The following is a 56489-nucleotide window of genomic DNA, read 5'->3' on the forward strand; positions in this document are numbered from 1 at the left end:
TCGCGGTCCATCATGCGGTCGCGCAGGCGCTTGATGAACAGGTCGACGATCTGCAGCAGCTCGTCCTTGTTCAGCTGCGGGAAGACGATCGTCTCGTCGACACGGTTGAGGAACTCGGGCTTGAAGTGCTTCTTGAGCTCCTCCACGACCTTGCCGCGCATGGCGCTGTAGTCGGCGGCGGTGTTGCCCTCGAGCGTGAAGCCGACGGGCCCTCCCGTGATGTCCTTCGTACCGAGGTTGGTCGTCATGATGATGACCGTGTTCTTGAAGTCGACGACGCGGCCCTGACCGTCGGTCAGGCGGCCCTCCTCGAGCACCTGCAGCAGCGAGTTGAAGATGTCGGGGTGGGCCTTCTCGATCTCGTCGAAGAGCACGACGCTGAACGGCTTGCGGCGCACCTTCTCGGTGAGCTGTCCGCCCTCCTCGAATCCGACGAATCCGGGAGGGGCGCCGAACAGGCGAGAGACGGTGTGCTTCTCGCCGTACTCCGACATGTCGAGCGCGATGAGCGCGCCCTCGTCGTCGAAGAGGAACTCGGCGAGCGCCTTCGCGAGCTCGGTCTTCCCGACGCCCGTGGGCCCGGCGAAGATGAATGAGCCGCTCGGCCGCTTCGGGTCCTTCAGGCCGGCGCGCGTGCGGCGGATCGTCTTGGCGAGGACCGAAATGGCCTCCTCCTGGCCGATGACCCGCTGGTGCAGGGCCTTCTCCATGAAAATGAGCCGGCTCGACTCCTCCTCGGTCAGCTTGAAGACGGGGATGCCCGTGGCCTGGGCCAGGACTTCGGCGATGACGCCCTCGTCGACGGTGCCGCCGACGCCGGCCTCGCCCGAGCGCCACTGCTTCTCGAGGCGCAGCCGCTCGCCGAGGAGCTTCTTCTCCTCGTCGCGCAGGCTCGCGGCCTTCTCGAAGTCCTGATCCTCGATCGCGGCCTCCTTCTGGGCGCGGACTCCGGCGATCTTCTCATCGAACTCGCGCAGCTCCGGCGGGGCCGACAGGATCGACAGGCGCAGGCGGGCGCCCGCCTCGTCGATCAGGTCGATGGCCTTGTCCGGCAGGAAGCGGTCCTGAACGTAGCGGTCGGCGAGGTTGACGGCCGAGACGATCGCGCCATCGGTGATCGAGACCTTGTGGAACGCCTCGTACTTGTCGCGAAGCCCCTTGAGGATGTTGATCGCGTGCGGCAGCGACGGCTCCTGCACCTGAACCGGCTGGAAGCGACGCTCGAGAGCGGCATCCTTCTCGAAGTGCTTGCGGTACTCATCGAGCGTGGTCGCACCGATCGTCTGCAGCTCGCCGCGCGCGAGCAGCGGCTTGAGGATGCTCGCCGCATCGATCGCGCCCTCGGCGGCACCCGCGCCCACGAGGGTGTGGATCTCGTCGATGAAGACGATGATGTCACCGCGCGTGCGGATCTCCTTCGTCACCTTCTTCAAGCGCTCCTCGAAGTCACCGCGGTAGCGGGAGCCGGCGATGAGCGAGCCGAGGTCGAGCGAGTAGAGCTGCTTGTCCTTGAGCGTCTCGGGCACCTCGCCCTTGACGATCGCCTGGGCGAGGCCCTCGACGACGGCGGTCTTGCCGACGCCGGGCTCTCCGATCAGGACGGGGTTGTTCTTCGAGCGGCGCGAGAGGATCTGCATGACCCGCTCGGCCTCCTTCTCGCGGCCGATGACGGGGTCGAGCTTGCCGTCGCGCGCGGCCTGCGTGAGGTTGCGGCCGAACTGGTCGAGCACCTGCGAGCCCTTGTCGGCGCTCGGGGTGTCGCCGCCGACGGCGACGGCCTCCTTGCCCTGGTAGCCCGACAGGAGCTGGATGACCTGCTGGCGCACGCGGTTGAGGTCGGCGCCGAGCTTCACGAGCACCTGCGCCGCGACGCCCTCGCCCTCGCGGATGAGGCCGAGGAGGATGTGCTCGGTGCCGATGTAGTTGTGGCCGAGCTGCAGCGCCTCGCGCAGGCTCAGCTCGAGCACCTTCTTCGCGCGCGGCGTGAACGGGATGTGCCCGGTCGGCTGTTGCTGGCCCTGGCCGATGATGTCCTGGACCTGCTCGCGCACGGCGTCGAGCGAGATGCTGAGCGACTCGAGCGCCTTCGCGGCGACGCCCTCGCCCTCGTGGATGAGGCCGAGGAGGATGTGCTCGGTGCCGATGTAGTTGTGGTTGAGCATCTTGGCCTCTTCCTGGGCCAGGACCACCACGCGACGGGCACGGTCGGTGAAGCGTTCGAACATCGGATACCTCCTCAGGCGCCAGGGCGCTGACGGGGCCCCGGTTGCTATCGAGGGTAACCAGGGGTGCCGGGGAAAACTGCCCCTGTTCGCCGTAGGCGTGCGGGATTCCGGGGTCGGCGTTCGCCGGGGCGACATCGACTCTTGCTCAGCAGGGTTGGGGGGCTACCGTATCGATATTCGTTAACAACGATTATCGATACGGACGCTCATGCCAGCCTCGACCACCGCCCCTGCCGTCCGAACCGCCGCATAAGGGCGCGTTTGATGGATCTGTCGGTGCTGCTTCTCATCGCCGCCGTCATCGTCGGCGCCGCCGTCATCGTCGGCGTGCTCTCGCCGCGGCGCGCGCCTGCCGAGGGTCGGCGACCGGTGCTGCCACGGCTCGTCGCTGCCGCCTGCCTGGTCGGCGTCGCTTTGGTGGCGCTCGTCACGGTCATCGGCGTCGCCCAGTCGCTCATCCCGACGAGCCGGGTGACGCTCGAGACCCCGGTGAGCTTCACCGTCGAGGAGGTGCCGGTCGAACTTCGCGAGAACCCCGCAGGAAGCCTGACCGACGCCGTCGTCTCCACGCCCGCCGCCCTCATCGTCGACGGGCTCGGCACCGCGCCCCGGATCTGGGTCGCGGCCTGCACGCTGATCGAGGGCGCGGTAGCCGTGACGCTTCTGCTCGTGACCGCGCGCTTCGCGCGGCAGTCGATCTCCGACACCCCGTTCACGCCCCGACTGAGCCGGCTGCTCGTGATGGCCGGAGCCACGCTCGCCGTCGGCGGGATCGCGGGCCAGATCGCCTCGAGCATCGCCGGGATGCTCGCTCACACGCAGCTTTTCGCCCTCTCGCCGGAGGCGCTGGGTGATGGCCTCGCGGTCCCGCCGTCGCTGACCTTCGACCTCTGGCCGCTCGGCGTCGGACTCGCCCTCGTCGTGGTCGCCGGGCTCGTGCGCAGCGGCGAGCGACTTCAGTGCGAGACCGCCGGGCTCGTGTGATGGCGCCAGCACCTGCCATCTCCGACGACGATGAGACGGGCATCCACTGCCGGCTCGACGAGCTGCTCGAGGAACGCGGGCTCACCCTCACCCGGCTGAGCGAGCTCGTCGGCGTGAGCCTCGTCAACCTGTCGGTGCTCAAGAACGACCGCGCGCGCGATCAGGTTCTCGACGCTGCGCGCGATCTGCGAAGTGCTCGAGTGCGACGTCGGCGACCTGCTCGTCGTCGAGCGCTGACGGCTGGCCCGACGTGCGGCCGACGTGCCCTGCCGGGCGTGCACTAACTCCGGAGATTCGGTGGACCCGACCCGTTGACGCGAGGGCGCGTGGGGCCGGATCGTCGGATCTCCGGAGGTAGTGCACGGCGCGGCCGGGCAGGCGCGGCCGGGCAGGCGCGGCCGGCGAGGCAACCAGGCCCGCCGCCGACGTACGCTGGCGGCATGAGCAACCTCGAGCCCGACCCGGCCGAAGTCGTCTGCGACGAGCAGCCGGCGCCGAGCATCCTGCTGCTCGAACCGCGAGAGGTGCCGCTCGGCGGGCCCCGCGCGATGACCGTGCGCCGCACCCTGCCGCAGCGTGCGCGCAGCCTCATCGGAGCCTGGTGCTTCGTCGACCACTACGGCCCCGACGACGTCGCCGAGTCGGGCGGGATGGTCGTGCCGCCGCATCCGCACACAGGGCTGCAGACGGTGAGCTGGCTGTTCGAGGGAGAGATCGAGCACCGCGACTCCACGGGCGCCCACCAGCTCGTGCGCCCCGGCGAGCTCAACCTCATGACCGCGGGCACGGGGATCCAGCACAGCGAGATCTCGACCCCGACGACCACGCGCCTGCACGGCGCCCAGCTGTGGGTCGCCCTGCCGGACGCCCACCGCCGCACCGCTCCGTTCTTCGAGCACACCGAGCCGCGGCCGGTCTCGTGCGGGACCGCGACCGTGCGCGTGTTCATCGGCACTCTGCCCGGGGTCGGCGAGGCTACCGCCCGCGTCTTCAGTCCGCTCGTCGCGGCGCAGGTCGACCTGCCCGCCGGGGCGTCGGTCGAGCTCGCCGTCGACCCGCTCTTCGAGCACGGCCTGCTCGTGGATGCCGGCGTCGCCACGATCGACGACGTCGCCGTCCCGACCGCGCATCTCGCGTTCACGCCCACTGGTCGGTCGACGCTGCGGGTCTCGGCGGGGGATGCTCCCCTGCGGGCCCTCCTCATCGGCGGCGAGCCGCTCGGCGAGCCCATCGTCATGTGGTGGAACTTCATCGGCCGCGACCACGACGAGATCGTCGGATTCCGCGCCGCGTGGCAGGCCGAGGTGATCGAGGGCACGGCTGCGGCCGAGACCTTCGGCCGGGTCGACGGGTGGCCGGGGTCGGCGCTTCCGGCACCGGTGCTGCCGGGCATCCGCCTCAAGCCCCGCGAGTAGGCGAACGCCGTCAGAAGCGGATGCTCGCCGCGCGCTACTCGTGCGGGTCGGCGGTGAGCTTCTCGAAGCGAGCGCGCTCCTCGGCCTCGATGTCGCTGTAGGCCCGGCGCTCGGCGCGGTCGGCGCGGATGATCGCGCGCATCGCGAACCAGAAGATGAGGCCGACGACGATCGTCGGTGTCACGGAGAACACCGCGTTCGTCCAGAAGTCGTCCACGAGACCAGGATACGTCTCGCCCGCTCGGAGGATGGTGCCGGCCGGGTCGTCATCCGCTTGGGGGAATCGGACGACGACCCGGTCGGCGGAGCCTGATCGCGTATCGGGGGGGTAGAGCGATCGGGCTCCCGTCATTCGAGCTACGGGCGCATCGGCCTCCGACCGGAGGCGATGCCGTAGACGGCCACACCGACGGCGAGGATGCCGGCGAGGGCGAAGGCAACGACCGCGATGAACGGGCCGGACTCGGCGGGCACCGCGGCCTCGATGGCCGAGGCGCCGTCGGTGGGGTCGGGGAGTGACTCGGTGGGGAGCTGGATGAAGCCGCGCAGGATCGCGTTGTCGATGCGGATGTCGGCCTGGACATCCGACAGCCGACCGCGATCGGCGATCGCGACGAGGCAGTATGTTCCGTCGGCGACGGTCAGGGTGTCGACGAGGGCGCTGAATCCTCGGCTCGCCGTGACGGTCGTCGAGGTCGATGCGACCGCGGTGCCGCACTCGCCCAGCTGCTGGGGTGCCAGCTGGATCGTGAGCTCGTGCTCGCCGTCGCCGGCGATGGTGCCTGCGATGTACAGCTCTCCGGAGACGACCGTCCCCGCGACGGGCGTCGTGATCCGCAGCGCGTCGGCGGCGACGCCGGGCGATGCGACGAGGACGAGGCTCGTCGAGAGCGCGGCCGTGACGAGGCCGAGCCGGAGGGCATGAGTGCGCAGCACAGGGTTCGCCTTCGGGTCAGGCGATGCTGGCGGCTCGTGGGGCGAGCTGTCGGCGTCGAATCGGGTGTGGTGCTTCAGAGCCGCGCGGGTGTCCGGTGGGTGGCCGGTCGCGGATCTGCAACACCTTCAGCGTAAAGAGGTGCGGGTCGGCGTGCTCGCCCCAGATAGGGGGCCACGGTCGCGCGGTGACCGCTAGATGTTGTGGCTGTAGTGGACCATGTGGTTCGTGTGACTCGTGTGACTCGTGTGGATCAGCCCTTGGAGAGGATGCCCAGCAGCCCGGAGATCAGCAGGTACGCGCCGAAGCCGCCGGCGATGAGCCAGATCGCGAGGCGCGTCGACGAGATCTCGCGCTTCTTCTTCTCGGCGTCGCCGGGAAGGGGGAGTTCGTTCTTGTCGGCCATGGTCGCGCGGTCTCCGTCTGCGTCGTCTACTTCACGAGGGGGAAGAGGATGGTCTCTCGGATGCCGAGACCCGTGAGCGCCATGAGCAGGCGATCGATTCCCATGCCCATGCCGCCGCTCGGGGGCATGCCGTGCTCGAGAGCGGTGAGGAACGCCTCGTCGAGTCGCATGGCCTCGGGATCGCCGCCCGCGGCGAGGGTCGCCTGCGCGACAAAGCGCTCGCGCTGAATGACGGGGTCGACCAGCTCGGAGTACGCGGTCGCGAGCTCGAAGCCGCGCACATAGAGATCCCACTTCTCGACGCGGCCCGGCAGGCTGCGGTGCTCGCGCACGAGCGGGCTCGTGTCGACGGGGAAGTCCATGACGAAGGTCGGCCGCACGAGGTCGCCTTTCACGAAGTGCTCCCACAGCTCTTCGACGTACTTGCCCGGCAGCGGGTGGTCGATCTCGATGTCGACCGCGTCGGCGAGCCTCTTCAGCTCGGCCATGGGGGTCTCGGGCGTGATCTCGACGCCCGCCGCGGCGCTGAGGGAGTCGTACATGCTCAGGCGATCCCACTCGCCGCCGAGGTCGTACTCGGTGCCGTCAGCCCACGTGACCACGTGCGAGCCCGAGATCGCGGCGGCCGCGCTCTGGATCATCTCCTGCGTCAGGTCGGCCATCTGGTGGTAGTCGCCGTACGCCTGGTACGCCTCGAGCATCGCGAACTCGGGGCTGTGCGTGGAGTCGGCGCCCTCGTTGCGGAAGTTGCGGTTGATCTCGAACACGCGCTCGATGCCGCCGACGACAGCGCGCTTGAGGAACAGCTCGGGCGCGATGCGCAGGAACAGCTCGGTGTCGAAGGCGTTCGAATGCGTTGTGAAGGGACGGGCGGATGCTCCGCCGTGCATCGTCTGCAGCATCGGCGTCTCGACCTCGAGGTAGCCATGATCGGCGAAGGTCCTCCGCAGGCTGGCCACGGCGAGCGCCCGGGCGCGGACGGTCTTTCTCGCCTGCTCGCGCACGATCAGGTCGAGGTAGCGCTGGCGGACCCGGGTCTCCTCGTTGAGCTCGTTGTGCAGGTTCGGCAGCGGCAGGATCGCCTTCGCCGCGATCGCCCAGCTGCTGACCATGATGCTCAGCTCGCCGCGGCGGCTCGTGATGACCTCGCCCTCGACGAAGACGTGGTCGCCGAGGTCGACGAACTCCTTCCATCGGGCGAGCTCGTCGTCGCCCACCTCGGCGAGGCTCACCATGACCTGGATGCGGCTGCCATCGCCGGCCTGGAGCGTCGCGAAGCAGAGCTTGCCCGTGATGCGCGAGAAGACGACGCGGCCGGCGAGGGCCGCGCGCTCCCCCGTGGCCGTGTCGGGCTCGAGGTCGGGGTGGCGCTCACGGACGGCCGGGATCGTGTCGGTGATCGGCAGGCCGACGGGGTACGCGTCGATGCCGGCGGCGAGCATCCGCTCGCGCTTGTCGAGACGCACCTGCTTCTGCTCGGCGATCTCGGCGACCGTGGGCTCTATGCCCCTCGGCTCAGCGGCGTCGGGCGCGGGCGTGGTGTCGGTCATGAAGCTCCTCGGTTCAGCAGTTCAGCCTACCGGCGGGCGCGGGAGGGCCCCGCAGGGGCGGTCATTGCCAAATGCAGGCACTGCGGGCTTCAGGGTCGAAGAGTTCGGCGATGCGAAGCGATCACGTCTCTGGATGCCTGCATTTGGCAACGGGGCGCTGAGTCTGCGGGCGGCGGATGCTCGCGCCGGCGCGCGCGTCAGCCGAGGTGCAGCAGCTGCGTGTCGATGAGCCGCGTCGCGCCGATGCGCGCGGCGACGAGCGCCCGGGCGACTCCGGTGAAGTCGGGCTCGGCGGGCCGAAACGTGGCCGGGTCGACGACGGCCACGTAGTCGAGCTCGAGCAGCGGCGCGGCGTCGAGCACGGCGAGCGCCGCCTCGAGCGCGGCCGGCAGCGCGGCGCCGGCCTCGGCTGCGGCCCGCGCGGCCGCGAGCGCGCCCGGGAGCGCGAGCGCCGCCGCCCGCTGCTCCGTCGACAGGTATGCGTTGCGGCTCGACAGCGCCAGTCCGTCCGAGGCGCGCACGGTCGACACGACATCGATGCGCGTCGGCACGTCGAGGTCGGCGACCATGCGATTCACGAGGAAGACCTGCTGGGCGTCCTTCTCGCCGAAGACGGCGACGTCGGGGCCCGCGATGAGCAGCAGCTTCGCGACGACCGTGAGCATGCCGTCGAAGTGGCCGGGGCGGGAGGCTCCGTCGAGGATCTCGCCGACCGCCCCCGCCGAGACGCGCGTGTTGATGGGGCCGCGCGGGTACATCTCGGCGAGGGTCGGCGCGAAGACGACCGATACCCCGCGCCCCGACAGAGCGGCGAGGTCGGCGGTCAGGTCGCGCGGGTACCGGTCGTAGTCCTCCGCCGGCCCGAACTGCAGCGGGTTCACGAAGATCGACACGACGACGAGGTCTGCGAGCGCCGCCGCGCGGTCGACGAGCGCGAGGTGCCCCTCGTGGAGCGACCCCATCGTCGGCACGAGCGCGACGGTTCGACCCGCTGCGCGCTCGGCATCCAGCCGGGCGCGCAGGCCGTCGATCGTCGACTCGACGGGGGGCGGGGCGGGGCTCATGCGGCTCCGGAATCGAGGGGGTCGTCGGGGTGGTCGTCGCGCGGATCGGCCTCGCCGGGAGCATCCGCCCCCGCATCGGCGAGCGCCGCGAGGTCGATGCTATCGACGGCCGCGGATCGTAGCGCGTTCTCGACCGCCGACCGCACGACGGCGCCGAGCACGCGGCCCGGCTCGTCGACTCCGATGTCGCGGAGGGCTCCCATCGCCTGAGCGACGATCGCGGTCGAGAAGTCGGACGCGGACTGGATCGCGTCGGCGTAGGCGACGCGGTGCTCCTCCGAGATGACGATCGGCTCGGCGCCCATCTCGACGACGAGGGCCTGCGCGATCGGCAGCACCGGGCTCGGCGCCGTCACCGCGCACCAGGCCTCGCGCAGTCGGACCAGGTCGATCGACGTGCCGGTGAACGCGAGAGCGGGATGCACGGCGAGCGGGATGATGCCCGCGGGCCGCGCGGGGTCGAGCACGCGCACGCCGTGCTGCGCCGAGGTGTGCATGACGAGCTGGCCGGGCTGCCACACGCCGAGGGCCGCGAGTCCGGAGACGAGGCCGGGCAGCTGGTCGTCGGGAACGGCAAGGATGACGAGCTCGCTGCGCTCGATGATGGCCTGCACCTCGAGGTGGGGGACTCCGGGGAGGATGCTCGCGGAGCGCTCGCGCTCGTCGTCGGTGCTCGCCGAGATGCCGGTGATGGCGTGGCCGGCTCCGGCGAGGGCGGCGCCGAGGACGGGGCCGACGCGGCCGGCGCCGATGATGCCGACGCCGAGGCGCCCGTCGCGGGTGGTCATGCGCGGCTCCCGGCCGCGCTCGCGCGCCAGCGGTGCGTCGTGTCGGCGGTCGCGGTGCGGATCGACGCCTCGGCGACCTCCGCGAACAGCGCGAGGGCGGCATCCCGGTCGAGCGCCCCGAGCGCCGGCGTGATGGGCCCCGAGACGGTGTGCACGTGCACGGCCGCGAGACGCATCGGCCGCAGCACAGGGCCCTGGCGCACGCTCACGCTCTGCATGCGTGGGAAGGGCACGATCGTGAGTGCGCGCCAGATCGCGCCCGTGCGCAGCAGGATTCCGGCGTCGGTGAGCGCGAATCCGTTGCGCGGCTGCGAGAACCAGCGCAGCGCCCGCGCGCGACGCGGCGAGTTGATGAAGCCGTCCTCGCCCCCGGGCGACAGCATCCCGCGCTCGAGGAGCGGCAGGGCGTCGTCGGTCGCGACGTCGGGCAGCAGCAGGCGCAGCACCGTGCGCACGTCGTCGAGGTTGCCGACCGGGAGTATCGTCGTCTGCTGCTGGCCCGCAGCCCCCTGCTGCGACGAGCGGGATGCGCGGTTGACCGCGATCTGCCACCACCCGAACGGCCGCCACAGCAGCGGCTGGCTCACGCGCACCGAGTGGATGCGCCCGGGCGGCAGCGTCTCGTTCGAGGTCGAGAGCAGCCCGAACCCGACCCGCACGCCGTCGGGCGTCGACGCGATCGAGTAGCGCAGCGAGCGCGCGATGCGCGAGACGAGGAACCCGCCGACGCCGAGCAGGGCGGGCAGGAAGCCGATGAGCAGGAGGATGTCGCCCGTCACGACGACCGCGACCGTGAGTCCGATGCCGGCGATGACGAGGAAGATCATCGCGTCGGTGAGGATCGTCGAGCCGATCAGCCGGCCGGGGTTCATGCGCAGCACCGACTCTGGCGGCGCGAGCGACGGGTCGAGCTCAGGGGCGAGGAACTCGCGCGCGCGGTCCTCCAGGAGCGCGCCGACGCCCGGGCCGGGATGCTCGGTCCACTGCTCGGCGTCGCCCGCGATCGCGGACCGACGCGCGCCGGAGGCGAGGAGCAGGATCTCGCGGCGGAGGGCATCCGCGTCGGCCGATCGCAGGTACGACAGCTGCACGTTCGCGTCGTTGCCCGCGACGGAGATCTCGAGCTTCGCGGCACCGAACAGGCGCGGGATGAACGGGCGGGCGATGTTGATGCCCTGGATGCGGTCGAGTCGACCCTTGCGGTTGGTGCGGAAGAGGATGCCCGACCGGACCTCAACGACCTCGTCGGTGATGCGGAAGGTGTGCAGGCGCCAGGAGAGGTAGAAGCCGCCGACGGCGAGCAGGAGGACGAGCAGGGCGACGCCGAATGCGGCGAGCACGAGGTTCTCGCGGAGGATGAAGTCGAGCGGGTCACCCCCGAAGTCGCCGTCGGGGTCGCCGAACCCCCGGTCGCCGAAGAAGAGGTCGATGACGCGATCTCGGAAGCTGCCGAGCACGAGCCCCGCGAGGATGAGCACCGCGAGCCCGCCGCGGAAGAGGGGCGTCGCCCGGTGCAGGCGGTGCCACTCGCCGTCGGCGAAATCGGTCACAGGCCCGCCCGGCGGGTCTCGGCGACCGCGACGAGGTGGTCGCGCAGGCGCTCGGCGTCGGCGAGCGGGAGGCCCGGGATGAGCACACCCGTCGATGCGGCCGCGGTCACGAATTTGAGCTCGGCGAGCCCCACGGCCCGCGCGATGGGCCCGCGCGTGATGTCGACGAGCTGCATGCGGCCGTAAGGCACGGCGACGATGCGCTGGAAGAGGATTCCGCGGCGGAAGAGCAGGTCGTCCTCGCGGAGGGCGTACCCGATCGCGCGCACTCGGCGCGGCGTGAGGGCGATGACGACGAGGAAGAGCACGCCGAGCGCGATGCCGAGCAGCGCCGATGGCGCCCAGCCGCTCACCCAGAAGGGGATGAACCCGGCGACGGTCATGATCGTGCCGAAGACGGCGTACCCGGCGATGTCGACGGCGATGTACTTCGGCGAGACGCGCTGCCAGTCGGTGCCGGGCGGCTCGATCGAGCGCGAGGCGGGCGCGGACTGCTCGGCGGGCGCGGGCGGCGGCGTCTGCGGCTGGTCGGTCACGGCGTCGGCTCCCCCGGGGTGGTCGGCGACCGCGCGGCTCACGGTGCGGCCGCGGCGGCCTCCTCCTTCTCGTCGTCGTCGGGCGGGAGCCGGCAGAAGTGCTCCGCCACGAGCGCCGCGATCAGGAGGATCACCGCCGCGACGAGCGTGCCCGCCGCGGTCAGCGTCGAGCCTATCGGCACGACCGCGCGAGACAGCAGATAGACGAGGATACCCGCCCCGCCCCCCGAGAGGAGCGCCGCGGCGAGCGCGCTCGCCTTCGCGAGCACGACCACGCGCGTGGCGTAGAACGGGTCGATGCGGGTGGCTCCCGCGGCCGCGCGGCGCACCGGCCAGGCGAGGGCGACGAGCAGCCCGGCGATGAGCACGAGCCCGACCGCGAGCGAGGGCGGTGGCACGAGCACCGGCTGACCGCGCATGGCGAGCGCGATGTCGATGCCGAACGCGAGCGCGAATCCGACGAGCGCGAGCAGCGCGAGCGGGAGGGGGCGCGAGCGGCTCACGCGGAGGCTCCCGCGTCGCCGTCCGGGGCCTCGCGCTGCGGTCGCAGGCCCGCCAGCAGGTCAGCGACGCGTCCGTGACCGGCGAGCTCGGCATCCGGCTGCACCTCGAGCCACGGGGCGAGCACGAAGTCGCGCTCGTGCGCCCGAGGGTGCGGCACCTGCAACTGGTCGGAGTCGATCTCGAGCGCCCCGAAGGCGACGAGGTCGAGGTCGAGGGTGCGGTCTCCCCAGCGCTGGGCGCGCTCGCGACCGTGCAGGTTCTCGATCGCGCGCAGCCCGTCGAGCAGCTGGAACGGGTCGAGGCCCGTATCGAGCAGCGCGACGCCGTTGAGGTACTCGGGCCTGTCCGGGTCCGGGCCGTCGAGGGTGAGGGCGACAGTTCCGTGCCACGACGACACGGCGCGGATGCTCGACTCGGGCAGCGCGCCGAGCGCGCCCACGGCGCTCATGAGCGTGGCCTCGCGGTCGCCGAGGTTGCTGCCGAGGGCGATGACGGCGAGGGCGGTCATGCGCGACTCCGGTCGATCGCGACGGCGACGTCGGCGAACGGCACCGGGATCGGCGCCTCGGGCTTATGCACCGTGACCTCGACGCGCTCGATCGCACGGTGGGCGAGCACGACGGCGGCGACGCGCTCGGCGACGGTCTCGATGAGGTCGACGGGGTCGCGCTCGACGGATTCGACGATCTCGACGGCGAGCTCGCCGTAGTGCACGGTGTCGGCCACGTCGTCGGTACCGGCGGCGCGCGCGAGATCGAGGTGGGCGACGACGTCGATGACGAACGGCTGGCCGTCGCGGCGCTCGTACTCGTAGACGCCGTGGTGGGCCTGCGCGCGCAGGCCGGCGAGGATGATCCGGTCGCTCATGCGGCTCCCCTCCCGGTGCCGACGTCCGTGCCGACGTCGGTGCCGACGCCCATGCCGACGCCCGCCCCGCGCCACGACGCCCACACGTCGAGCGCGCGGCTCGTCGCGGCGACGTCGTGCACGCGCACTGCCCTGACCCCGGCGTCGGCGCACAGCGCGCTCACGACGGCGGTCGGCAGATCGCGCTCCTCGACCCCGGCGCCCTCCGGCAGGAGCGCGCCGAGGAACCGCTTCCGCGATGCCCCCACGAGCAGCGGATGACCCAGCTCGGCGAGCGCCGGCAGTCCGCGCAGCAGCGCCCAGTTGGCGTCGGCGCGCTTGGCGAAGCCGATGCCGGGGTCGAGCCAGAGGCGCTCCGGCGCTAGACCTGCGGCGAGCGCGGCGTCGCGGCGCGATCGCAGCTCGTCGCGCACCTCGGCGAGGGGGTCGGCGTAGTCGCTCACGGCATCCCATCGATCGCTGCGGCCGCGCCAGTGCATCGCGACGTAGCCGACGCCGAGCTCCGCGACGAGGGCCAGCATCGCGTCGTCCTCGAGCCCGCCGCTCACGTCGTTCACGATCGACGCGCCGGCCTCGACGGCGGCGCGCGCGGTCGACGCGTTCATCGTGTCGATCGACACGCGGATGCCCGCCCCGGCGAGCGCGCGCACGACCGGCACCACGCGCGAGGTCTCCTCGATCGCGGTCACGGGCTCGGCTCCTGGCCGGGTCGACTCGCCCCCGACGTCGATGACGTCGGCGCCGTCGTCGACGAGCCGGCGGGCCTGCGCGACCGCGGCCTCGGGCTCGAGGTAGCGCCCGCCGTCGCTGAACGAGTCGGGCGTGACGTTGAGCACGCCCCACACCTCGGGCCGCACGTGCCCGGGCGCGGTGGTCACGCGCGGCTCCGGCCGATGAGCGCCATGATCTCGGCGCGCTGCACGGGGTCGGCGAGTGCGCCGCGCGAGGCGACCGTCACGGTCGTCGACTCCGCATAGCGCACGCCGCGCGCGGCGACGCAGCCGTGCCGGGCCTCGATGACGACGAGAGCACCGGCGGGGGCGATGGCGCGGTCGAGTGCGTCGGCGACGTCCTCGCCGAGTCGCTCCTGCAGCTGCGGGCGGGCCGACACGATCTCGACGAGCCGCGGGATGCGCCCGAGCCCGATGATCCGCTCGGCCGGCACGTACGCGACGTGCGCGACGCCTGTGAACGGCAGCAGGTGGTGCTCGCACATCGACCGCAGCGCGATATCGCGCAGCAGGACGAGCTCGCCCCGCTCGCCTGGCTCGGTCGCCATCTCGGCGCCGTCCTGAAGCTCGGGCACGGGGTCGACGCCGACGCCGGCGAAGAAGTCGGAGTAGGCGCGCGCGATGCGCTCAGGCGTCGTCGCGAGCCCTGGCCGCTCGACGTCCTCGCCGATGGCGGCGAGGATCTCGGCGACCGCCGCCTCGATGCGGGGGATGTCGATGGACGCCATGCGCGTCAGCTCGCCTGGTCGGTTCCCGTGTCGGCCTCGCTGCGCGCGACGCTCGCGGGCGCCGAGTGGTCGCTCGCGACGCCGCCGTCGGTGACCGAGGGGTCGATCGGCGCCTTCGCGGGCATCGGCACGGGCGGCAGGTCGGGCAGCGGACGCTCGTCGCTCGAGAGCCACTGTGGGCGCTCGGGCAGCTTCGTGAGCCCCTCGAAGATCTCGGCGAGCTGGTTGTGGTCGAGGGTCTCCTTCTCGAGCAGCTCGCTCGCCAGACGATCGAGCACGGCGCGGTTCTCGTTGATGACGTGCCAGGCCTCGGTGTGGGCCTGGTCGATGAGCGCGCGCACCTCGGCGTCGACGCGATCGGCGAGCCGCTCGGAGTAGTCGCGCTGGTGGCCCATATCGCGGCCGAGGAAGACCTCGCCGCTCGACTGGCCGAGCTTGACCGACCCGATCTCGGCGCTCATGCCGTACTCGGTGACCATCTTGCGGGCGATGCTCGTCGCCTTCTCGATGTCGTTGCTCGCGCCCGTGGTCGGGTCGTGGAAGACGATCTCCTCCGCGACGCGGCCGCCCATCGCGTAGGCGAGCTGGTCGAGCAGCTCGTTGCGCGTGATGGAGTACTTGTCGTCGAGCGGCAGCACCATCGTGTAGCCGAGGGCCCGCCCGCGCGGCAGGATCGTGACCTTCGTGACGGGGTCGGTGTGGCGCATCGCGGCGGCCGCGAGCGCGTGGCCGCCCTCGTGGTAGGCGGTGATGAGCTTCTCGTGGTCGCGCATGACGCGGCTGCGGCGCTGCGGCCCGGCCATGACGCGGTCGACGGCCTCGTCGAGGTTGCGGTCGGTGATGATCTCCCCGCCGGTGCGCGCCGTGAGCAGCGCGGCCTCGTTGAGCACGTTCGCGAGGTCGGCGCCGGTGAAGCCCGGCGTCTTCCGTGCAAGCACCTCGAGGTCGACGTCGGGCGCCATGGGCTTGCCCTTGGCGTGCACCTCGAGGATCTTCTTGCGGCCCTTGTGGTCGGGCGCGTCGACCTGGATCTGCCGGTCGAAGCGGCCGGGGCGCAGGAGCGCCGGGTCGAGGATGTCAGGGCGGTTGGTCGCGGCGATCATGATGACGTTGGTCTTGGGGTCGAAGCCGTCCATCTCGACGAGCATCTGGTTGAGCGTCTGCTCGCGCTCATCATGGCCGCCGCCCATGCCGGCGCCGCGGTGGCGGCCGACGGCGTCGATCTCGTCGACGAAGATGATCGCGGGCGCGTTCTCCTTCGCCTCCTTGAACAGGTCGCGCACGCGGCTGGCGCCGACGCCGACGAACATCTCGACGAAGTCGGAGCCGGAGATCGAGTAGAACGGCACGCCCGCCTCGCCCGCGACGGCGCGCGCGAGGAGCGTCTTGCCCGTTCCGGGAGGGCCGTACAGCAGCACGCCCTTGGGGATGCGGGCGCCGACGGCGAGGAAGCGCGTCGGGTCCTTCAGGAAGTCCTTGATCTCGTGGAGCTCCTCGATCGCCTCCTCCGCGCCTGCGACGTCGTCGAACGTCACCTGCGGGCTCTCCTTGCTGACGAGCTTTGCGCGCGACTTGCCGAACTGCATGACGCGGCTGCCGCCGCCCTGCAGGTTCGACAGCAGGAACCAGAAGATGACGCCGATGATGAGGAAGGGGATCAGCAGACCGAGCAGGCTCACGAACCAGTTGGTCTGCGGCACCTGGTCGTCGAACTCGTCGACGTTCGCGTCGTCGATCGCGTCGACGATCGCCTCGCCTCGAGGTGTGACGTACTGGAACTGCACGCGGTCGCCACTGTCGCCGACCGGCTCGCTCAGCTCGAGATCGACGCGCTGCTCGCCGTCGATGATCGTCACCTTCTCGACCGTCCCGCCCTCGAGGAGCTCGAGGCCCTCCTGGGTCGTGATGGTGCGGAACCCACCACCGCTCAGGAGAGCGAAGCCGATCCAGAGCGCGATGGCGCCCGCGACGATGTAGAGGAAGGGGCCTTTGACGATGCGCTTGGCATCGAACTTCTTGCGGGCCATGAGGCGAGCCGCACCTTTCTGCGAGCGTTCGTCCGGTGACTCGGGATCCGAGCGGAACGGTTAACGCTATCGGGCGCCTCTTGGGGGGTGCTGATCTGTTCGCGGTCGGCGCAGACGCGCGCGACTACTCGTAGACGTGCGGCGCGAGAACGCCGATCGCCCGCAGGTTGCGGTAGCGCTCGGCGAAGTCGAGACCGTAGCCCACCACGAACGCGGGCGGGATGTCGAAGCCGACGTACGCGACGTCGACATCGACCTTGATCGACTCGGGCTTGCGCAGCAGGGCGAGGATCTTCACGCTCTTCGCGCCGCGGGACCGCAGGTTCTGCAGCAGCCACGACAGCGTGAGCCCGGAGTCGATGATGTCTTCCACGATAAGCACGTCGCGGCCGGCGATGTCGGTGTCGAGATCCTTGAGGATGCGGACGACGCCGCTCGACTCGGTGCCTGCGCCGTAGCTGGAGACGGCCATCCAGTCCATATCGATGTGGATCCGCAGCTCGCGCGCGAAGTCGGCCATGACCATCACGGCGCCTTTGAGCACGCCGACGAGCAGGGGCGTCGTGTCCGCGTAGTCGGCCTCGACCCTCCGCGCGAGCTCGGCGAGCTTGGCGTGGATCTCCTCCTCGGTGATGAGCACCTCGGTCAGATCGGCGCGGATGTCCTCGACGTCCATCGGTCTCCCAGTCGCATGTCAGCTCTCGGCGGGCGAAGACGCGGGCTCGGGCGCCAGCGTGAAGACGATCCGGCCCGCGGTGCGTTCCACCCTAATGCCGGGCAGGTGCACAGCTTTCTGCCCGTGCCAGTCGGTGGCCAGGCGCGCGACCTCGAGCGTCTGCGCGCGGCTGAGCGCGACGCCGAACTCGCCTCGGGCGACGAGCCGGATCATCCGGTTCCCCAGCGCGGCGGGGTTCGCCGCGAGCCAGGCCGCGGGCAGCGAGCACCCGCCCTCCTCGAGCTCGACGAGCTCCTCGGCGACCTCGTCGACCATCTGGTCGAGCGCCTCGGCGTCCTCCCGCGCGATCTCCGCGGTGCGGGCGAGCGCCTCCGTCGCGCCCGCATCGAGCTCCTTCTCGAGCATCGGCAGGATGCTGTGCCGCACCCGCACGCGCGCGAACCTCTCCTCGTCGTTGTGAGGGTCGTGCCACGGCTGAAGCCGCGCGTCGGCGCACGCCTGCGCGAGCACCGATCGGCGCAGCCCGAGCAGAGGCCGCCGGTAGAGGCCAGCACGCGCGGCCATTCCCGCGACGCTCGCCGTGCCGCTGCCGCGCGCGAGGCCGAGCAGCACGGTCTCCGCCTGGTCGTCCATCGTGTGCCCGAGCAGCACGGCCGATGCGTCGAGCTCGGTCGCCGCCGCGTCGAGCGCACCGTAGCGGGCCGCGCGCGCCGCCGCCTCGGGGCCGCCCATCGCCCCGACGTCGACGCGTCGCACGAGCACCGGGTCGAGCCCCAGGTCGCGCGCGGACTCCGCCGCCCGCTCGGCCACCTCCGCCGAGCCCGGCTGCAGGCCGTGGTCGACGATCACCGCGCCGGCGCGCAGCCCGGCCCGCGGCGCCTCGAACGCGGCGGCTGCGGCGAGCGCGAGGGAGTCGGGCCCGCCGCTGAGGGCGACGAGCAGCAGGTCGCCTGCCGCCAGGTCGGCGAGGTGCTCGCGCACGGCGCGGCGCGCGTCGGCGATCGCGGGTGTCAGGCGCGGGCGCCTGGGGCTCTCTGCGGGCCGCTCGGGGGGCATCCACTAAGGTTAGAGCCGCCTCAGGCCGCGCCGAGGCCGTCATCTTCCCCCCTGAAGTCAGGAGCGTTCATGAGCGCCTACCCCGTGACCATCGAGGTGCCCAAGGGCAGCCGCAACAAGTACGAGTTCGACCATGAGACCGGCCGCGTCTTCCTCGACCGCGTGCTCTTCACCGCGTTCGTCTACCCGACCGACTACGGCTTCTTCGAGAACACGCTCGGCCTCGACGGCGACCCGGTCGACGCGCTCGTGCTTCTCGAGTTCCCGGTCTTCCCCGGCGTCGGCGTGCAGGTGCGCCCGGTCGGCGTGTTCAAGATGACCGACGACGGCGGCAGCGACGCGAAAGTGATCTGCGTCCCCGCGAAGGACCCGCGCTGGGCGCACATCCAGGACCTCGCGGACGTTCCGGAGCAGACACGCAAGGAGATCGAGCACTTCTTCGAGCACTACAAGGACCTCGAGCCCGGCAAGTGGGTCAAGACCGAGGGCTGGGGCGACGCGGCCGAGGCCGAGGCGGTCGTGCAGGCGGGTATCGACGCCTTCGTGCCGCACGCGCACTAGCCCACGGTCGCCGGGCGAACCGGGCGCCGCTACAGCATGATCAGGCTGAGCACCCAGACGGCGATGAAGCCGGCGATTCCCTGGACGGCCGTCGCCGGCGTGAGAGTGCGGTACGCCGTCGCGACCGGGAGTCGGCTGAACTGCGAGACGACCCAGAAGTAGCTGTCGTTGGCGTGCGAGACCACCATCGCGCCCGCGCCCGTCGCCAGCACCGCGAGGACGGCGCCGATCGTGCTGTCGAGGCCGAGCGAGGGCAGCAGCGGGTACAGCAGCGTCGATGTCGTTACGAGGGCGACCGTCGAGGAGCCCTGCGCCGACTTGAGGGCGGCTGCGACGAGGAAGGGCACGGCGATCCCGAGCCCCAGCCCGGCAAGGGTCTCGCCGAGGACGTCGTCGAGCGTGGAGGCCGCGAGCACGGCGCCGAAGCTCGCGCCCGCCGCCGTGATGAGCAGGATGGGGGCCGACACCCGGATTCCCTCTGCGACGCGGTCGGCGAAACCGTCCTTCTCACCCCGTGAGCCGCCGAGGGTGAGAGCGGCGACGATCACGCCGATCGCGAGCGCGACCGCGGGCGTGCCGAGGAGGCGGAGTGCGACGGTGAGCACGGACTCCTCGCCGAACGGCGTCGTCGGCAGCGCCGCGACCGACCCGATCGCGATGAGCACGATCGGGAGGAGGATCGGCAGGAAGGCCACGAAGGCGCTCGGCAGACGTCCGTAGGACGCGCGCAGCTCCTCCCACGACGCGTTCGCGGCGACGGCATCCTCCGACTCCTCCGGCAGCAGGGGAAGATCGCGGTTCCGGTAGAGCTGTGCGAAGGCGAGACCCGCGGCGGCGGACACGGCCGCCACGATGAGGCCGAGTCCGATGATGAGCCCGAGATGGTCGACGACGTCGTAATTCTCGGCGGCGGCGATCGGCCCGGGAGTCGGCGGAACGAAGACGTGCGTCGAGTACAGCCCGGTCATGAGGGCGATCGTCATGACGACCGGGTTGGCTGCCGCGCGGATCGTCACCGCCTTCTTGAGCGAGTTCAGAATGACGAATCCGGAGTCGCAGAAGACCGGGATCGAGACGATGTAGCCGATGATCGTCATCGTCAGGCCGGGGAAGCGGTGACCGATCACTCGGATGATCGCCTCGGCCATGGAGAGGGCCGCGCCGGTGCGCTCGAGGATCACCCCGATGATCGTGCCGAAGAGGATCACGATCCCGATGTTGCCGAGCGTACGACCGAATGCCTCGGTGATCGTCGGGACGACGTCGAGCGGGGCGAGACGGAGGGCGAAGGCGCCGATGAACGCGGCGGCCAGCAGCGCGAGGAACGGATGGAGCCGGAATCGTGCGGTCGCGACGACGATCGCTGCGATGAGCACGACGAGGATGAGGACGTCGATCATGAACATTCTCCTTCGAGAGTTCGGTCGGTGACGCCGGCGTCGTCGCCGGTGCCGGGGGTCGAACGGTGCACGAGCGCACCGCCCAGGTCGATGAGTGCGCCGACGCGGCGCGCGGCGGCGGCGAGCAGATCAGGAGCTCGATCGATGAGCGACTCCACCGTCGCGGGGCCGTCGGCCAGCGAGATAGCGACGGCGATCCCGGCGCGGACGAGCTCGTCGGCGCTCAGGTCCACGGCGCCCGCGATGACCACGACGGGCACTCCTGCGCGCGAGGCGCTCGAGGCGACGGTGGCGGGGACCTTGCCACGGAGCGACTGCGCATCTAGGGAGCCCTCGCCGGTGATCACGAGGTCGGCGTCGGCGATCGCCGAAGCGAGTCCGAGGGCGTCGGCGACGAGCTCCGCGCCGGGCACGAGCTCGGCACCGAGAACGGCGTGGAGCGATGCGGGGATGCCTCCCGCTGCACCAGCCCCGGGCATCCCCGCCACGGAGACGCCGGTGGCGGACTCGAGAGCCGCCGCGAGTCGCGCGAGCCCCGCGTCGAGTCGGGCGATGTCGCTCGCATCCGCACCCTTCTGCGGGCCGAACACGGCTGCGGCCCCCGTGCTCCCCGTGAGTGGATTGTCTACATCGCACGCGATTCGCCAGTGCGCCCGGGCGGCTCGGGGGTCGAGGCCGCGAAGATCGATGCGATCGAGTCTCTCGAGCCCTACTCCTCCGAGGGGGATGTCGTCGCCGGCTTCGTCCAGGAACCGGACGCCGAGCCCGCGCAGCAGCCCCGCGCCGCCGTCGGTCGTCGCCGACCCGCCGACGGTGAGCAGGATGGACGCCACGCCCGAGTCGAGCGCGTCGATCACGAGCGGTGCCGCGCCGCCGCTGTCGGCGGTGAGCGGGCGGAGGGGCACGTCCGTGACGAGGGGGAGTCCGATCGCCTCGGCCGCCTCGATGACCGCGCGTCCGTCGAGGAGCAGCCCGAATCGCGCCTGGCGCGGGCGGCCGAGCGCGTCGCTCGTCAGGACGGTGCGCTCCTGCGCGCCCGCCACCGCGAGCAGAGCATCCAGAGTCCCCTCGCCGCCATCGGCCATCGGGAGCGATGCGATGCGCACCCGTGGTCCGAGCGCCTCGAGGAGGCCGCGTGCGATCGCCGTGGCGGCCGCTCCCGCGTCGAGACTGCCCTTGAAGGAGTCGGGCGCGATGAGCACCCGGAGGGGGACGGCCGACCACGATGTGAGCACACCCGAACGCTACGGACGCCCGTCCGGTGCGTCATCGTGCGTCCTGCACATACCTGATCTACTTATGGGCGTCGTGACTGTGCAAGAAGCCCAGTAACGGACGAACGGCTCAGCCGGGGAACTCCTCGGCTGCGGTCGCCCGCGCGGCCAGCAGACCGAGAGCGAGCCGTCGGAGCTCCGCGGGAGCTCGCGGGTCTCGACCGGTCGCGCGGGCGAGCGCCGCGACCCTCGCCGCGAGCGAGTTCCGGTGCAGTCCGAGCTCGGCGGCCGTCAGGGAGAGGGATCCGCCGGCCTCGACCAGCGCTCGCGCGGTCGCCCGCTCGAGGCGACCCAGCGGGGCGATCACGCGAGCGGCGAGGGATCGCCGCTCCGCGGGCGAGATCGCTGCGACCAGCGACTCCGCCTCGAGGTCGCGGAGCTCTCCGCCTGCCGACGGGACGAGCGCAGGCACCGCGAGGAGAAGCCGGACCCGACGCACCGCGCCCGCGAACCCCTCCGGCTCGCGCACGATGCCCGAGTCGAGGACCGCGGCGTCGAGCTCGGCCGCACGCCGCCGGAGCCGTTCGCCTGCACCGGAATCGGCCCCACCCTGCAGCACCCAGAGAGCGTCGTGCTCGACGACGGCGATGCACCCCGGGTCGGCGCGCGCGGCGCGCTGGAGTCGAGCCGCGGCCACCGGCGGAGCGGGAGCCCGCCGCGCGGGGCTGCCGTCGATCCCCGACCGCGGCGCGGCCGGGGGCTCGAACAGCGCCATGACCCGGTACGGCGGCTCAAGCGCCGCCCCGGCCGCGACCGATCTCGCCCTCAGCAGCTCGGCCTCGACGGGCCCAGCCGCGAGGGCGGCCAGGAGCTCTCGTGCCTGACCGTCGCGCGCGGCGCGCGCATCCTGCTCCTGCTCGACGTCCAGGATGAGCCTGAGCGAAAGGAGCACGAGGGACGCGAGCTCGCCCACCTCGTCCGGATCCCCCGTGACACCGACGACGCCCAGTACGTCCCCGTCGACCACGAGCGGCAGGTTGACGCCCGGTCGGACGAACTCCGTCGCCTCCGCCGAGGAGATTCGCACCGGCCGGCGGCTGGTCGCCGCGCGCGCCGCGCCCTCGTGCGGCGTTCCCACCCGATCCGGGTCGCGCGACCCGATGATGAGCCCGTCGGCGTCCATCAGATTGACGTTGTGCGCGATGGAGGCGCCGACCTGGTCCACGAGCCGCTGAGCGAGCGAGGGATCCAGACCGCGGCTCATCCGTCCCACCACGCGAGCGCCCGCGTGCCGAGGAACGTCAGCCACGGCGAGCGCTCGCCCACCGGCACGTCGAGCTCGAACCACACGCGGCCCGGGTAGCGGCGCTCCTGCAGCCACGTGCCATCGGACTGCCGCGCCTCCCGCACCGTCGCCACCGCCTCGGCGAGCCGGGGGTCGGGAGGGGTCCCGTCGTGGAGCGATGCGGCTCGGAAGTAGTCCAGCGCGCGGAACGCCGTGTGCCTCCAGCGGAACGGGTACGCGATGCGCGTCACCCAGTCGCCCAGCAGTTCGCCCGTCGACTCGCGGAACAGGATGCGGCGGCGCAGCAGGTACTCCTCGGCGCGGTGGCGCGCGTCGCGCAGGCGCGCGTCGCCCGTGCGCCGCTCCCAGTCGAGGATGCCCGTGAGGGCATTGAGGGTCGAGTGCACGGAGGCGCGCGTCGAGCCCTCGACCCAGTCGCAGTTCCAGCCGCCCTCGGCCATCTCGTGCTCGGCGAACCAGTCGGCGAGCGCCGCCATGTCGACGCCGAGCCAGGCGCCGTTCGCGAGGGTCCAGCCGTTGATGCACGCGTCGACCTCGCCGCCCCAGTAGGGCAGGTCGTCGTACTCCCATCGTGCGCTCGTGGCGAGCTTGTCGGCCGTCCCGGCGAGCGCGGAGGGGTCGAGGCCCCAGTCGCGGAGCGTCGACAGCGTCCACGTCGTCGCCGTCCACGGCTGGCCCGCGCCGTCCGCCGCCTCGGGGCCCTCGACGTCGAAGTCGGCGGGGAAGTAAGCGCCCCCCGCCCACTGGCCATCGTCATCCTGATGGGCGAGCAGCGCCGCCCCCATGCCCTCGGCTGCGATGCGCGCGCGGCTCGCCTCCCACACTGCGGGCGGCTCGCCTCCCAGGTCGCGCTCGACCTGCCAGCGCAGCGCCGGGTCGGTGTCGAGCATCCACTGCAGCGGAGCGGCGTCGGTCGGCATGCCCGGAGCCTAGCGACGACCCCCGACGCGCGGAACGCCCCTACCCCGTGGGGCGAGCGACGTACGGCACGAGGTCATAGGTGTACACGGGCCACTCACGAACCGTCTTGCCCGGCGAGGGTGCCTCGATCATGCGGTTGCCGCCGATGTAGAGCGCGACGTGGTACTTCGAGCCGGAGGTTGAGCCGCCCGCGGAGTAGAAGATCAGATCGCCCGCCTGGCGCAGCGAGTATGGCACGAGCCTGCCGCTGCTCTCGGCGTGCCGATACTGCATCGTCGCTCCGTGGCCGCCGATGGAGACCCCCGCCGCGGCGTAGGACTGCATCGTGAGGCCGGAGCAGTCCCACGAGTCAGGGCCGCGGCCGCCGAAAGCATAGGGCTCGCCCAGTTGCTGCCTCGCGAAGGCGATCGCCGCCGAGACCGCCGCTGCGTTGGGCGTCGCGTACACCGGCGCGGGAGCCGGATCGGCCGGCTCCGGCGACGGAGACGTCGTCGGAACAGCAAAGCCCGGTCGCGTCACCGACGGCGACGGTGACGGCGCGCTCGGCTCGAGCGGGGCCGGCTCCTCGGGCGCAGGGGGGGCGTCGAGTTGCGGCTCCGTGGTCGGGTCGGCCGCCGGGTCCAGTCTCGGCTCGGTAGTCGAGCCGACTGTCGATTCGGCACTCTCCTCGGCCGCGATCGCCTCGAGGTAGGCGCGCGCGACCTCAGCCGAGCGACCCGTGAGCACGGAGAGCTGCTGCGACATCTCGTCCATGGCGGCGGTCTGCTCGGTCACGCGCTGCTCGGCTACGGCGACGAGCTCGACCGCGCGATCGAAGGCGGTCTGCGCGTCCACGGAACGGGCCTCGAGGACGCCGCGGGCGACATCCGCCTGCTCTGCGAGGGAAGCAGCCGTGTTCTGGTCGTGCGTCGCGAGGGCCATGAGCGAGGCGGAGTGCTCGCCGAGCTTAGTCATGGAGCCCAGGCGGTAGAGCAGACCGTCGACGTCGCCGCCCACGAGGAGACTCGCGGTGATGTCGCCGTGCCCGGCCCTGAGGAGCTGCGTCGCGAGAATGCCGACGCGCTGCGCGGACTCTTCGGCTCGGGCGCCGGCCGCCGCCCCACGCCGCTCGAGCGAGGCGAGCGTCAACGCGGCGTCGTCGAGATCGACGATCGCGAGGGCGTAGTCCTCTGCCGACTGCTGGGCCGCGCGGGCGGCGACTGCGTAGTCGGCCTCCAGCTGCCGCACGACGTCGGCGATGCGCTCGATCGCTGCTTCCGTCGCGGCGACATCACCACGGGCATTCTGCACCTCGTCCCACGACGGGGCATCGGTGGGGGCCGCGTGCGACGGGGTGACCCCGAGCCCAAGCGTCAGAACCGCCGCGAGAGCGGCGGCTCCGATGGCCTGGCGCTCGGGGCGCCGCATCAGCGCCGCCTAGCCAAGATAGACACCTCTGGCCGCCATGAAGGGCGCAGGGTCGATCGCGTTGCCGTTCGTCCGGACCTCGAAGTGCAGGTGGCAGCCGTTGGACGCGCCGGTCGTGCCGACGAGAGCGATAGTCTGCCCGGCCGAGACGCTCTGGCCGAAGTCGACACGGATCCCGCCGTTGGAGATGTGCGCGTAGCCGGTCGTCAGTCCGTTGCCGTGATTGATCATCACGAAGTTGCCGTAGGTGCCGTTCCATCCCGCGTAGGTCACTGTGCCTCCCGCGGCGGCGGCGATGGGCTGGCCGCAGCTGGCCGCGACGTCGGTCCCGGTGTGCAGGCGGTACGTCCCGTAGACGGGGTGGATGCGGTATCCGTAGTGGGAGGAGATCCAGCCGTAGGCGGGCTGAGCCCAGCCGCTCGCGGCGGGGGCTCCACCACCACCACCGCCACCACCACCACCACCAGAGCTACTGCCGGCGTTCTGAGCCGCGCGGGCAGCGGCCTCCGCGGCAGCGGCGGCCTCGGCGGCAGCGGCGGCCTCGGCGGCGCGGCGGCGCTCCTCGCGCAGGCGAGCCTCCTCGGCAGCCTTCCGGCGGGCCTCCTCCTCCTTGCGCTTGCGCTCACCCTCCTGATACTCCGCCTCGGTGATGACGAGGTCCTCCTCGAGGACCTGGATCTGAACCTCGAGGCGGCGCTTGTTCTCCTCCTCGGCGGCGACCGCTGCGGCGGCCGCCGCAGCGGCCTCCTGCGCCTGCTGGAAGGCGGCTTCGGCGGCGATACGGAGCTCCTCGCGCTTCTGCTTGGCGACGACGGCCTGATCGGCGAACGACTGCGCGGTCTGCTGGTCGCGCATCGCGGCATCGTAGATGCCCTCGGCCTGCTCGGAGATCTTGCTCGCATAGCCGAGGCGCGACAGCAGGCTCTCCGCCTGGTCGGGGTTCGTGAAGAGCGACGCGGAGAGGTCGGCGCCGCCGGCGCGCGAGAGTTCGGCGACGAACTGGCCGGCGCGCAAGCGCGACTCCTCGGCCTTGGCGGCTGCCTCGTCGGACTTCCGCTGCAGTTCATCGGCCTGGAAGGAGGCCTCGTCGAACGCGAGCTGGGCCTCCTCGAAGAGGGTGCCCAGGCGCTGGGCCTCGGCCTGCGCGGCCGCGGAGGCGTCGGCGAGCTGCTGGATCAGAGCGCGGATCTCATCGGCCTTCGCCTTCGCGCCCGAGACGTTCTTGCGAGCGTCGAGCACGTCGTCCCACGACGGGTAGGTGACGGCGAACGCGGGGCGCTCCGTCGCCGTGACGCCCGTCGTGACGAGAAGGAGCGCGGCTGCGACGCCGGCGACGAGAGCCGTCCACCGGGCTCGACGAGGCGCGGCGGCGCTCGTCGTCGTGCTCCGGCTCATTCCGCTCCCCCAGCGTGTGTTCTCGCGCATGGCAAGATTCCCATCCGGCGTTCGCGCGTTATGTCGCAACATTCACACGCGCACCATCATCAACAGTAACAACGGATGCTCGCCAGCGCGAGGCACCCGAACAGGGGAGTGTGCGAACCGCGCAATCCCGTCGTTCCGGGCACCGTAACCCGGAGCCTCGCGCCGACGTGGGAGGCGGCCCGGACGGTCGCGGAACCGGCCCCAGCGGTGCATCCCGGCCGGTTTGGCGTTTCGCGCGGATGGCGGGTATGCTCGTGCCTCGGTTGCTGTACGGCTCGCGCCGCTTCGGCCCCATCGTTTAGTGGCCTAGGACACCGCCCTTTCACGGCGGCAGCACGGGTTCGAATCCCGTTGGGGTCACCAGACCGCAGCACTACAATTCAATACGCATGGCCCTGTAGCGCAGTTGGTTAGCGTGCCGCCCTGTCACGGCGGAGGTCGCGGGTTCAAGTCCCGTCAGGGTCGCCACGGCGACGAGCCCGCTCCTCGGAGGGGGCTCGTTCCGTCCGGGGCGAAAGCCCCGTGGGCGGCAACGCCCTACGGCTCTGTAGCTCAGTTGGTAGAGCGCACGACTGAAAATCGTGAGGTCACGGGATCGACGCCCGTCGGAGCCACCACTAAATCACCAGGCCAGAGGCGGAACTTGCCGCAGACTCACCCCCTCCAAGTTGACCTCTCGACTGGGAGCCCAGGAACCGCGACAGCGCCGGAACAGCGCGCTGCGCAGCGAGGCGCCGCGTATCCGCGTAGAGTTGCGTCACGAGCAGCGACGAGTGCCCGAGGATCGCCTGCACGTCCGGCGCGGGTAACCCCGCCTCGAATAAGAACACCGCCGCCGTGTGCCGCAGGTCATGCCAATGCAGCGCAGGCTCGCCCGGGCCGAACGTCTTGACCCGATCGCGGATCGAGTGCCAGCCGAGCGCGCGGCTGAGATTCTTCGAGCTGATGAAGCCCCCGCGCGGCCCCGTGAAGAGATAGTCGTGCTCGCCCTTGCCTTCTGATGCCTCGCGCAGAATCGGCACCAGATCATCGACCACCGGCACGCTCCGCCTTCGCCGCCCCTTCGTCGGCCCGACCACCAGCTCACCCTGAAACTCGGGTGACGCCGTGCGACTGACCTTGATCGTGCGTTCAGCCCAATCGACATCACCGACCCGGAGGCCCGCAACCTCGCCCAGCCGACAGCCGGTAAAGACCATTGCGAGAACGAACCGCCGGTACGGGCCCGACGCCGGGAGTACATCGAGCAACCGCCCGTACTCCGGAATCGTCAGGGCGCGCGCCGCAACGTCGGGAGCCTGGCCCCGACGCCGATCGATCCCCACGCACGGATTCGACGGAATCAGACCGCCCTTCACCGCGACCCGGCACAGCGCGGACAGTGCCCCGAGCGCATCCGCTCGCGTGGACTCTGACCCCGTCCACGAGGCGAACGCCTCTTCCACGTCAAGAGTCGTCAGCGAGTTGATCGGGCGCTCCGCGAACCATGGGGCGACCCGAAGGCGCCAGGCGTACGAGTAAGCACGCTGCGTTCCTGGCGCGATCTTCGAGAACACGACGACGCGATAGCGATCCCAGAGCTCACCCACCCGGGGCGAGGTAATGTTTTCGTTCGCGAACATGTACGCAGACTACATGCTTTGTTCATGTTCGCGAACATCAACAGTTCGTGTTCGCGAACGCGTGTCCAGCGTCGAACTTCGGGTCTACCCTTGGGCCATGACCATAGAGCCCGATCCGAAGGCGACCGAACCTACGGCAGGAGCCCGGCAGGTCGACGACGTGAACTTCCATGAGCTGGGGAAGCGACTCGTGGACCTAGGCGAGCAACTCCGACTCATCGGAAGCCACACGGCCGCGCACAAGTTCGAGGACGCCTTCGATCGCGCGGTGCAAATCGATGTTCCCGAAGTATGGGCCGAGTACAACGCGACCGTCAGCGACGCGATCCGCCGCACGCTCGCTGGCATGGGCAGCTTCCGAAAGGACTACGCGAACTGGGAGCGCATCGTCGTGGAGTACGCGCTCACCAAAGACGTCTTCACACAGCGGGAGGTCGCCCGCCTACTTGGGGTCGGCTTGAGCACCGTCAATCGCTGGGCACAGCACCCCCTGAGCTACGAGGACTAGGGCGTGTCTCGTAACCTCTGCGGGATGTTGCGGCAGGCTGGGAGCGTGACGCGTACTCGTACTTTGTCGGATTCTGCTTGGGCTCGGATCGAGCCTTTGATGCCGATCGCTTCCCGCAAGGGCGGGCGACCGTTTCAGGAGCATCGTCGGGTGCTGGAGGGGATCGTGTGGCGGTATCGGACGGGTTCGCCGTGGCGTGATCTGCCCGCCGAGTTCGGGCCGTGGCAGACCGCGTGGAAGCGTCATCGCCGGTTCAGCGGAGACGGCACTTGGGATCGTATCTACGCCGAGATCCTCGCTGACGCGGACGCAGCGGGCGAGATCGAATGGGCCGTCAGCGTGGACTCCACCATCAACCGTGCGCATCAGCACGCAACGAACCTCCCGCGCGACACAGGGGGCTCTATCGAGTTACAAGAATTTGCGGGAGGAGCCGCCTGACCACGCGATTGGCAGGTCACGCGGAGGGTTGAGCACGAAGATCCACCACCTCGTCGACGGCCGCGGGCTACCGCTGGTCGTGCTGGTCGGCCCCGGGCAGGCCGGCGATGCCCCGATGTTCCCCGTGCTCATGGACCACCTCAAAGTTGGCCGGCGTGGCCCGGGCAGGCCCCGCTCGAGACCGGACCGCGTCCGCGGCGACAAGGCGTATTCCTCGCGTGCCATCCGCACCCGCCTGCGCGAACGCGGGATCGTCGCCGTGATCCCCGAGCCCTCCGACCAGCAGGGACACCGGCAGCGTCGCGGCTCCCGTGGCGGGCGACCAGTCAGCTACGACGTCGAGGACTACAAGGGTCGCAACGTTGTCGAACGCGGCTTCAACGAAGACAAGCAATGGCGTGGGCTCGCCACCAGATACGACAAACTCGCGCTCACCTACCGCGGCGGCGCGGTCCTGCGAGCCATCACACTCTGGCTCAAACGCTTAGGAGACACGCCCTAGGGCTCCCGAAATTTCCCCCACAAGATCAAGACCAAACCTCAGGCCGAGAATCGCCCCTTGCGCTGGCGCTAACTTCAGCGCCGGTGATACAGAAGACCGCGGATCACCCAAAGCGTGCCGAAACCAGCGCAGAGAAGGCCAAGGAAGTAGACGGGCCCAGCAGCCTGCATTCCGATGTTAACTCCAACTACCACGATTAGGAGAGCAACGACCAGCAGACCGATACCTGTCCAGAACATGCCCACGATGACCTCCTCTAGTTTGCCCGAACTGTATCGACGAAGCCTGAGGCAACGCAAGAGCCGGGCTCAAGAGTCGGCGATTCAGCCAGCAGTCGGAAACTTGGGGCGCTTGTTCTTCCAGGGCCCCCTGTCGCCTGCCAAGGGGTTCCCGAGGAAGGCGCCCTGCATAACAAAACTTATTCCCCATGGGAACTCCGACTGATAAATGGTTTCGTACCGATACTCGATCTCCCATGGAACCCAGAGGCCCCGCGCGACCTGTCCGCTTGGTGATCCAATAGCGTTCAGCCGGTCGACTCGAGACCGCACCAGACTCACCCCCCGCGAGACAGCACCAATGCCGTCATTACGCCGCGCCTCCCCCAACTCCAAGGGCGAATGAGAAAAGAACCAGAGGTCGAAGTCGAAGAGGTGCTGGCCGGTAAGTTGCATCGACTCATCGTCGAGCTGCTCGATCAACCAAACGGCAGCCTCCTCCGGGGAAGCGCTCTGCGCATCGGAATGCAGGAGATCGTTCAACGCTGGCATCAACATGGCCGTGTCCGACATAGGGGTATCGCGAAACTGGAACTCGGGCATAGCTCAAACTAAGCCCTGCGCGGTTAACAGTAAAGCGGCTCATCGCATTTGGGGGTGTAGCAACGGTCTAAAGCCTCCGGCCTCGAGCAGGGATCGGGCGATGTAGTTGGTGAGGTTCCGGAAGCCGAGGGCGGAGCCGCGGAGGTGCTCTGTCGCGCGTCAGAATGTTTGGCAGGGGTAGTTAGTTGCTGATGCAACGCCCCAGCTGAAAGGTCTGAATGTCATGAGTCGTCCCCCCACGATCCCCGCGGAGAAGAAGCTCCGCATCGTGTTGTCCGTGCTGCAGGGCGAGATCACGATCGCCGAGGCAGCCCGCCGTGAGAAGGTCTCCGAGCAAGCGATCGGGAACTGGAAGCGCCAGTTCCTCGAGGGCGGCAAGGCTGGGATCGAGGCGGGCAAGTCCAAGCCCTCGACCCGGGAGCAGCAACTCGAGGACGAGGTCGCCGAGCTCACCCAGGCTCTGGGTGAGGCAGCGGTTGAGATCCGCGTCTGGAAGAAGAGCGCCGAGGGCCGCTTGGGCCCTTCGAGGACCTCGAGGTGATCCGCGTCGAGGCGGGCATGTCGACTTCGAGGTTCTGCCAGCTGATCGACATGCCCGAACGCACCTGGCGGCGCTGGCAGGCCAAAGCGAAGCAGTCCCGACCGCCGAAGGGCCCGTGGCCGCAGCCGGCGAGGGAGGCGGCCCGCGAGCTCGCCACGAAACACGCCTTGGCGCATCCGGCGTGGGGTCATCGGAAGATCTGGGCGATGACGCGGCATGACGGTCATAAGGTGTCGCAGGCGACTGTGCTGCGGCTGCTGCGCGATGACGGGCTGATCCTGCCGTCCGAGTACCAGAGGCAGCGCCGCCAGCTCGCGGCGGATCGCAAGGCCGCGTTCGCGAGGAACCCGACGGGGCCCAATCAGGTGTGGCAGCTGGACTTCAGCGAGTTCGAGACCACGACCGGTGGCACCTGGCGGATCGCCGGGTGCCGGGACTGGTTCTCCAAGGTCGAGCATCCGTTCCACGTGTCGCCGACAGCGAATCAGCACGACGCGATCGCGGCGATAGAGCTCGCCTTGGTCGATTACGAAGCGATGTTCGGGCACCCGCTCGTCGACACCTGCCCTATCGATCCCGAGACCGGTGAGCTGCTGCCGGTGGTGACGATCGTGACGGACAACGGCGGCCCGTTCCGGTCGCTGAATTTCGAGCTGTTCATCATGCGCCACCCCGAGCTACGTCACGTCCGCACCCGAGTGAGATCACCGGGTCAGAACGGGTCACGCGAACGCGGATTCGGAACATTGAAATACGAGCGGCTGTTCCTCGACGACATCCCCGACGCGCTCACCCTCGTCGAACGCGCAGAGGACTACCGCATCGAGTACAACACCGAACGTCCTCACGAAGCGATCGCCTGGAACCGGCCGATCGACGTGCACCTCGGCCTGGCCGACCCCACCATCCCCAACTTCGAAATCGAAGAAACCCTGCCAACTACTTGACGCGGGACAGCTCGAGACGGCCATTGATCGCCTCGGTCGGCCCGTTCGAGGTGCCGGGCCGGTCGAAGTAGGCGAGCACGTCGGCGGCGCGCTGTTTCAGCGTCCGGCCGAGGGCGATGACCTCGCGGAGCGCCCCGGGGACGCCGACGCTGACCGTGTCGATCAGCTCGATCATCAGCTGCTTGCCCGCGGCTCGGTCGGGGTCGCGGTAGGAGGCGACCATGTGCTGGTAGATGCCCCAGGTGACCTCGACGGCGGCATGCCGCTCGTCGGCGAAGAGCGCGTCGAGCCGCTGCTGCTGGCGCGGCGTGTGGAACGCGGCACCGGTGTGGAGGGTGCGGCGGGCGGCGTAGAGCGGATCGCCCTTGCGGCCGCGGTGGCCGTGGATCTGCTGCTGGACGCGCCGCCGGCAGCTGTCGAGCGCGTTGCCGGCGAGGCGGACGACGTGGAACGGATCCATGACGGCCACCGCCTCGGGCAGCTCCTCGACGGTGGCGGTCTTGAAGCCGGAGAAGCCGTCCATCGCGACAACTTCGACGCCGTCTCGCCACGCCTGAGGTCGGGCGGCGAGCCACTGCTGGAACGCGTGCTTGGAGCGGCCCTCGACCATGTCCAGCAGCCTGGCTGGCCCCGTCTTGTCGCGGATCGGGGTGAGGTCGATGATGACGGTCACGTAGCGGTCGCCGCGGCGCGTGTGACGCCAGACGTGCTCGTCCACGCCCAGCACCGCGACCCCCTCGAACCGTGCCGGGTCGTCGAGCAGGCGGCGCCTGCCCTCCTCGAGCACGGCGGTGTTGGCGGTGTGCCAGGCGACGCCCAGGCCGGCCGCGACGCGCGAGACGGTGAGATGGTCGAGCACCAGCGCGTCCAGCGCCCAGCGCAGTCCCGCGCGAGAGATCTTCGCACGCGGCTCCGCCGCCGCGGCCGTGTCCTGCCGCCAGACGCGGCCGCAGCCGCTGCAGCGATACCGGCGCAGGCGCAGCAGCAAGGTCGTCGGCCGATGCCCGAACGGCGCATGCGCCAAGCTACGCGTGACCGTGTCGCGCGGCACGCCCCGGCAGCCGCAGGCGCGGCACCAGTCGTCGGCCTCGATGACCCGGCAGGCGAGCACCGCCCGGTCGCGCTCAAGCCGTTGACCCGTCACCTCCAGACCGAGCTCGTCGAGCCGGCAGAACGTGGTGAGGCAGGGCGCGTCGAAGGTAGCGTTGAGCACGTCGAGGTCTTTCGGACGGTGAGCGTAGGAACTCCCATCCTGGAAGACCTCGACCTCTACCCCGGCAACGACGCGGCACGGAGGTCTACACCCTCAACTGCGAAGAGCCGAGTAACCTTCGAGGGATTCCTCTAGATCTCAACCTCTTCGAAATGGACCCCGTACTCGCTTTGTGGGGCCACTTGCTCTGGGGGAGGCCTTTTGGTTGACAAGGCAGGCGATGGTTGACTGCAGATGCAAGGAAGACCCCGGCTGACTCTCGCCGGGACCGCACTAGTCACGAGAGAACACCTTGGACACTGACAGCGACCGAATCTTGATCCCTGGTGAGAACTTCCCGCCATGGCCGTCCATCAAGTTGGACTATGCCCAGAGCCTCGGTCGTGAGCTGAACGATCGAGTGAACGCTTGGCGTGAGAGGCTCGGCGCGGAGTCGGCCTCTGAGATTGCCGCTGACGGTAAGTCAGGAATCGTTCGTGCACGACTAATAGAACCTCCACCAATCATCGAATGGGCTCTTCTCTTTGGTGACGTCCTTCACAATTACAGATCGGCGCTCGACGCCCTCGTCTGGGAACTTGCGCACCTGGACGGCCTTATCCCCCACGAGCGCGTCGTCCGAAGCATCTACTTCCCCCTCGCGACCTCAAGAACGCAGTGGAAGAAGATCTCCGAGAGACAACTGGCGAGTGTGCCGCAGTTCGCGCTGGATCGCCTGGCACGTGTGCAGCCCTTTCACGCCCAGCCAGTAGAGAAGGGGATCGGCCTCACCTTGCATCGTTTGGACATCGAAAACAAGCACAGATCAGTTGTCGATATGACGCTCAGCGCCGTGGACAAGTCTTCTTTCGCCGTCGTCGTCAAACACCGGGAGGAGCCTCCTGTCGGAGTAGACGGTGAGCCTGACTGGGAGTGGAACGCTCCTGAATCCGGCATCACAGACGGCGACGAGGTACTTCACTTTTGGAGTGAGGACGCGATCGAAGAGTTCCTGGTCCCTCATCTGCCGCTTTCTGTGGTTGTTCGAGACGGGGAGGATCCACGCGAACTCTGGGATCTTCTGCGGCATGTTGACGCACAGGTGGTGGCGACGTTCAACACTGTCTACCTTGGGTACGACACGGAAGATCACATTCAATTCATAAGTGACCGAGGCCTCCGACTTGGAGCCCCCTCAATAGACCCGGAGTAGGGCGAGTTGATTCCGGGCCCAACTCAGGGAGTACTCATGGCCGACGGATTCAGCGCCGAGGAGCGCGCCGCGATGAAGGAGCGCGCCACCGAGCTGCGCGCAGAGGCGAAGCGCGAGAAGGGCGCGGCGAAGGCCGCCGCCGAGCTGCAGGACGTGCTCGACGCGATCGCGAAGCTCGACGGCGACGACCGCCCGCTCGCGACGCGGGTGCACGAGCTCGTGACCGCCGCCGAGCCGCGGCTCGCCCCGCGCACCTGGTACGGCATGCCCGCGTACGCCCTCGACGGCAAGGTCGTGTGCTTCTTCAAGGCGGCGGGAAAGTTTGAGGGCCGGTACTGCGAGCTGGGCTTCAACGACCCCGCGAAGCTGGATGACGGCAGCATGTGGCCGACGGTGTTCGCCATCACGGCGATCGGCCCAGCCGAGGAGACCGCGATCACTGAGCTCGTCACGCGCGCCGTCGGCTGAACTCCCCGCACCCCGTCACGCCGCACGTTCGGGGCCGAATAACCTGATCACGTGATCGTCGGCCTCGGCACCCTGCTCAACGTGACCACCATCGTCGTCGGCGCCGCCATCGGCGTCCTGATCGGCCACCGCCTACAGGAGCGCACGACCCGCGTCGTCACCGACGCCCTCGGCCTCATCGTGATCGTCCTCGGCGGCCTGAACCTCGTCTCGCTCTCCGACCCCGCCCTCGTCGGCGCCGTCGGCGCTGGCGGCGCCTTCCTCGTTGTCATCGGCGCCCTCCTCATCGGCAGCATTATCGGATCCCTCGCGGGCATCGAGAGCCGCCTCGAGGGCTTCGGTGGGTGGCTGCAGTCGCGCTTCACGCGGAAGAGCGCGAGCGCAGCATCCGCCGGCCCGATCGACCCCGCGATCGTGGATGCTCCGCTCGTGCTCTCGCCCCGCGAGCGCTTCATCACCGGGTTCGTCGACGCGTCGCTCGTGTTCGCGATCGGCCCCCTCGCGATCCTCGGCGCCTTCCAGGACGGCACGGGCCAGGGCTTCGACCAGCTCGCCCTCAAGGCGACGCTCGACGGCTTCGCGTCGATCGCGTTCGCGGCCTCGCTCGGTTGGGGCGTCGCGGCGTCGGCCCTGCCGGTCGGCATCTGGCAGGGGCTGCTGACGGCGCTCGCGTTCCTGCTCGGCTCGGTGATGTCGGGCGCAGCGATCGCGGCGCTCACCGCGACGGGCGGCGTGCTGCTGCTCGGCGTCGGAGTCCGCCTGCTCAACCTGCGCCACATCGCCGTCGGCGACATGCTGCCCGCGCTCGTCATCGCTCCCCTGCTCGCGGTGGGCATCCAGTCTCTCGGCATCGCAGGCTGACCCGGCGCGCCGCCACGCTCAGCAGTCGCAGCTGATCGCGGGCTCGACCGGCGCCGTCAGCGGGTCGACCGCGCGATGGATCGGCCCGCTCGACCCCTCAACCGGGTAGCCCTCGCGCGCCCAGTACTCGAAGCCGCCGAGCATCTCCTTCACCGCGACGCCGAAGCCGGCCAGATCGCGGGCCGCCTTGGCTGCGCCGTTGCAGCCGGGCCCCCAGCAGTACACGACGACCGGGATGCCCGCCTCGAGCTCGCCGATGCGCACGACGAGCTCCTGCCGCGGGAGGTGCCGCGCGCCCACGGCGTGACCCTGATCCCACGCGACCTGCCCGCGCACGTCGACGAAGTGGAAGCGCTCGCCCGACTCGAGAGCGGCGGCCACGTCGGAGGCGTCGGTCTCGAACGCCAGGCGCGCGGCGTAGTGGGCCGCGGTCGCCGCCGGGTCGGCGAAGAGGCCAAGGGCGCTGTCGATCATGGCGCCATGATGGCACGCGGCGGGAACACTTCCGGGGTCCGCGCAGTTGACTGATTGCATGACCGACACCTCCTCCATCACTCCCGTCGACGGCGCCATCACGATGTACGGCGCCGACTGGTGCCGCGACTGCCGCCGCACCGAGGCCCTGCTCAACGACCTCGGTGTCGAGTGGACCAAGATCGACGTCGAGGCCTCGGCCGAGGCCGCCGCGCAGGCGCAGGCGATCAGCGGCCGCATGAACATCCCCGTCGTCGTCTTCCCCGACGGCTCGCACCTGGTCGAGCCGAGCGACGCGGCCGTGCGCGAGAAGCTCGCGGTGTAGCGACCACCCCCGAAGGGGGCGTACGCTCAGCCCGACAGGGTCGCCACGGCTCTCGATTGGAGAGACATCATGGGTGAGAAGTCAGTGCGCAAGAGCTCGGGCAAGACCGCGGCCTCGAAGACGCTCAAGGAGAAGCGCGTCGCCAAGGCCGACAAGAAGGCCGCGAGCGACCGCCAGCAGAACCACGACGCCGTATCGCGCGCAGCGAAGAACTGAGAGCCATCAGCGCTCGCACCATCGAGCGAGGGTCCGCATCGCCTGACGGCGATCTAGGCTCCGCTCCTCTTCGGGCCAAAGGGCTCTAATACGACGCTTCGAGCCTCCCTACGCTGTGGCCAGCCGACCGGATTCTGCCGGAACGGGCACCACAGGATCGAGGAGGAACGAAATGGGAAAGCTCGATGGACGCGTCGCCCTGATCACCGGCGGCGCACGCGGGATGGGGGCCGCGCACGCGCGGCTCATGGTCGAGGAGGGCGCGACCGTCGTCATCACCGATGTGCTCGATGACGAGGGCGCTGCGCTCGCCGAGGAGATCGGCGCGGTGTATCACCGCCTCGACGTCACGGACGAGGACGCCTGGGCGTCGGTGGTCTCCTCCGTGCACGCGGAGCAGGGCGCGATCAGCATCCTGATCAACAACGCCGGGGTCGTCGGATTCTCGCCGATCGCGACGGCGACCACCGAGGAGTGGAACCGCGTCATCGGCATCAATCTCACCGGCACCTTCTTCGGGATGCGCGCGGTGATCGAATCCATGTCGAGCGCCGGCGACGGCGTCATCATCAACATCTCATCGACCGCCGGGATCCAGGGCTACTCGAACCTGAGCGCCTACGTCGCCAGCAAGTGGGGCGTCCGCGGCCTCACGAAGTCGGCGGCGCTCGACCTCGGTCACCGCGGGATCCGTGTCGTGTCCATCCACCCCGGCCCGATCCGCACGCCGATGACCGACGGATTCGGCGACGAGATGACTCAGTCGCAGCCCATCGCCCGCTTCGGCGAGTCGGAGGAAGTGGCCAAGCTCGCGCTCTTCCTGGCGGCCGACGCGACGTACTCGACCGGCACCGAGTTCATCATCGACGGCGGAGCGACCGTCGGACAGGCGCTGCAGCCTCCCCAGGAGTGAGGGGATGCGCGACGCGCCGCCGTCCACCACAGAGACGGCGCGTCGCGAGCTCGGGGTCGCCGAGCAGCTCGTGACGAGCGACCGCGCCTAGCGGCGCGAGCCCTTCGCCGCGACGAGATCCTTCTCGTCGATCGGCGCGAGACCGCGAGACCGCTGGTCGGCGAAGTAGGCCCGGGCCTCCTCCTGCCGGATGTGCTCGACGCCCGTCGCGATCTCGGCGCGGATGTGCTCGGGGCGAAGCCCGAACGCCTCGGTGAGGGCGAGCGCGTGCGGGCGGAGGCGCGGCAGAAGTCGGCCATCGATGTACTCGGTGATCGCCTGCGCGCGCTGGCCGGAGAGCCGACCGTGGATGAGGTACCAGGCGAGGTTCTTCTCGATGAGGGTGAACCCGAACAGGTCGCGCAGCCACGTGAGCACCTGCTTCGTGCCGTCGTCGGCCACGTCGTCGAGAGCGTCGGTGAAGGCCTCCCACTGCAGCAGCTCGGCGTGCGCGCGGGCGGCCTCGATGAGCTCGTTCTGGTGGCGGTTGAACAGCGCAGCGGCCTCGGCCTTCGGCAGCTTCGAGGCGGGCCGCAGGCGGCCGGCGAGCTCGGCGACCATCGTCTCGACGCGGTCGGTGAGCAGCTGGCGCTGGGCCGCGCTCCCGCGGACGTAGCCGACCGAGCGCGCGGTCGAGCCGAAGTCGGCCACCTGCTGCACGAGGCGGCGAAGACCCGTGCGGTGCACGGCGGCGTCTCCGACCTGCTCGACCATGTACGCGGCGAGCGCGCCTGCGTCGGCCTTCGCGAACTTGCGCGAGTAGTCGGTGAGCAGCCGCTTGGCGACGAGCTGCAGCAGAACGTTGTTGTCGCCCTCGAAGGTCGCGTAGACGTCGAGGTCGGCGCGCAGCTGCACGAGACGGTTCTCGGCGAGGAAACCCTGCCCGCCGCACGCCTCGCGCGACTCCTGGATGATGTCGAGAGCGTTCCACGTGCTGAGCGGCTTGAGCGCCGCAGCAAGGGTCTCGAGATCCTGCCGCGCCTCGTCGGTGTCCTCCGCGCCCGAGAAGACGGCGTCGAACTTGGTCAGGAACACCTCGTGCGCGAACGACATCGCGTAGGTCGTCGCGAGGCGCGGCAGCAGGCGACGCTGGTGGCGCTGATAGTCGAGCAGCACGACCTCGTCGTCGCTGTCGGCGGTGAACTGGCGGCGCTCGCTGCCGTAGCGCAGCGCGATCGTGAGGGCGAGCTTGCTCGCGACGACGCACGCGCCGTCGAGCGAAATGCGGCCCTGCACGAGCGTGCCGAGCATCGTGAAGAAGCGGCGGCCCGGGCTCGCGATCGGCGAGGTGTAGACGCCCTGTGCGTCGACGTCGCCGTACCGGTTGAGGAGGTTCGTGCGCGGCACGCGCACGTTCGTGAAGTGCAGGCGGCCGTTGTCGATGCCGTTGAGCCCTCCCTTGAGGCCGTCGTCGTCGCCGCCGATGCCGGGGAGGAACTCGCCGTTCTCATCGCGGATGGGCACGTAGATCGCGTGCACGCCGTGGTTCACGCCGCGCGTTATGAGCTGGGCGAATACGACGGCGGCCTTGGCGTGGATGGCCGCGTTGCCGAGGTAGTCCTTCCAGGCGGCGCGGAACGGAGTGTCGATGACCCACTCGTCGGTCGCCGCATCGAAGGTCGCCGTCGTCCCCACAGCCGAGACGTCGGAGCCATGTCCCGTCTCCGTCATCGCGAACGCGCCGGGAACGGCGAGGCTGAGCGCATCGGGGAGGAGTGCCGCGTGGTGGGCCTCAGTGCCCAGGTGCTGGATCGCGGCGGCGAAGAGCCCCCACTGCACGCCCGACTTGATCTGCATGCTCGGGTCGCCGAGCACGAGCTCCTCGAAGCTCGCGATGTTGCCGCCGTTGTCCTCCTGGCCTCCGACCGATTTCGGGAAGGCGCGGTGTACGGAGCCGTTCTCGACGAGCAGGTGCAGCTGGCCGAGCACGCGCTCGCGGTGCTCGTGCATGCCGAGCTCCGGGTCGCGGTGGAACTCAGGGCGGGCCATGAGCTCGCGCGCGTGCTCACGGGCGTAGGCCCACTGCCCGAGGAGCTGCCGGCCGAGGTTTTCGACGTCAACGGAAACAGCTTCGGGCTCAGGGGCCGCGGGCGAGGCGGGAAGGTCGGCGTCGGCTGCGGCCGCGGGTCCGGCCACGCCGGCGGGCGCGGTCGTGCGAGCGGTCGTGGAGTCGGCGAGCGGAGTCATCTCTGTCCCATCGTGTGAAGCCGGAAGTGTGGAGGGCCTGGCCGGAACGGCGGCGAGCATCCCCGATTTCGACAGTAGGAGCGCGAGTGCCGGCCCGGGCGATCGTGGTGCCCGAGGCACGAAGGGGCGACGGATGCCCGCGGGGCGCCTTGTAGGAATCCCTCGGTTCCGTAGCGAACGCATGGTGGACTCCCCACGGCTGTTCGCCCTGCGCGCATACCCCTCGGGGTATCCGCGCAGCTGTGGCACGATGGATGCATGGCAACCGTAGACCTGACCTCGGCCGACTTCGAGCAGACCGTGACGGCCCCTGGGATCACCCTCGTGGACTTCTGGGCGGAGTGGTGCGGCCCGTGCCGCCAGTTCGCGCCCGTCTACGACAGGGCGAGCGAGCAGCACCCGGACGTGACCTTCGGCAGGGTCGACACCGAGGCCGAGCAGGCTCTCGCGTCGGCGGCGAACATACGCTCGATCCCGACCCTCATGGCCTTCCGCGACGGCATCCTCGTCTTCGCGCAGCCGGGCGCACTGCCCGGTCCCGCGCTCGAGCAGGTCATCACCGCCGTTAAGGGCCTCGAGATGGACGACGTCCGCGCGAAGGTCGCCGCCGCTCAGGCGGAGGCCTCGAGCGGCGCGTAGCCTCTGCGCGGCCGTCGCCGCGGGTCGAGCCCTAGAGCTCGCCGGGCGAGCGGAACGCCCTCCGCACCTTCTCGACCATGCCGTGAGCGGGCGGCTCGTTGTAGACGCCCGCGTACTCCTGGCCGGACATCCTCTGGATCTCGGCCATGATCGCGTCGGTCGCCTGACGTCGCGCGCGCCCCGAGCTCGCGGGCCCGAACCCGCTCACGTCGATCGGGTCGCCGAACTCGACGCGGATGCGCGCGAGACGGATGCGCCTGGAGCCGACCGGCTGGAGGTCCTGCGTACCCCGTAGAGCCACGGGCACGACCGGGACGCCGGCCGTCAGCGCGAGCCACGCGACGCCGGTCTTGCCGCGGTACAGACGGCCGTCGCGCGAGCGCGTGCCCTCCGGGTAGATCGAGAACGGCTGACCCGCCTGCAGTCGGGCGAGCCCCGCGTCGAGCGCGTCCTGCGCCGCCTTGCCGGCGCCGCGCTCGACCGGGATCGCCCCGACGCCCGTGAAGAACGCCCGCGACAGGGCACCTTTGAGTCCGCGTCCGGTGAAGTAGTCGGCCTTCGCGAGGAAGCTGACCGGGCGCCGCGCGAGAAGGCTGATCACGACGCTGTCGATGAACGACAGGTGGTTGCTCGCGACGACGACGCCCCCCGTCCTCGGCATCCGCCGTCGCCCGATCACGACGGGACGGAAGACGAGTCGCGCGATCGGCGTGAGCACGAGTCGAGCGAGCAGGTTCAGCACCGGGTCATCCTGGCAGGAGACTCATTCCGCCCTCGGAATGCTCACCGCCGTGTCGCCACCGGCTGCCGCGGGAGGTCGCCAGCGGTGGAGGACGTGCGGGCGCAGCGAGCTCCCCTCGGGCACGCGAGGATGCTCGAAGTCGCCGTCGAGATCGCGCACCATCCCGATGCGCTCCATCACGGCCGCCGAGCGCGCGTTGCTCGTCGCGGTGAACGACAGCACCTCGTCGATGCCGAAGCCGGGAGCCGCTGCGAGCGCCCGGCGTGCCGCCGTCGTCGCCGCGCGACCCCAGGCCCAGCGGGCGAGCCGCCAGCCGATCTCGACGGCGGGGGTGAACGGGGCGGGGAAGCTCGCGATCGCGAAGCCGACGAAGCCGGCGAAGCGGCCGTCGACCTGCAGCGCCCACAGCCCGAAGCCGTGCTCGGCATGGTGGGCGACGACCCGATCGACGAGCGCGTCGCTCTGCTCGGGCGAGAGCAGGGCGGGGAAGTACTGCATGACTTCAGGGTCCGCGTTGAGCGCCGCGAAAGGCTCTCGGTCTTCGTTGCGCCAGGCGCGCATCCGGATCGGATCGCCGTCGACGCCCGCGAGGAGCACCGGCGGTTCGGGGTGCAGCGCCGCGGACGACGACCCGCCCGATGGGTCGTCGCCGCCCGGCTCAGTAGTCATCGGGCGGCGGAGGGAAGAACTCGTCGTCGGGCGGCATCTCGTCGAAGGGGATGTCGGAATAGTCGGGATTGACCGCGGCGGCGCGGGCGCTCGCCCCGAATCGCGGCCCGGCCGCCGAGGAGCCGCCGGCCCGCGCTGCGCGGGTCGCGGTGGTCCGCGACCGACCGGGAGCATACGTCGTCGGCGTTCCGGTGGCGCCGGGAGGGGACACGGCGCCGGGAGTGGACACGGCGCCGGGAGTGGACACGGCGCCGTCCGCGGACTCGGGAGCCGGCGGCTCCTCGCCGCGGACGATCGCGAGGACGGCCTGGCCGAACTGGTCGAGCTTCTTCGCGCCGACGCCGCTGATCTGGCCGAGCTCGTCGAGCGTTGTCGGGGTCGTCAGCGCAATGCCGCGCAGGGTCGCGTCGCCGAAGACGATGTAGGCGGGGGCGTTGAGCCCGCGGGCCGTCGCGCCGCGCCACGCGCGCAGCCGCTCGAAGAGCGGCGCTGCACTGGCCGGGAGGTCGGAGGGCGCGCTGCGCTTGGACGACCGCGTGGGCCTGGCGACCTCGCGCCGCAGCCGCACGACGCGCCCGCCGGTGAGCACCTCGGCGCTCGCCTCGGTGATGACGAGAGTGCCGTAGCCGTCGCCGTGCACGGCGAGCAGCCCCTGGGCGAGCAGCTGGCGTACGACGCCGCGCCACTCCTGCTCGGTGAGCTCGGTGCCGATCCCGAAGGTCGCGAGGTCGGCGTGCCCGAGCTGCTCGACGCGGGGCGTGCGCTTGCCGAGCAGGATGTCGATGAGCTGGCCGGCGCCGTAGCGCTGCCGGCGCTCCCGGTCGAGGCGCACGATCGTGGAGAGCAGCTTCTGCGCCGGCACCGTGCCGTCGAAGCTCTCGGGCGGGGCGAGGCACGTGTCGCAGTTGCCGCACGGCTCGGACTGCTGGCCGAAGTAGGCGAGCAGCTGCACGCGACGGCACTCGACCGTCTCGCACAGCGCGAGCATCGCGTCGAGCAGCTGACCCATGCGGCGCTTGTAGGCGGCGTTGCCCTCGGAGCGGTCGATCATCTGGCGCTGCTGCACGACGTCCTGCAGACCGTAGGCGAGCCACGCGGTCGACGGCAGCCCGTCTCGGCCGGCGCGCCCGGTTTCCTGGTAGTAGCCCTCGACACTCTTGGGCAGGTCGAGGTGGGCGACGAAGCGCACGTCCGGCTTGTCGATGCCCATGCCGAAGGCGATCGTCGCGACCATGACGATGCCGTCCTCCCGCAGAAAGCGCGACTGGTGGTCGGAGCGCGTCCGCGCGTCGAGCCCCGCGTGGTACGGCAGGGCAGAGATGCCATTGTCGACGAGCGCCGCGGCGGTCTTCTCGACGGATGCCCGCGACAGGCAGTACACGATGCCTGCGTCGCCAGGGTGCTCGGTTCTGATGAGCTGCAGAAGCTGCTGGACAGGCTGGTTCTTCGGCTCGATCCGGTACTGGATGTTGGGCCGATCGAAGCTCGACACGAACGTGCGCGCCTGCTCGAGCTGGAGGCGCTGCTGGATCTCCGTCGCCGTCGCCGCCGTCGCGGTCGCCGTGAGGGCGATGCGCGGCACGCGCGGCCAGTGCTCGTGCAGCATCGACAGCGCGAGATAGTCGGGCCGGAAGTCGTGCCCCCACTGCGAGACGCAGTGCGCCTCGTCGATCGCGAAGAGCGAGACGGTCAGGCGATCGAGGAGCTCGCCCGTCGAGGGCACGGTGACGCGCTCGGGCGCCATGTACAGCAGGTCGACCTCGCCGGCGGCGAGAGCGCTCTCGACCTCGCGCCGGTCGTCGGGCCCCTGCGTGGAGTTGAGGAACGCGGCGCGCACGCCGACCGCCTCGAGGGCATCCACCTGATCCTTCATGAGAGCGATGAGGGGCGAGATGACGACGCCCACGCCCTCGCGCACGAGCGCGGGGATCTGGTAGCAGAGCGACTTGCCGCCGCCCGTCGGCATGAGCACGAGCGCATCGCCGCCGGCGACGACGTGGTCGATGATCTGCTGCTGGTCGCCGCGGAAGGCCGGATAGCCGAAGACCGTCTCGAGGATGGCCTGGGGCGACCCGGCGGGGTTGCGCGCCGGCGGTGTTCGGAGCTCGGTCGACGTCACCGGTACAGGCTAGTCGCCGCCTCCGACGGCGCCGACGAGAGCGGCGCGATCGGGGGAGGGCCGACTAGATGTGGATGGCCGGGTCGACCCAGAAGCCGTCGGGCCCCGTGCCGCGCGCGCCGCGATCGAGAGGGCGGGAGGTCGCGGGGATGCCGGTCGCGACCGAGTCGGGCGGGACATCCTTCGTCACGAGGGCGAGCGCGCCGATCTGCGAGCCCGCCCCGATCGTGACGGGTCCGAGCACCGTCGCGTTGGCTCCGATGAGCACGCCGTCGCCGACCGTGGGGTGGCGCTTGCCTTTCTGGAGGGTGCGCCCGCCGAGCGTGACGCCGTGGTACAGCATGACGTCGTCGCCGATCTCGGCCGTCTCGCCGATCACGACGCCCATGCCGTGGTCGATGAAGAAGCGTCGGCCGATGCGGGCGCCGGGGTGGATCTCGACGCCCGTCCACCAGCGGGCACCCTGCGCGACGATCCGGCCGAGCAGCTTGGCTCGGTGGGTCCAAAGCCAGTGCGCGACGCGGTGCCACCAGATCGCGTGCAGCCCCGCCGACGTGAGGAAGACCTCGAGGCTCGACCGCGCAGCCGGGTCGCGGAGCCGGGCCGTGGCGATGTCCTCGCGAACGCCCATCTAGGCGCGGAGGTCTTCGTACAGCACGCTCGAGAGGTAGCGCTCGCCGTAGCTGGCGACGATCACGACGATCGTCTTCCCAGCGTTCTCGGGGCGCTTGGCGAGCTCGGCTGCGGCGTGGAGCGTCGCACCGGACGAGATGCCGGCGAGGATGCCCTCCTCCTTCGCCGCGCGGCGGGCCATCGAGATCGCCTGAGCGATGTTGACGTCGATGATCTCGTCGTAGATGCCGCGGTCGAGCACACCGGGCACGAAGTTGGCGCCGATGCCGGCGATCTTGTGCGGGCCGGGGGCGCCGCCGTTGAGGATGGGGCTCTCCTCCGGCTCGACGCCGACGATCCGCACGCCCGGCTTCTGCTCCTTGAGGTACTGGCCGGTGCCCGTGAGGGTGCCTCCCGTGCCGATGCCCGAGACGAAGATATCGACGGCGCCGTCGGTGTCGTTCCAGACCTCGGGGCCCGTGGTCGCACGGTGGATGGCGGCGTTCGCCTCGTTCTCGAACTGGCGGGCGAGGATGGCGCCCGGGCGCTCGGCGACGATCTGCTCGGCGCGGGCGACGGCGCCCTTCATGCCCTCGGAGCCGGGCGTGAGGACGAGCTCGGCGCCGTAGGCCCTTAGGAGCATCTTGCGCTCCTCGCTCATCGTCTCGGGCATCGTCAGCACGACGTCATAGCCACGCGCGGCGCCGATCATCGCGAGGGCGATGCCCGTGTTGCCGCTCGTCGCCTCGACCAGAGTGCCCCCGGCGGTGAGCTCGCCGCTCGCCTCGGCCGCATCGACGATCGCGACGCCCAGGCGGTCCTTCACGCTCGAGGAGGGGTTGAAGAACTCGAGCTTCGCGAGCACAGTGGCATCAGCGCCGTCGGTGATCGCGTTGAGCTGCACGAGGGGCGTATTGCCGAACACCTTCGTGATGTCGGAATAGATGCGGGCCATGGCGTTCTCCTCTGGGAAAGTCGTGGTGGGCGAGCCGACGGCGGGTCGCCTCTCAGCGTAGAGCTCGCGAGCCTAGAGCTCGTCGCCCGCGACGGCGAAGGTGTCGCACGCGGTGACGCCGCGCTCGAATCCGGTCGTGAACCAGCGCTGGCGCTGCTCGCTCGACCCGTGCGTCCAGGTCTCAGGCGAGACCTGTCCGCTCGTCTGCTCCTGGATGCGGTCGTCGCCGATGGCCTCCGCAGCACCGAGGGCCTGCTCGACCTGCTCGGCGGTGATCGGCTCGAGCAGGGCATCCGGCCCGTCGGATGCGGCGCCCGCCCAGGCGCCGCCGAAGCAGTCGGCCTGCAGCTCGAGGCGGACGGCGTCGGAGGTCGGACCGGAATCCTGCCGGTCGGCGGATTCCAGAGCGCCGGTGATCTTCTGCATATGGTGGCCCCATTCGTGGGCGACGACGTACATCTCCGCGAGCGGACCGCCCTCGGCCCCGAATCGCGTGCGCAGGTCGTCGTAGAAGCCCGTGTCGAGGTACACGGTCTCGTCTGCCGGGCAGTAGAACGGCCCGACGGCGCTCGTCGCCTGCCCGCAGCCCGTGTTCACCGACTGCTCGAAGATGATGGCTCCGGGGCCGCGGTACTGCACGCCGATCTCGGGTGCGGCGTCGATCCAGAACTGCTCGAGCGAGACGGCGGCACCGGCGACGCGGCAGTCGACGCTCGCGTTGGCGTCGGCGCCCGTGTCGCACTCGGCGAGCTCGCTCGCCTCGGGGGCGGGGCCGGGGTCCATCCCTCCGCCGCCGAGGATTCCGCTCAGGTCGACCCCCGTGAACTGGGAGATCAGGAAGACGGCGACGATGCCGATGAGGCCACCACCGCCTCCGATGGCGAGACCGCGCCCGCGGCCGGAGCGGCGGACGGAGGAGCCGGAGATGTCAGCATCGTCTCGGAAGGTCACGGCGCGAACCTACTCCCCCCGGTCGGAGGCGCGAAGGGGGTTGCGCACACGCGGAGGCGGGGCGGAGAGCACGCTCTCCGCCCCGCCTCGCTGCGGGATGCCTGCTAGGCCGCCCGGGGCACGCTCGCCGGCTTGCCGGCCACCCTGCGCTCCGCGCTCTCGCTGCTCGCCGACTCGTAGCCGGGAGCGTTCGCGGTCGCGACGACCGCGATGCGAGCACCGGCGTCGTCGGCGGTCACACGGTAGGTCGCCCCCGTGGCGCCCTCGATCGGCTCTCCGTCGCGCAGCCACTGGTAGGCCAGCTCGGCGAACTCGACGGAGAGGACGGGGGCCTTGGCCCGCGCCTCCTTGCCGATCACGACCGGGCCGACGACCTTCGCCGGCTCCACGACCTCGATCGAACCGAGGGTCTCGACGATCTCGAGCGGTACCCGCGCTTCCGTGCCGTTGGCGGGGACGGCGATGACGAGTTCCTGCGGCCCAGCGAGACCCTCGGGGACGATGAACGTGATGGACGCTCGACCCGTTTCGTCTGTTCGGTTCAGGATCGTCGCGTCGATCGCGGCCGACCCGACGACCGTTCCGCCCAGACTGACGACCACCTGCGCGTCGCGGGCGCCCTGGTTGGTGAACAGGAGCGAGCTGAGCGCGAGCGTGATCTCGTCGCCCGATGCGTAGCCGTCGGCGGGCGGCGCGCTGAACGACACACCCACAGAGCGCTGAGCGAAGTCGGGGCTGATCGGCGAGAAGGCTCCGACGAAGTCGACGAAGGCTTGAAGGTCGATGCGCCCGGAATCTGCGCGGTCGGTGCCCTGCGCGAGGGTGGCGAAGTTGTCGCCGCCCGCGGCGAGGAAGGAGTTCACCACGGTGCGCACCTGCTGATCCGCCCCCACCGGAACGCCGTTGAGCAGTATCGTGCCGATCCGCTCGCCTCGCGGTCTGTTCGGGTCGTAGTCGTACGTCAGCGACTTCGATGCGCCCAGCTTGAGGAACGGGCGACTGCTGCCATCCGGCTGCCACTGCTGCTCCAGCACCGTGCGGAGCTGATCGCCTGTGAGCGTCATGACCACCAGGGTGTTGGCGAATGGTTGGACGTTGGCAGCCTCGCGGAAGGTGAGGTTGCCCGCCGGGTCATTCGGCCCGCTCGACGCGTAGACCAGGTTGGCGCGCAGTCCTCCGGGGTTCATGAGTGCAACCTCGGTGCCCAGATCGCGCGTCGCCCACAGCTGCGCATCCGCGACGACGTTTCCGAGAGTCGACTCGGCTCCGCGATTCTCGTTCACGGTCCCGTTCTGCCCTGTGAGGTCGATGCCTCGCAGGAAATCGTCCGTGATGGCGCCGAGGCTGCGGTTTCCGGCGATCGCCGCGAACGCGACGGCGTCGGCGACGATCGCCGCGATTGCGGGAGCGGGGGCCGCTGAACCGACGAGCGGCTTGACTCCCGCCGCAATGCTGACAAGCTCCTTGGACTGCGGATCGACCGAGAACTCGAGGTGCCCGTAGGCCTCGCCGTACTGACCGGCTTGGATGACCGGCATGACCCGGTTGCTGCCCGGGACGGGGACGTCGATGTCGTACCGCAGGTGCGTGTGCCCTGACACGACAGCGTCGACCTTGCCGGTGACGCCGGCGATCAGGTCGCCGAACTGGCTGTCCCCGGTCACCGCCTCGAGCGTGCCCGCCGGGGCCCCCTCGTGAGCGAGCAGGATGATGACGTCTGCTTCGCCATTGGCCGGGTCGCCATCCTGCAGTCGGTCTGCGACGCGCACAGCGGCCTCGGTCATGTCCCCGAAGTCGAGCGTCTCGATGCCGGCCGGGCTCACGAGGGACGGCATGCTCTCGGTGAGCACGCCGATGAAGCCGACCGCGACTCCGTCGACCATGACGACCTCGTACTCCTGGTACGCGGGGGTGGAAGTGCCCTTCTCGTAGATGTTCGCACCGAGATAGGGGAAGGCGGAGTTCGGTACGACGCGGCCGTCGAGGTCGGCGCGGCCCTGATCGAACTCGTGGTTGCCGAGCGCGCTGACGTCGAGACCCATGGCATTGAGCGCGTCGAGCGTGGGCTCGTCGTTCTGGATGAACGAGGTGAACGTCGAGGCCCCGATGCTGTCGCCCGCCGACACGAAGAGCGTGTTCGGGTTGGCCGCGCGTGTGGCCTCGACGAGGCCGCCGAGCACGGCGACGCCCGCCGCGGGCCCGTTGGCCTCGAGACGGCCGTGCAGGTCGTTGATGGTCAGGATGTCGATCTCGACGGGCGGCGGCGTCGTGCTCAGGCCGACGACGACGGGGTCGTGGTCGCTCGAGCGGTAGACGGTTCCGGCCTCGGTCGCGCCGAAGCGGTACTGGCGGTCATTCCACTCGGCCGAGTTGACGCCCCAGACTCCGACCCCGGTCACCTGCGCCGCGATACCGGGGCTCGCGATGACGTGGTCGAGCGAGCCGAGCTCGCCGTCGAAGGTGTAGGTGTACTGCCCCGCGCTGAGATCCGGGACGAGGTTGCTCCAACCGGCATCGGTGAAGACGCGGATGGGATCCTCCTGGCTGTAGGAGTTGAAGTCCCCCATGAGGAGCACGTTCTCACCTGCCTCGCCGGGGATCGTCGCGGCGAGCCGCGCGAGCGCAGTGGACTGCTCGACGCGCTCGGCGTTGAAGAAGCCCTGACCGTCGGCGGGTTGCGTGCCCGAGCCGCTCTTGGACTTGAAGTGGTTCGCGATGACGGTGAACTCGATGCCCCCGGCCGCGAATACCTGAGCGATCGGCTCGCGCGCGATGTCCCACACGGTCTCGTCGACCTGGGTGAAGCTCTCGCCGACGGGCGTGACAGACGCGGGCTTGAAGATGATCGCGTTCGTGATGACGTCGACGATCGATGGGTCGTTGAGCACGGCGGGCGTGCGGACGTAGTCCCACGTCCCGGCGCCGGCCTGGGCGTTGAGCGCGGAGACGAGCGACTGCAGGGCCTCGTCGATGGGCTCGCCGAGCTTGACCGAGTTCTCGATCTCCTGGAGTGCGACGACATCAGCCCCGAGGCCGTTGATGGCCGCGACGATCTTCGACTCCTGGACAGCGAACTCCTCGGCCGTGCGAGCTCCGCGTGCGGCGGAGTTCTGCGCCGTGAGCGTCGTGAAGTAGTTCAGCACGTTGTACGCGGCGACCCGGATGTCGCCGCCGACGGCGGGGGCCATCGCGGGGCGCGGGTTGCGGGTCTCGAACGTGACGCCCGACTGCGCTGCCGTCTCGGTCGACGTCGGGACCTGCGGCTGGAGACGCCACTGGTTGAAGCCGTAGGAGAGCACGAACGCGCCGTCGCCGAAGACGACCTTGTCGCCGTTTCGGACGACCCTGTCCTTCGCGAAGTACGGCTGCGTACCGGGGTAGGCCGAATTGGTGACCTGGATGCTGAATCCGTCGTCGAGCAGGATGCGCGACGCGCGGTTCGCGGCGGCGATCGCGTCGGCCTCGGGGCCGGGCGGCACGACCTCGGTGCTCTTGACCGCGAGCCCGGCAGGGCTGAGCCACAGCGCGCCGAAGCGGAACAGCTCGTGGCTGGAGGAGATGAGGTAGTCGCCCTCCGGCGCGACGAGCATGCCCTCGAAGGCCTCGCGAGCATCGCCGGTGACGTTCGTCGGCAGCGGCGTGGGCGCGGGGATCCCTGCGTCGGCCTGCACGAGGGTCACCTGGCCGGCGGTCGTCGCGCTCACCTGGGTCTGGCCGAAGTTCTCGGAGGCGACGCCGGTCACCTCGACGAGGTCTCCGATTGCCACGGCGTGGGTCTGGCTCCCCGTGAAGACGAACAGGCCGTCGGAGATGCCGGGGGTGGTGTCGGGGCCGGGGGTCTGGATGAAGAAGCCGCCGTACCCGCCCGCGCCGCGGTGATCGGCGGTGATCACGCCCTGCACGGTGACGGTCTGATCCTGGAAGGGCGTCGTCGCCCCTGGGCCCTGGACATCGGCGATGGGGATGTGGGTGCTGGCCATCGCCGGCGTCGCGGTGAGGCCTGCGAGACCGAGGCCCACGCAGACGGCGGTCGTGAACGCCGTCGCGCGTGCGGCCGCGCGTGCGCGACCGCTGAATGTGATGGATGACATGGTGCGCTGAGCTCCTTGGGGTGGAGGGCGAGATGGTGCGTCCCCCTTAACGGGGGTCAGAACGAACCATAGGCACAGACCGGTCGATGCAGCTAGTGCTCAGATGAGTGGTAATGCGCTGTTCATCTGCTCGCTGGCGCGAGCGGTTCGCACTCGACCCCGGTCGTCGGGCGCCCGTCACGGTACGGCGGCCGCGTGAACGCGCGGCGGCGCCGAGGTGGGCCGCGGATGCCAGGATGATGGCACGCGGGGGAACCGGGCTCCCCGGCGCCGCCCCCAGCCCACGGAGGCCCCATGCTCACGGTCGTTCTCGGACTCGCCGGAGCGCTCGTCTACGGAGCGGCCGACTTCGTCGGAGGGCTCGCCGCCCGCCGCATCTCGGCGCTGCGGGTGACCGCGCTCGGCGCGGGATCGGGCGTCGTGCTCCTCGCCGCGGGTGCGCTCGTCATCCCGGGCCGCTGGTCCGCCGAGGCGTTGCTGTGGGGCGGCATCTCAGGGCTCACCGGCGCCGTCGCGATCGCCCTTCTCTACGCGTGCCTCGCGATCGGGCCGATGAGCATCCTCTCGCCGCTGACGGCCGTGACCTCGGCCATCGTGCCGCTCACCTGGGGCCTCGCCACCGGATCGCAGCTCGGCGCTCTCGCCTATCCCGCTTTCGCGCTCGCGCTCGTCGCGGTCGTGCTCGTCGGCTTCGTGCCGAGCCAGGGCGCCGTGCGCCCGACCGCGCGCGGCCTCGTCATGGCGACGATCTCGGGCACGCTGATCGGCGCCTTCTACATCCTCATGGCGCAGACGCCCGATGACAGCGGCCTCGTTCCGCTCATCGCCAACCGCGCCGTCAACGCGACGCTCATGGTGACGGTGATCGTGCTCCTCGCGATCGCCGCGGGGCAGAGGGGCATGGCGGCGGATGCCCGGCTCGCCGTGCTCGACGGAGCCCACGGCGCGCCGCACGCCGTCGACGGCCCGCGCGCGCCGGGCGGCGCCGTCGGCGCGAGCGCCGCCGCCCTCCGCGGAGGGTGGCGAGGGGGGATCGCGCTCGGCCTCCTGTGCGGCGTGCTCGACGCGGGGGCGAACGTCATCGCGCTCCTCGGGCTGCGGCTGGGCGACCTGGAGGTCGTGTCGGTGCTCACCGCGCTGTATCCCGCCGGCACGATCCTGCTCGCGGCGCTCGTGCTGCGCGAGCGCATCGCGCGGCTGCTGTGGGTGGGGCTGGGGCTCGCTCTCGCGGCGAGCGCGATGCTCGCGCTGGCCTGAGCCGGGCATCCGCCCCCTGGAGGGTCGGGCGCATGACATGTCTCCTCGTTCGCAACTCAGGCCACGGCCGCCGAACCTGCCGGAGAAACGGCAGGTCGGCCGTGTGAGCCTGCGTCACGGACGGGCGCGGACGGAGGGGGACGCGAACGGCCCGGACCCCGTGCGGGGGCCGGGCCGTCGACGCGCTGTCGGCTAGAGGGCCGCGAGCTCGTCGAGGACGCGGTCGCCCGCGCGCACCTCGGTCGTGTCGGCCGAGATCTCGGCGCGGTCGAGGAGCTCCTCGAAGCGACGGCGGCGCGGTCTGGTGATGAGCGTCACGACGGTGCCGACCTTGCCCGCGCGGCCCGTGCGGCCCGAGCGGTGCAGGTACGTCTTGTACTCGTCGGGCGCGTCGGCCTGGATCACGAGCGAGATGTCGTCGACGTGGATGCCGCGCGCGGCGACATCGGTGGCGACGAGCACGTTCACGCGGCCGCTCGTGAGCTTGTCGAGGTTGCGCTGGCGGTTGCGCTGGTTGAGGTCGCCGTGCAGGCTCGTCGCCGGGATGCCGGCGTCGTCGAGCTGCTCGGCGAGCTCCTCGGCGAAGGCGCGGGTGCGGGCGAAGACGAGGGTCTTGCCGGCGCCCGAGGCGAGCTGCTCGATGACCGCGCGCTTCTCGCGCTGCTCGACGAGCAGCACCTTGTGGTCGATCGTCGACGACTGCTGGTCCTCGCCGGCGACCTCGTAGACCGAGGGGTCGTGGAGGAACTCGGTGACCAGGTTCGCGACGCCCGAGTCGAGGGTCGCCGAGAAGAGCAGCTTCTGCCCGCCGTCGGCCGTCTCGCGCAGGATGCGCTGCACGGGCTCGAGGAAGCCGAGCTCGCACATGTGATCGGCCTCGTCGAGCACCGTGATGACGACTTCGCTGAGGTCGAGGCGGCCCTGCTGGATGAGGTCCTCGATGCGACCCGGCGTGCCGATGATGATGTCGACGCCCCGCTGGAGGGCGCCGACCTGACGACCCTGGGGCACGCCGCCGTAGATCTGCGTCGTGAACAGGCCGACGCTGCGCGCGATGGGCTGGACGGTCGCATCGATCTGCAGGGCCAGCTCGCGCGTCGGGGCGAGGATGAGCGCCCGCGGGCGGCGACCGGGCTGACGCCGACGGCCTCCGCCGTTCTCCATGAGCCGCTCGACCAGGGGAGCGCCGAATGCGATGGTCTTGCCAGAGCCCGTGCGACCGCGGCCCAGGACATCGCGGCCTGCGAGCACATCGGGGATCGTCGCGGCCTGGATCGGGAACGGGCTCACCGCGCCGAGCTCGGCGAGAGTGCGGCTGATGTTGTCGCCCAGACCGAGGTCGCCGAAGGTCACTCCCTCGACGTCGGTCGCGAGCACGGCGTCGGCCGTCAGGCGCGCGAGCACCACGTCGTCCTGCGGGCCGGTGTGCTGCGCGCGCGTCGGGTAGAACTCGGAGTCGCGACGTGCAGGGCGCTCGTCGCGGTCGAGCTCGCGGCGGGCGGGGCGGGCGTCGCGGTCGAACGAGCGGGCGGGACGGGCATCGCGATCGAACGAGCGCGCGCCGCGGTCGGCATCACGAGCCGGGCGGGCCGGGCGCGCCGGGCTCTCCGAGCCGCGCGGCCGCCACTCCGGACGGTGGGCCGTGCGGCCCGTGCCGGTGCGGTCGACGTGCACGTCCCGGCTGGGGCGACCGGTGCGGGCGCCTGTGCCGCGACCGACGGCGCCGCTGCGCGGAGCCGAGCGGTCGAAGCGGTCCGCGCGGTCGAAGCGGTCGTTCGCGCGGGCAGGACGCTCGTCGCGACCGGTCGAGCGGGCGGGACGCGCATCCCGGTCGAAGCGATCGTTCGAGCGAACGGGGCGCTCGTCGCGGTCGCCGGGGCGCGAACGCTCGGGAGCGTGGCCGCGGTCGACGCGCTCGTCGCGGGACCAGCGCGCCTTCTTGGCCGGGGCATCCGCGTCATCGGGGCGGTGGCCGCGGTGCTTGGGGCTGCGCGAGCCGGCCGCTGCGGCGATCGAACGGGCGGGGGCGTGGGCGCGCGAAGGGCGGCCCTTGTTGTTCTGGGGCATGGTGCTTTCCGGGGTAGAGCAAGAAGCAGCGTCGACGCGGCAGCGTCGTTCCCGGGCACTCATCGACCGGGCCGATACATCCTGAAATGGTGTGTTCCGCGCCTTCTGGCGGGGAAATCGGCCCGGGAGACGCACACAGTGGCACGCGGATCGCTCCGCGCCGCCTCCCAACCGACCCCTCAGCATACCCGACGCCCCGGCTTAAGCCCAGGCCGTCCAACCCTTACCCTGGTGTCCACCGTGCCAGCCCGAGCCCTGACCTCCCCTGCCGCGCGCGCTCTCCTCGCCGCGACGGCCATCGGCGCGCTCGCGGTCGGATTGCTCGCCGGCTGCGCAGCGACCGGGCAGGAGGCCGCGCGCGATCAGACGATCGCCGCTGCGGCGCCGGAGAGCGCCGTGTTCCCGCTCTCCGCCCAGCCCGAGGCCGCGATCACCGAGGATGTGCCGATCTCGGCGTTCGGCGCGGGCGACGGGGTCACGGTCGATGTCTGCCGGCCGCGCGACGACGCCTCAGCGGCGGAGGCCCGACCCGCGGTGCTGGCCGTCCACGGCGGCAGCTGGGCGCGCGGCGACAAGGCGCACCCGACCTGGCGCACGATCTGCCAGTGGCTCGCGAGCTCGGGCTTCGTGGGCGTCTCGGTCAACTACCGTCTCGCGCCCGCCCACCCCTACCCGGCGGCCGCGGAGGACGTGACGGCGGCGGTCGCCTGGGCGCAGGATCCGACGACCGCGGCCGAGCACGGCATCGACCCGGAGTCGATGGCCCTTCTCGGCGGCAGCGCGGGCGGCAACCTCGTGTCGCTCGTCGGCCTGCGCAGCGTCGCTTCCGATCGCATCGAGGCGGTGGATGCCGTGGTCACCCTCTCGGCCCCGCTCGACCTGACGGTCGGCTCGGCCGCCAATCCCGTCTTCGAGCCCTCGATGCTCGACTACCTCGCCTGCGCCGATCGTGCCGAGTGCGATGCCGCGATCGAGGCGTCGCCGCAGTTCGCGATCGTGCGCGGCGGGCCCGACTTCCTCGTCGTGCACGGCACGGAGGAGGAGCTGATCCCGGTCGGCCAGGCGACGCCGTTCGCGCTCGCGCTGCGCGAGGCGGGCATCCGCGTCGAACTGGCTCTCGTCGACTCGAGCGCGCACTCGGTGGGCCTCCTCGATGATGCGCTCGCGGAGCGCATCGCGGCGTTCCTGCACGAGCGCCTGCAGCCCTCGACGGCTCTCGCGCTCGAGCAGCCGGGAACGGAGGAGCCAGCGCCGTGATGCCGCCCGCCGGCGACGAGCTCCGCAGCCGCACTGAAGTGGAACTCTCGACTCCTAGCACCTGAGCGCAAGCTGTGCCAAGGGTTGTCGGTCAACCCCGCTCAGGCGTACCGTGGCCGTCGCGCGTGATCAAGGGGCGGTTGCGCGTCCTCCCCGCCGCGAGCGGACGAGGGTCATCGAAGGACTGCCGACGATGTCTCAAGGTCGATCATGCTTATTACGAAACTTCACGTGAACCTCACCTCCTACGTACTGGACGCGAGCGTCGCCCTCGCCGCGCTCTCCCGAGACATCGAGGGCGCGGCGCGCTCCGGCGGGGCCTTCGTGCCCGTCCGCACCTGCGACGGCATCGAGCGATCGGTGCTCATCACTCCCTCCCTGCTGGTCGAGATCGAACCGCTGGAGCTCGCAGACGAGGTGGAGGGCCAGCCTGCGAGCGCGGGCGAGGTCGGCACCGGCGACTGGGAGACCCACTCCGGCGAGCTCGCCACATTCAGCGGGCTCGAGCGCTACGAGGCCCGCAACCCCAGCTACTTCAGCTGGTGACCTCAGGCGTCTGACCCTCGCGCATCCGGCCGATCTCCTCGCGGATCCGTCGGATGTGATCGGGGGATGCCCGGCCCGCGCGCTCCGCCTCGTCGAGCTCAGCGGTGAGCGAGTCCAGCTCGGCGCTCACAGCCTCCTCGCCGCGTTCCTGACTCGCGCCGCGCAGCTGGATCGTGCCCGTCGTGGTCGGGAGCCCCGCCGCCGCGCGCTCCGCCGTGACCTCCTCGCGTGCGCTGTCCATCGCCGTGAGGACGATCCCGATCAGCACGTTGAGCACGGTGAAGACGATGAAGAACATGTAACTGAGGAAGTACAGCAGCGCCCACGGCGTGATCTCCAGGCCGGCGGTGAACGAGTCGGGGAAGTTCTCCAGGGTGAGCAGGATGACGAGCGTGACCATCGCCGCGCCGATGTTCCCCCACTCGGCGGGCGCGTCCGCTCCGAAGAGGTACACCCCCGCCATGGCGTAGATGAACATGAGGAACCCGATGAGGACGGCCAGGTTCGCGAGCGGCGCGATCGACTTGAGCATCGAGAGCATGAGGATGCGCGCCTCGGGGAGGAAGCGGAAGATCCGCAGGATCCGCAGGAGCCGCAGGAGGCGGAAGATCACCGTTCCGCCGTCGAGGAAGGGGATCGCGACGACGATGACGAAGTCGAACACGTTCCAGGGGTTGCGGAAGAACATCCAGGGCTTGCGCCCGTATGAGATGAGCCGGAGGACGACCTCGACGGTGTAGAACACGATCGCCGCCCGGTCGACGGTGTGGGCGATCGTCTCGGTGGTCGGATCGAGCCCGTCGAACGTGAGCACGGCGAGCGCCGCGGCGTTGGCGATGATGACCGCCATCACGAGGAACTCGAAGGGGTTCCCGTACATGAGCCGGGCGAGCCATTGGATGCGGTACGGCGCGAGCTGCACCGTCTGGGAGGTGAAGAGTCCGGGGGAGACCGTGGCGACGCCCGCTGTCGATCGTGAGTCGCGAGCGGTCATGATGAGTCGCTTTCGGGTCGGGTGCGGCTCACGCTAGCAAACGCT

54 protein-coding genes, 3 tRNA genes and 2 pseudogenes (1 of these 59 running past the window's edge) are annotated in these 56489 nt (G+C 70.5%); 21 read left to right on the forward strand and 38 right to left on the reverse strand.

Annotated elements, in window-relative coordinates:
* The coding region (locus FHX53_RS09540; protein WP_182491135.1) for an ATP-dependent Clp protease ATP-binding subunit at positions 1-2225 on the reverse strand (2225 nt) is incomplete at its 3' end.
* 264 nt (positions 2226-2489) lie between these two features.
* Here FHX53_RS09540 and FHX53_RS09545 point away from each other — a divergent pair.
* The 3 genes and pseudogenes from FHX53_RS09545 (at position 2490) to FHX53_RS09555 (ending at position 4624) form a co-directional block, all read left to right on the forward strand.
* Positions 2490-3209 carry a hypothetical protein gene (locus tag FHX53_RS09545; protein WP_182491136.1) on the forward strand — a complete coding sequence of 240 codons (720 nt, stop codon included), beginning with the start codon at positions 2490-2492 and terminating at the stop codon, positions 3207-3209.
* A pseudogene (locus FHX53_RS09550) lies at positions 3209-3446 on the forward strand (helix-turn-helix domain-containing protein). Before FHX53_RS09545 ends, FHX53_RS09550 begins: the two are co-directional and overlap by 1 nt.
* 203 nt (positions 3447-3649) lie before the next feature.
* Entirely contained in the window at positions 3650-4624 is a 975-nt protein-coding gene (locus FHX53_RS09555; RefSeq protein ID WP_182491137.1) for a pirin family protein, read from the forward strand.
* Positions 4625-4658: 34 nt separating this feature from the next.
* On the opposite strand, the gene FHX53_RS09560 is transcribed toward FHX53_RS09555, so the two are convergent.
* The 16 genes from FHX53_RS09560 to tilS all read right to left on the reverse strand — a co-directional run bounded on the left by FHX53_RS09560 (position 4659) and on the right by tilS (position 18041).
* Positions 4659-4841, reverse strand: a complete 183-nt coding sequence (locus FHX53_RS09560; RefSeq protein WP_182491138.1) for a hypothetical protein — start codon at positions 4839-4841, stop codon at positions 4659-4661.
* Positions 4842-4981: 140 nt separating this feature from the next.
* Positions 4982-5560 carry a hypothetical protein gene (locus tag FHX53_RS09565; protein WP_182491139.1) on the reverse strand — a complete coding sequence of 193 codons (579 nt, stop codon included), beginning with the start codon at positions 5558-5560 and terminating at the stop codon, positions 4982-4984.
* A gap of 251 nt (positions 5561-5811) precedes the next feature.
* On the reverse strand, positions 5812-5964 hold the full coding sequence (locus FHX53_RS09570; RefSeq protein ID WP_182491140.1) for a hypothetical protein: 153 nt from the start codon (positions 5962-5964) through the stop codon (positions 5812-5814).
* 26 nt (positions 5965-5990) lie between these two features.
* Complete coding sequence (gene lysS / locus FHX53_RS09575; RefSeq protein ID WP_182491141.1) at positions 5991-7514, reverse strand: lysine--tRNA ligase; 1524 nt, start codon at positions 7512-7514, stop codon at positions 5991-5993.
* Between the two features lie 197 nt (positions 7515-7711).
* A complete protein-coding gene (panC, locus tag FHX53_RS09580; RefSeq protein ID WP_182491142.1) occupies positions 7712-8578 on the reverse strand; it encodes a pantoate--beta-alanine ligase in 867 nt (288 codons plus the stop codon).
* Positions 8575-9366, reverse strand: a complete 792-nt coding sequence (locus FHX53_RS09585) for a Rossmann-like and DUF2520 domain-containing protein (RefSeq protein WP_182491143.1) — start codon at positions 9364-9366, stop codon at positions 8575-8577. The genes panC and FHX53_RS09585 overlap by 4 nt, the downstream gene beginning before the upstream one ends.
* Positions 9363-10916: a PH domain-containing protein gene (locus tag FHX53_RS09590; RefSeq protein ID WP_182491144.1), complete on the reverse strand. Its 1554-nt coding sequence runs from the start codon at positions 10914-10916 to the stop codon at positions 9363-9365. The genes FHX53_RS09585 and FHX53_RS09590 overlap by 4 nt, the downstream gene beginning before the upstream one ends.
* Positions 10913-11386, reverse strand: coding sequence for a PH domain-containing protein (locus FHX53_RS09595; protein WP_343050969.1), 474 nt, complete (start codon positions 11384-11386; stop codon positions 10913-10915). The genes FHX53_RS09590 and FHX53_RS09595 overlap by 4 nt, the downstream gene beginning before the upstream one ends.
* A 104-nt stretch (positions 11387-11490) precedes the next feature.
* Complete coding sequence (locus tag FHX53_RS09600) at positions 11491-11955, reverse strand: DUF3180 family protein (RefSeq protein ID WP_182491145.1); 465 nt, start codon at positions 11953-11955, stop codon at positions 11491-11493.
* A complete protein-coding gene (folK, locus tag FHX53_RS09605) occupies positions 11952-12464 on the reverse strand; it encodes a 2-amino-4-hydroxy-6-hydroxymethyldihydropteridine diphosphokinase (protein WP_182491146.1) in 513 nt (170 codons plus the stop codon). Before folK ends, FHX53_RS09600 begins: the two co-directional genes overlap by 4 nt.
* Complete coding sequence (folB, locus tag FHX53_RS09610; protein ID WP_182491147.1) at positions 12461-12823, reverse strand: dihydroneopterin aldolase; 363 nt, start codon at positions 12821-12823, stop codon at positions 12461-12463. Before folB ends, folK begins: the two co-directional genes overlap by 4 nt.
* Positions 12820-13701 carry a dihydropteroate synthase gene (gene folP, locus FHX53_RS09615; RefSeq protein WP_343050950.1) on the reverse strand — a complete coding sequence of 294 codons (882 nt, stop codon included), beginning with the start codon at positions 13699-13701 and terminating at the stop codon, positions 12820-12822. The genes folB and folP overlap by 4 nt, the downstream gene beginning before the upstream one ends.
* Positions 13698-14282 (reverse strand): GTP cyclohydrolase I, encoded by a 585-nt coding sequence (gene folE / locus FHX53_RS09620; RefSeq protein WP_182491148.1) that lies wholly within the window; start codon positions 14280-14282, stop codon positions 13698-13700. Before folE ends, folP begins: the two co-directional genes overlap by 4 nt.
* Before the next feature lie 5 nt (positions 14283-14287).
* Complete coding sequence (ftsH, locus tag FHX53_RS09625; RefSeq protein ID WP_182491149.1) at positions 14288-16309, reverse strand: ATP-dependent zinc metalloprotease FtsH; 2022 nt, start codon at positions 16307-16309, stop codon at positions 14288-14290.
* A gap of 124 nt (positions 16310-16433) precedes the next feature.
* The gene (gene hpt / locus FHX53_RS09630; protein ID WP_182491150.1) at positions 16434-16985 is read right to left on the reverse strand and encodes a hypoxanthine phosphoribosyltransferase; all 552 of its coding nucleotides are present in this window, start codon (positions 16983-16985) and stop codon (positions 16434-16436) included.
* 18 nt (positions 16986-17003) lie between these two features.
* Positions 17004-18041, reverse strand: coding sequence for a tRNA lysidine(34) synthetase TilS (gene tilS, locus FHX53_RS09635; protein ID WP_182491151.1), 1038 nt, complete (start codon positions 18039-18041; stop codon positions 17004-17006).
* A gap of 69 nt (positions 18042-18110) precedes the next feature.
* Between tilS and FHX53_RS09640 the strand changes: the two genes are divergently transcribed.
* Complete coding sequence (locus FHX53_RS09640) at positions 18111-18602, forward strand: inorganic diphosphatase (protein ID WP_182491152.1); 492 nt, start codon at positions 18111-18113, stop codon at positions 18600-18602.
* Between the two features lie 29 nt (positions 18603-18631).
* Here FHX53_RS09640 and FHX53_RS09645 read toward each other — a convergent pair whose 3' ends face one another.
* The 6 genes from FHX53_RS09645 to FHX53_RS09670 all read right to left on the reverse strand — a co-directional run bounded on the left by FHX53_RS09645 (position 18632) and on the right by FHX53_RS09670 (position 26245).
* The gene (locus tag FHX53_RS09645; RefSeq protein WP_182491153.1) at positions 18632-20002 is read right to left on the reverse strand and encodes a GntP family permease; all 1371 of its coding nucleotides are present in this window, start codon (positions 20000-20002) and stop codon (positions 18632-18634) included.
* Positions 19999-21237 (reverse strand): glycerate kinase, encoded by a 1239-nt coding sequence (locus tag FHX53_RS09650; protein WP_182491154.1) that lies wholly within the window; start codon positions 21235-21237, stop codon positions 19999-20001. Before FHX53_RS09650 ends, FHX53_RS09645 begins: the two co-directional genes overlap by 4 nt.
* A gap of 109 nt (positions 21238-21346) precedes the next feature.
* A complete protein-coding gene (locus FHX53_RS09655; RefSeq protein WP_182491155.1) occupies positions 21347-22480 on the reverse strand; it encodes a sugar diacid recognition domain-containing protein in 1134 nt (377 codons plus the stop codon).
* Complete coding sequence (locus tag FHX53_RS09660; RefSeq protein WP_182491156.1) at positions 22477-23442, reverse strand: squalene cyclase; 966 nt, start codon at positions 23440-23442, stop codon at positions 22477-22479. The genes FHX53_RS09655 and FHX53_RS09660 overlap by 4 nt, the downstream gene beginning before the upstream one ends.
* 40 nt (positions 23443-23482) lie before the next feature.
* On the reverse strand, positions 23483-24850 hold the full coding sequence (locus FHX53_RS09665; protein WP_182491157.1) for a C40 family peptidase: 1368 nt from the start codon (positions 24848-24850) through the stop codon (positions 23483-23485).
* A 9-nt stretch (positions 24851-24859) separates the two neighbouring features.
* Entirely contained in the window at positions 24860-26245 is a 1386-nt protein-coding gene (locus FHX53_RS09670; RefSeq protein WP_182491158.1) for a peptidoglycan DD-metalloendopeptidase family protein, read from the reverse strand.
* 317 nt (positions 26246-26562) lie between these two features.
* On the opposite strand from FHX53_RS09670, the gene FHX53_RS09675 reads away from it, so the two are divergent.
* The 3 genes from FHX53_RS09675 (at position 26563) to FHX53_RS09685 (ending at position 26892) form a co-directional block, all read left to right on the forward strand.
* A tRNA-Glu gene (locus tag FHX53_RS09675) sits at positions 26563-26638 on the forward strand.
* Positions 26639-26666: 28 nt separating this feature from the next.
* A tRNA-Asp gene (locus FHX53_RS09680) sits at positions 26667-26743 on the forward strand.
* A gap of 73 nt (positions 26744-26816) precedes the next feature.
* A tRNA-Phe gene (locus FHX53_RS09685) sits at positions 26817-26892 on the forward strand.
* On the opposite strand, the gene FHX53_RS09690 is transcribed toward FHX53_RS09685, so the two are convergent.
* Positions 26893-27897, reverse strand: coding sequence for a tyrosine-type recombinase/integrase (locus FHX53_RS09690; protein ID WP_182491159.1), 1005 nt, complete (start codon positions 27895-27897; stop codon positions 26893-26895).
* Between the two features lie 97 nt (positions 27898-27994).
* On the opposite strand from FHX53_RS09690, the gene FHX53_RS09695 reads away from it, so the two are divergent.
* Both FHX53_RS09695 and FHX53_RS09700 read left to right on the forward strand, forming a co-directional pair.
* Entirely contained in the window at positions 27995-28405 is a 411-nt protein-coding gene (locus tag FHX53_RS09695) for a helix-turn-helix domain-containing protein (protein ID WP_182491160.1), read from the forward strand.
* A 45-nt stretch (positions 28406-28450) separates the two neighbouring features.
* A protein-coding gene (locus tag FHX53_RS09700) for an IS5 family transposase (RefSeq protein ID WP_425488290.1) occupies positions 28451-29348 on the forward strand; the annotation gives its coding sequence in 2 pieces (ribosomal slippage) (positions 28451-28788 and positions 28787-29348; 900 coding nt in all).
* 323 nt (positions 29349-29671) lie between these two features.
* On the opposite strand, the gene FHX53_RS09705 is transcribed toward FHX53_RS09700, so the two are convergent.
* On the reverse strand, positions 29672-30169 hold the full coding sequence (locus FHX53_RS09705) for a hypothetical protein (RefSeq protein WP_182491161.1): 498 nt from the start codon (positions 30167-30169) through the stop codon (positions 29672-29674).
* Between the two features lie 223 nt (positions 30170-30392).
* Here FHX53_RS09705 and FHX53_RS09710 point away from each other — a divergent pair, with 223 nt between their 5' ends.
* Together FHX53_RS09710 and FHX53_RS09715 are read left to right on the forward strand one after the other, a co-directional pair.
* On the forward strand, positions 30393-30710 hold the full coding sequence (locus FHX53_RS09710; protein ID WP_159502532.1) for a transposase: 318 nt from the start codon (positions 30393-30395) through the stop codon (positions 30708-30710).
* 50 nt (positions 30711-30760) lie between these two features.
* Positions 30761-31657 (forward strand): integrase core domain-containing protein, encoded by an 897-nt coding sequence (locus tag FHX53_RS09715; protein WP_246335436.1) that lies wholly within the window; start codon positions 30761-30763, stop codon positions 31655-31657.
* Positions 31658-31667: 10 nt separating this feature from the next.
* Here the strand turns inward: FHX53_RS09715 and FHX53_RS09720 are convergent.
* Positions 31668-32870: pseudogene (locus FHX53_RS09720) on the reverse strand (ISL3 family transposase); the annotation flags it as partial.
* Between the two features lie 292 nt (positions 32871-33162).
* Between FHX53_RS09720 and FHX53_RS09725 the strand changes: the two are divergent.
* Genes FHX53_RS09725 through FHX53_RS09735 form a run of 3 tightly spaced genes read left to right on the forward strand, consistent with a single transcriptional unit; the run spans position 33163 to position 35391 of the window.
* Positions 33163-34062, forward strand: coding sequence for a hypothetical protein (locus FHX53_RS09725; RefSeq protein ID WP_182491163.1), 900 nt, complete (start codon positions 33163-33165; stop codon positions 34060-34062).
* Between the two features lie 36 nt (positions 34063-34098).
* Positions 34099-34530: an iron chaperone gene (locus tag FHX53_RS09730; protein ID WP_182491164.1), complete on the forward strand. Its 432-nt coding sequence runs from the start codon at positions 34099-34101 to the stop codon at positions 34528-34530.
* Between the two features lie 51 nt (positions 34531-34581).
* On the forward strand, positions 34582-35391 hold the full coding sequence (locus FHX53_RS09735; RefSeq protein ID WP_182491165.1) for a DUF554 family protein: 810 nt from the start codon (positions 34582-34584) through the stop codon (positions 35389-35391).
* Between the two features lie 18 nt (positions 35392-35409).
* Here the strand turns inward: FHX53_RS09735 and FHX53_RS09740 are convergent, their stop codons facing one another.
* Positions 35410-35865: a rhodanese-like domain-containing protein gene (locus FHX53_RS09740; protein WP_182491166.1), complete on the reverse strand. Its 456-nt coding sequence runs from the start codon at positions 35863-35865 to the stop codon at positions 35410-35412.
* Positions 35866-35923: 58 nt separating this feature from the next.
* Here FHX53_RS09740 and FHX53_RS09745 point away from each other — a divergent pair, with 58 nt between their 5' ends.
* The 3 genes from FHX53_RS09745 (at position 35924) to FHX53_RS09755 (ending at position 37319) form a co-directional block, all read left to right on the forward strand.
* A complete protein-coding gene (locus tag FHX53_RS09745; RefSeq protein WP_182491167.1) occupies positions 35924-36190 on the forward strand; it encodes a glutaredoxin family protein in 267 nt (88 codons plus the stop codon).
* 69 nt (positions 36191-36259) lie between these two features.
* On the forward strand, positions 36260-36406 hold the full coding sequence (locus tag FHX53_RS09750) for a hypothetical protein (protein ID WP_162242482.1): 147 nt from the start codon (positions 36260-36262) through the stop codon (positions 36404-36406).
* Between the two features lie 172 nt (positions 36407-36578).
* Positions 36579-37319, forward strand: a complete 741-nt coding sequence (locus tag FHX53_RS09755) for an SDR family NAD(P)-dependent oxidoreductase (protein WP_182491168.1) — start codon at positions 36579-36581, stop codon at positions 37317-37319.
* A gap of 87 nt (positions 37320-37406) precedes the next feature.
* Here FHX53_RS09755 and FHX53_RS09760 read toward each other — a convergent pair whose 3' ends face one another.
* Entirely contained in the window at positions 37407-39545 is a 2139-nt protein-coding gene (locus FHX53_RS09760) for an acyl-CoA dehydrogenase family protein (protein ID WP_182491169.1), read from the reverse strand.
* Positions 39546-39803: 258 nt separating this feature from the next.
* Here FHX53_RS09760 and FHX53_RS09765 point away from each other — a divergent pair, with 258 nt between their 5' ends.
* Entirely contained in the window at positions 39804-40184 is a 381-nt protein-coding gene (locus FHX53_RS09765; RefSeq protein WP_182491170.1) for a thioredoxin family protein, read from the forward strand.
* A gap of 31 nt (positions 40185-40215) precedes the next feature.
* Here FHX53_RS09765 and FHX53_RS09770 read toward each other — a convergent pair whose 3' ends face one another.
* From FHX53_RS09770 to FHX53_RS09800, 7 genes are all read right to left on the reverse strand, one after another.
* Positions 40216-40926: a lysophospholipid acyltransferase family protein gene (locus FHX53_RS09770; RefSeq protein WP_343050952.1), complete on the reverse strand. Its 711-nt coding sequence runs from the start codon at positions 40924-40926 to the stop codon at positions 40216-40218.
* A gap of 21 nt (positions 40927-40947) precedes the next feature.
* Complete coding sequence (locus FHX53_RS09775; RefSeq protein WP_182491171.1) at positions 40948-41595, reverse strand: GNAT family N-acetyltransferase; 648 nt, start codon at positions 41593-41595, stop codon at positions 40948-40950.
* Positions 41585-43714: a DNA helicase RecQ gene (gene recQ / locus FHX53_RS09780; protein WP_182491172.1), complete on the reverse strand. Its 2130-nt coding sequence runs from the start codon at positions 43712-43714 to the stop codon at positions 41585-41587. Before recQ ends, FHX53_RS09775 begins: the two co-directional genes overlap by 11 nt.
* A gap of 64 nt (positions 43715-43778) precedes the next feature.
* Positions 43779-44345, reverse strand: a complete 567-nt coding sequence (gene epsC, locus FHX53_RS09785) for a serine O-acetyltransferase EpsC (RefSeq protein WP_182491173.1) — start codon at positions 44343-44345, stop codon at positions 43779-43781.
* Positions 44346-45281 carry a cysteine synthase A gene (gene cysK, locus FHX53_RS09790; protein ID WP_182491174.1) on the reverse strand — a complete coding sequence of 312 codons (936 nt, stop codon included), beginning with the start codon at positions 45279-45281 and terminating at the stop codon, positions 44346-44348.
* A 72-nt stretch (positions 45282-45353) separates the two neighbouring features.
* Positions 45354-46232, reverse strand: coding sequence for a KPN_02809 family neutral zinc metallopeptidase (gene ypfJ / locus FHX53_RS09795; RefSeq protein ID WP_182491175.1), 879 nt, complete (start codon positions 46230-46232; stop codon positions 45354-45356).
* Positions 46233-46336: 104 nt separating this feature from the next.
* Positions 46337-50323, reverse strand: a complete 3987-nt coding sequence (locus tag FHX53_RS09800; protein WP_182491176.1) for an ExeM/NucH family extracellular endonuclease — start codon at positions 50321-50323, stop codon at positions 46337-46339.
* A gap of 294 nt (positions 50324-50617) precedes the next feature.
* On the opposite strand from FHX53_RS09800, the gene FHX53_RS09805 reads away from it, so the two are divergent.
* Positions 50618-51580, forward strand: coding sequence for an EamA family transporter (locus FHX53_RS09805; RefSeq protein WP_182491177.1), 963 nt, complete (start codon positions 50618-50620; stop codon positions 51578-51580).
* 192 nt (positions 51581-51772) lie between these two features.
* On the opposite strand, the gene FHX53_RS09810 is transcribed toward FHX53_RS09805, so the two are convergent.
* Positions 51773-53647: a DEAD/DEAH box helicase gene (locus FHX53_RS09810; protein ID WP_182491178.1), complete on the reverse strand. Its 1875-nt coding sequence runs from the start codon at positions 53645-53647 to the stop codon at positions 51773-51775.
* A gap of 231 nt (positions 53648-53878) precedes the next feature.
* Here FHX53_RS09810 and FHX53_RS09815 point away from each other — a divergent pair, with 231 nt between their 5' ends.
* Positions 53879-54904: an alpha/beta hydrolase fold domain-containing protein gene (locus FHX53_RS09815; RefSeq protein ID WP_182491179.1), complete on the forward strand. Its 1026-nt coding sequence runs from the start codon at positions 53879-53881 to the stop codon at positions 54902-54904.
* A 231-nt stretch (positions 54905-55135) separates the two neighbouring features.
* The gene (locus tag FHX53_RS09820) at positions 55136-55450 is read left to right on the forward strand and encodes a hypothetical protein (protein WP_182491180.1); all 315 of its coding nucleotides are present in this window, start codon (positions 55136-55138) and stop codon (positions 55448-55450) included.
* On the opposite strand, the gene FHX53_RS09825 is transcribed toward FHX53_RS09820, so the two are convergent.
* Both FHX53_RS09825 and FHX53_RS09830 read right to left on the reverse strand, forming a co-directional pair.
* Positions 55440-56444 carry an ion transporter gene (locus FHX53_RS09825; RefSeq protein ID WP_182491181.1) on the reverse strand — a complete coding sequence of 335 codons (1005 nt, stop codon included), beginning with the start codon at positions 56442-56444 and terminating at the stop codon, positions 55440-55442. The two genes, FHX53_RS09820 and FHX53_RS09825, sit on opposite strands and share 11 nt — an antisense overlap.
* A gap of 28 nt (positions 56445-56472) precedes the next feature.
* Positions 56473-56489: the end of an efflux RND transporter permease subunit gene (locus tag FHX53_RS09830; protein WP_182491182.1), read on the reverse strand. The gene runs 3073 nt beyond the window's last position; the window shows 17 of its 3090 coding nt (coding positions 3074-3090); the start codon falls outside the window, past its right edge; it ends in the stop codon at positions 56473-56475.

The sequence above is a fragment of the Microcella alkalica genome (genome assembly GCF_014137945.1).
GTDB classification, from domain to species: domain Bacteria; phylum Actinomycetota; class Actinomycetes; order Actinomycetales; family Microbacteriaceae; genus Microcella; species Microcella alkalica.

Coding starts and splice junctions, on each gene's coding strand:
- FHX53_RS09545 (WP_182491136.1), top strand. CDS start 2,490: ATGGATCTGTCGGTGCTGCTTCTCATCGCCGCCGTCATCGTCGGCGCC.
- FHX53_RS09555 (WP_182491137.1), top strand. CDS start 3,650: ATGAGCAACCTCGAGCCCGACCCGGCCGAAGTCGTCTGCGACGAGCAG.
- FHX53_RS09570 (WP_182491140.1), bottom strand. CDS start 5,964: ATGGCCGACAAGAACGAACTCCCCCTTCCCGGCGACGCCGAGAAGAAG.
- lysS (WP_182491141.1), bottom strand. CDS start 7,514: ATGACCGACACCACGCCCGCGCCCGACGCCGCTGAGCCGAGGGGCATA.
- panC (WP_182491142.1), bottom strand. CDS start 8,578: ATGAGCCCCGCCCCGCCCCCCGTCGAGTCGACGATCGACGGCCTGCGC.
- FHX53_RS09585 (WP_182491143.1), bottom strand. CDS start 9,366: ATGACCACCCGCGACGGGCGCCTCGGCGTCGGCATCATCGGCGCCGGC.
- folK (WP_182491146.1), bottom strand. CDS start 12,464: ATGACCGCCCTCGCCGTCATCGCCCTCGGCAGCAACCTCGGCGACCGC.
- folB (WP_182491147.1), bottom strand. CDS start 12,823: ATGAGCGACCGGATCATCCTCGCCGGCCTGCGCGCGCAGGCCCACCAC.
- folE (WP_182491148.1), bottom strand. CDS start 14,282: ATGGCGTCCATCGACATCCCCCGCATCGAGGCGGCGGTCGCCGAGATC.
- ftsH (WP_182491149.1), bottom strand. CDS start 16,309: ATGGCCCGCAAGAAGTTCGATGCCAAGCGCATCGTCAAAGGCCCCTTC.
- hpt (WP_182491150.1), bottom strand. CDS start 16,985: ATGGACGTCGAGGACATCCGCGCCGATCTGACCGAGGTGCTCATCACC.
- tilS (WP_182491151.1), bottom strand. CDS start 18,041: ATGCCCCCCGAGCGGCCCGCAGAGAGCCCCAGGCGCCCGCGCCTGACA.
- FHX53_RS09640 (WP_182491152.1), top strand. CDS start 18,111: ATGAGCGCCTACCCCGTGACCATCGAGGTGCCCAAGGGCAGCCGCAAC.
- FHX53_RS09645 (WP_182491153.1), bottom strand. CDS start 20,002: ATGATCGACGTCCTCATCCTCGTCGTGCTCATCGCAGCGATCGTCGTC.
- FHX53_RS09655 (WP_182491155.1), bottom strand. CDS start 22,480: ATGAGCCGCGGTCTGGATCCCTCGCTCGCTCAGCGGCTCGTGGACCAG.
- FHX53_RS09660 (WP_182491156.1), bottom strand. CDS start 23,442: ATGCCGACCGACGCCGCTCCGCTGCAGTGGATGCTCGACACCGACCCG.
- FHX53_RS09665 (WP_182491157.1), bottom strand. CDS start 24,850: ATGCGGCGCCCCGAGCGCCAGGCCATCGGAGCCGCCGCTCTCGCGGCG.
- FHX53_RS09670 (WP_182491158.1), bottom strand. CDS start 26,245: ATGAGCCGGAGCACGACGACGAGCGCCGCCGCGCCTCGTCGAGCCCGG.
- FHX53_RS09690 (WP_182491159.1), bottom strand. CDS start 27,897: ATGTTCGCGAACGAAAACATTACCTCGCCCCGGGTGGGTGAGCTCTGG.
- FHX53_RS09695 (WP_182491160.1), top strand. CDS start 27,995: ATGACCATAGAGCCCGATCCGAAGGCGACCGAACCTACGGCAGGAGCC.
- FHX53_RS09705 (WP_182491161.1), bottom strand. CDS start 30,169: ATGCCCGAGTTCCAGTTTCGCGATACCCCTATGTCGGACACGGCCATG.
- FHX53_RS09710 (WP_159502532.1), top strand. CDS start 30,393: ATGAGTCGTCCCCCCACGATCCCCGCGGAGAAGAAGCTCCGCATCGTG.
- FHX53_RS09715 (WP_246335436.1), top strand. CDS start 30,761: ATGCCCGAACGCACCTGGCGGCGCTGGCAGGCCAAAGCGAAGCAGTCC.
- FHX53_RS09730 (WP_182491164.1), top strand. CDS start 34,099: ATGGCCGACGGATTCAGCGCCGAGGAGCGCGCCGCGATGAAGGAGCGC.
- FHX53_RS09740 (WP_182491166.1), bottom strand. CDS start 35,865: ATGATCGACAGCGCCCTTGGCCTCTTCGCCGACCCGGCGGCGACCGCG.
- FHX53_RS09745 (WP_182491167.1), top strand. CDS start 35,924: ATGACCGACACCTCCTCCATCACTCCCGTCGACGGCGCCATCACGATG.
- FHX53_RS09750 (WP_162242482.1), top strand. CDS start 36,260: ATGGGTGAGAAGTCAGTGCGCAAGAGCTCGGGCAAGACCGCGGCCTCG.
- FHX53_RS09755 (WP_182491168.1), top strand. CDS start 36,579: ATGGGAAAGCTCGATGGACGCGTCGCCCTGATCACCGGCGGCGCACGC.
- FHX53_RS09760 (WP_182491169.1), bottom strand. CDS start 39,545: ATGACTCCGCTCGCCGACTCCACGACCGCTCGCACGACCGCGCCCGCC.
- FHX53_RS09765 (WP_182491170.1), top strand. CDS start 39,804: ATGGCAACCGTAGACCTGACCTCGGCCGACTTCGAGCAGACCGTGACG.
- FHX53_RS09775 (WP_182491171.1), bottom strand. CDS start 41,595: ATGACTACTGAGCCGGGCGGCGACGACCCATCGGGCGGGTCGTCGTCC.
- epsC (WP_182491173.1), bottom strand. CDS start 44,345: ATGGGCGTTCGCGAGGACATCGCCACGGCCCGGCTCCGCGACCCGGCT.
- cysK (WP_182491174.1), bottom strand. CDS start 45,281: ATGGCCCGCATCTATTCCGACATCACGAAGGTGTTCGGCAATACGCCC.
- FHX53_RS09800 (WP_182491176.1), bottom strand. CDS start 50,323: ATGTCATCCATCACATTCAGCGGTCGCGCACGCGCGGCCGCACGCGCG.
- FHX53_RS09805 (WP_182491177.1), top strand. CDS start 50,618: ATGCTCACGGTCGTTCTCGGACTCGCCGGAGCGCTCGTCTACGGAGCG.
- FHX53_RS09810 (WP_182491178.1), bottom strand. CDS start 53,647: ATGCCCCAGAACAACAAGGGCCGCCCTTCGCGCGCCCACGCCCCCGCC.
- FHX53_RS09825 (WP_182491181.1), bottom strand. CDS start 56,444: ATGACCGCTCGCGACTCACGATCGACAGCGGGCGTCGCCACGGTCTCC.